48 protein-coding genes are annotated in these 53,043 nt (G+C 37.8%); 25 read left to right on the top strand and 23 right to left on the bottom strand.

Features of this window, described 5'->3' with window-relative positions; genetic code table 11:
- Positions 1-726 (top strand): transposase family protein (locus EWM59_RS20945; RefSeq protein WP_510186009.1); only part of this gene is annotated, 726 nt, incomplete at its 5' end.
- Positions 727-946: 220 nt separating this feature from the next.
- Here the strand turns inward: EWM59_RS20945 and EWM59_RS20940 are convergent.
- From EWM59_RS20940 to EWM59_RS20925, 4 genes are all read right to left on the bottom strand, one after another.
- On the bottom strand, positions 947-1,984 hold the full coding sequence (locus EWM59_RS20940; RefSeq protein WP_130023206.1) for a glycoside hydrolase family 43 protein: 1,038 nt from the start codon (positions 1,982-1,984) through the stop codon (positions 947-949).
- A 327-nt stretch (positions 1,985-2,311) separates the two neighbouring features.
- Positions 2,312-2,494, bottom strand: a complete 183-nt coding sequence (locus EWM59_RS20935; protein WP_130023205.1) for a hypothetical protein — start codon at positions 2,492-2,494, stop codon at positions 2,312-2,314.
- 63 nt (positions 2,495-2,557) lie between these two features.
- The gene (locus tag EWM59_RS20930) at positions 2,558-2,983 is read right to left on the bottom strand and encodes a hypothetical protein (RefSeq protein WP_130023204.1); all 426 of its coding nucleotides are present in this window, start codon (positions 2,981-2,983) and stop codon (positions 2,558-2,560) included.
- 54 nt (positions 2,984-3,037) lie between these two features.
- Entirely contained in the window at positions 3,038-3,685 is a 648-nt protein-coding gene (locus EWM59_RS20925; protein ID WP_310587890.1) for an MgtC/SapB family protein, read from the bottom strand.
- A gap of 147 nt (positions 3,686-3,832) precedes the next feature.
- On the opposite strand from EWM59_RS20925, the gene EWM59_RS20920 reads away from it, so the two are divergent.
- Both EWM59_RS20920 and EWM59_RS20915 read left to right on the top strand, forming a co-directional pair.
- Complete coding sequence (locus EWM59_RS20920) at positions 3,833-4,279, top strand: histone H1/H5 family protein, HCT subfamily (RefSeq protein WP_130023203.1); 447 nt, start codon at positions 3,833-3,835, stop codon at positions 4,277-4,279.
- Between the two features lie 28 nt (positions 4,280-4,307).
- On the top strand, positions 4,308-6,023 hold the full coding sequence (locus EWM59_RS20915) for a lamin tail domain-containing protein (RefSeq protein WP_130023202.1): 1,716 nt from the start codon (positions 4,308-4,310) through the stop codon (positions 6,021-6,023).
- Here the strand turns inward: EWM59_RS20915 and EWM59_RS20910 are convergent, their stop codons facing one another.
- Positions 6,024-7,484, bottom strand: coding sequence for a 7TM-DISM domain-containing protein (locus EWM59_RS20910; RefSeq protein ID WP_130023201.1), 1,461 nt, complete (start codon positions 7,482-7,484; stop codon positions 6,024-6,026). It lies immediately after the preceding gene.
- Between the two features lie 105 nt (positions 7,485-7,589).
- Between EWM59_RS20910 and EWM59_RS20905 the strand changes: the two genes are divergently transcribed.
- The 5 genes from EWM59_RS20905 (at position 7,590) to EWM59_RS20885 (ending at position 11,260) form a co-directional block, all read left to right on the top strand.
- Complete coding sequence (locus EWM59_RS20905) at positions 7,590-7,877, top strand: hypothetical protein (RefSeq protein ID WP_130023200.1); 288 nt, start codon at positions 7,590-7,592, stop codon at positions 7,875-7,877.
- Between the two features lie 144 nt (positions 7,878-8,021).
- A complete protein-coding gene (locus tag EWM59_RS20900; protein WP_130023199.1) occupies positions 8,022-9,029 on the top strand; it encodes a hypothetical protein in 1,008 nt (335 codons plus the stop codon).
- Positions 9,026-9,436 carry a DUF3592 domain-containing protein gene (locus EWM59_RS20895; protein WP_130023198.1) on the top strand — a complete coding sequence of 137 codons (411 nt, stop codon included), beginning with the start codon at positions 9,026-9,028 and terminating at the stop codon, positions 9,434-9,436. The genes EWM59_RS20900 and EWM59_RS20895 overlap by 4 nt, the downstream gene beginning before the upstream one ends.
- Before the next feature lie 58 nt (positions 9,437-9,494).
- Positions 9,495-9,929, top strand: coding sequence for a DUF3592 domain-containing protein (locus tag EWM59_RS20890; protein WP_130023197.1), 435 nt, complete (start codon positions 9,495-9,497; stop codon positions 9,927-9,929).
- Positions 9,930-10,369: 440 nt separating this feature from the next.
- Positions 10,370-11,260 (top strand): serine hydrolase, encoded by an 891-nt coding sequence (locus tag EWM59_RS20885; protein WP_229239402.1) that lies wholly within the window; start codon positions 10,370-10,372, stop codon positions 11,258-11,260.
- Positions 11,261-11,266: 6 nt separating this feature from the next.
- Here the strand turns inward: EWM59_RS20885 and uvrC are convergent, their stop codons facing one another.
- Positions 11,267-13,081, bottom strand: coding sequence for an excinuclease ABC subunit UvrC (gene uvrC / locus EWM59_RS20880; RefSeq protein ID WP_130023196.1), 1,815 nt, complete (start codon positions 13,079-13,081; stop codon positions 11,267-11,269).
- A 295-nt stretch (positions 13,082-13,376) separates the two neighbouring features.
- Here uvrC and EWM59_RS20875 point away from each other — a divergent pair, with 295 nt between their 5' ends.
- The 10 genes from EWM59_RS20875 to xrtN all read left to right on the top strand — a co-directional run bounded on the left by EWM59_RS20875 (position 13,377) and on the right by xrtN (position 23,427).
- On the top strand, positions 13,377-14,114 hold the full coding sequence (locus tag EWM59_RS20875; protein ID WP_130023195.1) for a helix-turn-helix domain-containing protein: 738 nt from the start codon (positions 13,377-13,379) through the stop codon (positions 14,112-14,114).
- A 52-nt stretch (positions 14,115-14,166) separates the two neighbouring features.
- On the top strand, positions 14,167-15,111 hold the full coding sequence (locus tag EWM59_RS20870) for an NAD(P)-dependent alcohol dehydrogenase (RefSeq protein ID WP_130023194.1): 945 nt from the start codon (positions 14,167-14,169) through the stop codon (positions 15,109-15,111).
- Positions 15,112-15,174: 63 nt separating this feature from the next.
- The gene (locus EWM59_RS20865) at positions 15,175-15,669 is read left to right on the top strand and encodes a cupin domain-containing protein (protein WP_130023193.1); all 495 of its coding nucleotides are present in this window, start codon (positions 15,175-15,177) and stop codon (positions 15,667-15,669) included.
- A gap of 352 nt (positions 15,670-16,021) precedes the next feature.
- Positions 16,022-16,717 carry a DUF1361 domain-containing protein gene (locus tag EWM59_RS20860; RefSeq protein ID WP_130023192.1) on the top strand — a complete coding sequence of 232 codons (696 nt, stop codon included), beginning with the start codon at positions 16,022-16,024 and terminating at the stop codon, positions 16,715-16,717.
- Entirely contained in the window at positions 16,692-17,051 is a 360-nt protein-coding gene (locus EWM59_RS20855) for a diacylglycerol kinase family protein (RefSeq protein ID WP_130023191.1), read from the top strand. The genes EWM59_RS20860 and EWM59_RS20855 overlap by 26 nt, the downstream gene beginning before the upstream one ends.
- Positions 17,048-17,659 (top strand): hypothetical protein, encoded by a 612-nt coding sequence (locus tag EWM59_RS20850; RefSeq protein ID WP_130023190.1) that lies wholly within the window; start codon positions 17,048-17,050, stop codon positions 17,657-17,659. Before EWM59_RS20855 ends, EWM59_RS20850 begins: the two co-directional genes overlap by 4 nt.
- A gap of 39 nt (positions 17,660-17,698) precedes the next feature.
- Positions 17,699-17,992, top strand: coding sequence for a winged helix-turn-helix domain-containing protein (locus EWM59_RS20845; protein WP_130023189.1), 294 nt, complete (start codon positions 17,699-17,701; stop codon positions 17,990-17,992).
- A 57-nt stretch (positions 17,993-18,049) separates the two neighbouring features.
- The gene (locus tag EWM59_RS20840; RefSeq protein WP_130023188.1) at positions 18,050-19,588 is read left to right on the top strand and encodes a DUF4153 domain-containing protein; all 1,539 of its coding nucleotides are present in this window, start codon (positions 18,050-18,052) and stop codon (positions 19,586-19,588) included.
- Between the two features lie 25 nt (positions 19,589-19,613).
- A complete protein-coding gene (locus tag EWM59_RS20835) occupies positions 19,614-22,130 on the top strand; it encodes an XrtN-dependent VIT domain-containing protein (RefSeq protein WP_130023187.1) in 2,517 nt (838 codons plus the stop codon).
- A gap of 1 nt (position 22,131) precedes the next feature.
- Positions 22,132-23,427, top strand: a complete 1,296-nt coding sequence (gene xrtN / locus EWM59_RS20830; RefSeq protein ID WP_130023186.1) for an exosortase N — start codon at positions 22,132-22,134, stop codon at positions 23,425-23,427.
- Between the two features lie 136 nt (positions 23,428-23,563).
- On the opposite strand, the gene EWM59_RS20825 is transcribed toward xrtN, so the two are convergent.
- Both EWM59_RS20825 and EWM59_RS20820 read right to left on the bottom strand, forming a co-directional pair.
- Entirely contained in the window at positions 23,564-24,283 is a 720-nt protein-coding gene (locus EWM59_RS20825; protein WP_130023185.1) for a Bax inhibitor-1/YccA family protein, read from the bottom strand.
- Positions 24,284-24,413: 130 nt separating this feature from the next.
- Entirely contained in the window at positions 24,414-29,873 is a 5,460-nt protein-coding gene (locus EWM59_RS20820; protein ID WP_130023184.1) for an alpha-2-macroglobulin family protein, read from the bottom strand.
- A gap of 171 nt (positions 29,874-30,044) precedes the next feature.
- Between EWM59_RS20820 and EWM59_RS20815 the strand changes: the two genes are divergently transcribed.
- Positions 30,045-30,764: a hypothetical protein gene (locus EWM59_RS20815; protein ID WP_130023183.1), complete on the top strand. Its 720-nt coding sequence runs from the start codon at positions 30,045-30,047 to the stop codon at positions 30,762-30,764.
- Here the strand turns inward: EWM59_RS20815 and lptB are convergent.
- Positions 30,761-31,498, bottom strand: a complete 738-nt coding sequence (gene lptB, locus EWM59_RS20810) for an LPS export ABC transporter ATP-binding protein (protein ID WP_130023182.1) — start codon at positions 31,496-31,498, stop codon at positions 30,761-30,763. The genes EWM59_RS20815 and lptB overlap by 4 nt on opposite strands.
- A gap of 174 nt (positions 31,499-31,672) precedes the next feature.
- Between lptB and EWM59_RS20805 the strand changes: the two genes are divergently transcribed.
- The gene (locus EWM59_RS20805; RefSeq protein ID WP_130023181.1) at positions 31,673-32,257 is read left to right on the top strand and encodes a Crp/Fnr family transcriptional regulator; all 585 of its coding nucleotides are present in this window, start codon (positions 31,673-31,675) and stop codon (positions 32,255-32,257) included.
- Positions 32,258-32,343: 86 nt separating this feature from the next.
- Entirely contained in the window at positions 32,344-32,916 is a 573-nt protein-coding gene (locus EWM59_RS20800) for a DinB family protein (RefSeq protein ID WP_130023180.1), read from the top strand.
- 108 nt (positions 32,917-33,024) lie between these two features.
- On the opposite strand, the gene EWM59_RS20795 is transcribed toward EWM59_RS20800, so the two are convergent.
- From EWM59_RS20795 to nusB, 13 genes are all read right to left on the bottom strand, one after another.
- Complete coding sequence (locus EWM59_RS20795) at positions 33,025-33,645, bottom strand: hypothetical protein (protein WP_130023179.1); 621 nt, start codon at positions 33,643-33,645, stop codon at positions 33,025-33,027.
- 71 nt (positions 33,646-33,716) lie between these two features.
- Positions 33,717-35,432: a single-stranded-DNA-specific exonuclease RecJ gene (recJ, locus tag EWM59_RS20790; RefSeq protein ID WP_130023178.1), complete on the bottom strand. Its 1,716-nt coding sequence runs from the start codon at positions 35,430-35,432 to the stop codon at positions 33,717-33,719.
- A gap of 35 nt (positions 35,433-35,467) precedes the next feature.
- A complete protein-coding gene (locus tag EWM59_RS20785; protein WP_130023177.1) occupies positions 35,468-37,612 on the bottom strand; it encodes a 3-hydroxyacyl-CoA dehydrogenase NAD-binding domain-containing protein in 2,145 nt (714 codons plus the stop codon).
- A 2-nt stretch (positions 37,613-37,614) separates the two neighbouring features.
- Positions 37,615-38,091 (bottom strand): nucleotidyltransferase family protein, encoded by a 477-nt coding sequence (locus tag EWM59_RS20780; RefSeq protein ID WP_130023176.1) that lies wholly within the window; start codon positions 38,089-38,091, stop codon positions 37,615-37,617.
- Between the two features lie 182 nt (positions 38,092-38,273).
- A complete protein-coding gene (locus EWM59_RS20775) occupies positions 38,274-38,636 on the bottom strand; it encodes a DUF1304 domain-containing protein (protein ID WP_130023175.1) in 363 nt (120 codons plus the stop codon).
- A gap of 40 nt (positions 38,637-38,676) precedes the next feature.
- Positions 38,677-39,594 (bottom strand): S66 peptidase family protein, encoded by a 918-nt coding sequence (locus EWM59_RS20770; RefSeq protein WP_130023174.1) that lies wholly within the window; start codon positions 39,592-39,594, stop codon positions 38,677-38,679.
- Between the two features lie 14 nt (positions 39,595-39,608).
- On the bottom strand, positions 39,609-40,568 hold the full coding sequence (locus EWM59_RS20765; protein ID WP_130023173.1) for an ion channel: 960 nt from the start codon (positions 40,566-40,568) through the stop codon (positions 39,609-39,611).
- A gap of 84 nt (positions 40,569-40,652) precedes the next feature.
- Positions 40,653-40,958 (bottom strand): DciA family protein, encoded by a 306-nt coding sequence (locus EWM59_RS20760; RefSeq protein WP_130023172.1) that lies wholly within the window; start codon positions 40,956-40,958, stop codon positions 40,653-40,655.
- 112 nt (positions 40,959-41,070) lie between these two features.
- Positions 41,071-41,724 (bottom strand): YbbR-like domain-containing protein, encoded by a 654-nt coding sequence (locus EWM59_RS20755; RefSeq protein WP_130023171.1) that lies wholly within the window; start codon positions 41,722-41,724, stop codon positions 41,071-41,073.
- Positions 41,725-41,768: 44 nt separating this feature from the next.
- Positions 41,769-42,047: a preprotein translocase subunit YajC gene (gene yajC / locus EWM59_RS20750; RefSeq protein WP_130023170.1), complete on the bottom strand. Its 279-nt coding sequence runs from the start codon at positions 42,045-42,047 to the stop codon at positions 41,769-41,771.
- A 30-nt stretch (positions 42,048-42,077) separates the two neighbouring features.
- The gene (locus tag EWM59_RS20745; RefSeq protein WP_130023169.1) at positions 42,078-42,569 is read right to left on the bottom strand and encodes a DUF1573 domain-containing protein; all 492 of its coding nucleotides are present in this window, start codon (positions 42,567-42,569) and stop codon (positions 42,078-42,080) included.
- 28 nt (positions 42,570-42,597) lie between these two features.
- Positions 42,598-42,918 carry a YtxH domain-containing protein gene (locus tag EWM59_RS20740; protein WP_130023168.1) on the bottom strand — a complete coding sequence of 107 codons (321 nt, stop codon included), beginning with the start codon at positions 42,916-42,918 and terminating at the stop codon, positions 42,598-42,600.
- 272 nt (positions 42,919-43,190) lie between these two features.
- Positions 43,191-44,327: a transcription antitermination factor NusB gene (nusB, locus tag EWM59_RS20735; protein ID WP_130023167.1), complete on the bottom strand. Its 1,137-nt coding sequence runs from the start codon at positions 44,325-44,327 to the stop codon at positions 43,191-43,193.
- Between the two features lie 314 nt (positions 44,328-44,641).
- Here nusB and EWM59_RS20730 point away from each other — a divergent pair, with 314 nt between their 5' ends.
- The 4 genes from EWM59_RS20730 to EWM59_RS20715 all read left to right on the top strand — a co-directional run bounded on the left by EWM59_RS20730 (position 44,642) and on the right by EWM59_RS20715 (position 51,876).
- A complete protein-coding gene (locus EWM59_RS20730; RefSeq protein WP_130023166.1) occupies positions 44,642-46,135 on the top strand; it encodes a S41 family peptidase in 1,494 nt (497 codons plus the stop codon).
- Between the two features lie 128 nt (positions 46,136-46,263).
- Positions 46,264-47,721 carry a S41 family peptidase gene (locus EWM59_RS20725; RefSeq protein ID WP_130023165.1) on the top strand — a complete coding sequence of 486 codons (1,458 nt, stop codon included), beginning with the start codon at positions 46,264-46,266 and terminating at the stop codon, positions 47,719-47,721.
- A gap of 95 nt (positions 47,722-47,816) precedes the next feature.
- Positions 47,817-50,312, top strand: a complete 2,496-nt coding sequence (locus EWM59_RS20720; protein ID WP_130023164.1) for a DEAD/DEAH box helicase — start codon at positions 47,817-47,819, stop codon at positions 50,310-50,312.
- Positions 50,313-50,340: 28 nt separating this feature from the next.
- Complete coding sequence (locus EWM59_RS20715) at positions 50,341-51,876, top strand: malate:quinone oxidoreductase (protein ID WP_262709295.1); 1,536 nt, start codon at positions 50,341-50,343, stop codon at positions 51,874-51,876.
- 48 nt (positions 51,877-51,924) lie between these two features.
- Here the strand turns inward: EWM59_RS20715 and EWM59_RS20710 are convergent, their stop codons facing one another.
- The gene (locus tag EWM59_RS20710; RefSeq protein ID WP_130021068.1) at positions 51,925-52,914 is read right to left on the bottom strand and encodes a transposase; all 990 of its coding nucleotides are present in this window, start codon (positions 52,912-52,914) and stop codon (positions 51,925-51,927) included.
- Positions 52,915-53,043 lie beyond the last annotated feature (129 nt).

Raw genomic sequence — 53,043 nt, 5'->3', positions numbered from 1 at the left:
TATAGAAAAACCAGAAGCAGGCAAAATGCTTTACTAAAATTGTTGGATAAAGGAATAGAAGCCTATCAATCCCTGCTCAATCAAACTCAAGCGAAAGGATTAAGTATGGTAGACGCTGAAACATTTAAGACCATTAAACTGGTTTATCAACAGCAAAAACAGCGATACTTACACCCACAAGCCAAGATACCAAACCGGATAGTAAGTTTGTACAAACCCTACCTCAGACCCATTATCAGGGGAAAAGAGAATAAACCCTTAGAGTTCGGAATGAAGGTTCATAAGTTGCAGGTAGGTGGAATCAGCATAATTGAATATGGAAGTTATGAAGCCTTCAATGAGTGTAAACGTCTGAAAATCAGTATAGTCAAACATAAAAGTACTTTTGGTCTATGTACCCATATAGCTGCTGACAGGATTTATGCTACCAATGAAAATCGTAAATATACTACTCAGAAGAACATCCAGACCAACTTTATTAGAAAGGGTACTGGAAAAGATGATAAAGCTACCAAACAAATCAAAGCAGTACTTAATAAAGAAAGAGCTACACGTTTAGAAGGCAGTTTTGGTAATGAAAAGGAACATTACCTCTTGCATAAGAACAAAGCCAGAAGTCCTGACAACGAACAAGTTTGGCTATTTTTCGGTATTCACACTGCCAATGCTGTTTTGATTGCCAAACGAAGACAGAAAGCTCAAAGGCAAGCCCAAATGGCCGCTTAAATTGAAAATTTCATATCAAAACTCACCCATAAAATGGGGTGGTTCAGTGTGTCTACTCGTAAACAGAAAAGTCTCAATTGACGAAAAACTCACGATAGATTGTACTTTTTAAAGATGTTGCTCTTTGAAAATCAACAAGACACTCAGATTTTTGAGTGTCTTGTCGTTAGAATATTTTATCTAAGAGAATTTCCAAGGAAAGCCTATTTACTAATCACAATTACTCCCCCGAAGGCTTACGAATCTCTTTATCTAAAGCAATAGGAGTACCCAGGTTAGGTGTACCATCAGCGTTCCAGGTAAAAGGCTGCATACGTGGTGAACGATTATTGCCACAGCCCTGCCCCGCTTCAGGGTTAGCATGATAGATTATCCAATGTTCTTTTCCATCAGGTGATTTAAAGAATGAATTATGTCCTGGTGCATAAGCTTTCCCTGCCGGATTGGACTTAAAGATAGGTTCATCATACTTTTTCCATGAAGATGCCAGCATTAAATCAGCTTTAGCATCAGCCTCTAATAAACCTAAAGTATAGTGGTCTGTCCAGCAACCACTTGCCGAGAACACAATATATACTTTTTTGCTGTTATCTGACTGCCTTAAAAACTGGGGTCCTTCGTTTACGACAGGCAGAGGATTCGACCCCATTTTCTCCCAGCTATGTTTAGGAGTCGCTATTTTTGTGCGTTCGCCCTCTATCGTCCACGGATTTTTGAGTTTAGCTATATAAATATCCTGGCTTACATTTTCTGCTCCCTCCCAGCCTGACCATATAGCATACAATTGCTTGTTCATTTCAAAAATACTCATATCAATTGCCCAGCGATTAGTCGGGTCTGTTATCTGGCCTTTCAATGTCCAGTTAGTAGTAGTTGGGTCAGTGTCAGGGTTTTCCAATACCCACATCCGGTGGTTATCATTTTTACCATCATCGGCTGCTACGTATACATACCATTTGCCATTCAGAAAATGTAGTTCAGGTGCCCATAATTCTTTTGAATAATTACCTGTTGCCGGAGGCGTCCATACCACAACTCCTGGTGTTTTCGATAAATCGGCCATATTTTTTGTTTTCCGAAGAGTAATATTCTTACCCGTCGAATTACAATAGTAATAAAAGCCGTCTTTCCGAATTACCCAAGGGTCGGGGCCGGTAGGCAATAATGGATTTTTAAAAGTAGATTGAGCCTGGCATACACCAAAACTCATAGACAATAGCCCAAAGACAAACAGGCTAAAAAAAGTTTTTTTAGACATACCAATAGGTTTTATAAATAAACGATTGAATAGAACTGAGAGTATGTTTAAAAATTATGATTCGACCTGCAAGGAAATCTTTTTTACCCATACTGCGTTGCATTTTTTCGATGTAGCTGCTGGCTACATCTGCAAAATACGCCTTGTCTGGCTAAAAAATCTTGTCCTTTCGGTCAGAAAAATAAAATTTAAACATACTCTAAAGCGCTTTACTGCTTTTGAAAGGCTAAAAATATGAAGTAAGCCATAGACTTACATAAATGCAGAGGAGTTATTTTTTTGAAGTGCAGAAAGTGCATAAAAAAAGGCGGTTAAACCGCCCTTATATCAATGATGCCCTTCGTCGGCCTGCTTACGATCATAATTATTAGCGAAGGTAAAGCCTAAGAAGATAAGTCCGAGTATAAAGACAAATAAATCGCCAAATACCCAAAGGATTGTCATACATAATAAAAAGATTACCAATGTAAGCCAACTTGGAAGTGATTTCGAGCCTGAATGTTTTGCCATGATTTATCTTGATACGTTAAATTCTGCCTGCAATTTAGGATATAAGTACCAAAATTGAAAATATTACTTGACTTTCTCGTAAAAAAACGAGTTACCATCTGCTAAAACAGCGCCAATCGGTGCAGGCTGATATAATACCAAATATCTTGGCGTTTCGGTAAAAGAGATAAACGAATAGGTCTTACTCTCTTCAAATACCAGCATATCTTTCTGATAAGTAGCTTTTTCATCTGAACTGATACTTACATCAGACTTCTCTACTACTTTTCCATCTTTTGTACGGGTATAGCTCCCTTTTGAAGCATTAAAAGATAAAATTTCTTCATATTCAGGCTGAAGTTCAGTAGGTCCCTGTGGAGACGGGAAACCGACACCAATTTTCACTAATTTCCACTCTCCATTGAGTTCGTTCAACAATGGGTCTGGTGCGGTATTGGTGCACGATGCTAAAAATAAAATAGTACAGATAACAATCAGCGTAGTTTTCATAGTTTAATACAGTTTTTAATAATAGATTCCTTCTTAGCTGAAAAGGTTGGAATATTAAAAATCAAATTCTAAAATATCGGGGTCATTTAAAAAGCTCCTGATAGCTTTCTCATGATTTTTTTCCGGTCCTCTCACCGACCATGTCCCACTTATTAAACCATTCAATTTGGTCTGCATATTACGCTCGGCTTCTAAGCCAAATTTTTCAAATTTATGCTCATAATGTTTCAAGGTATCATTATTGAATTTACAGACAATCCGATAAGTACGAATCAGGTTTCTTTTTTTGATAATGGTTTGTAAAGGTACCAGCCCATATAGAGCGAAAATAACCAGAATCATGGCTACAAAGCCTGTTTCATACAAGCCTTTCCCGAAACCCACACACATACCCAACGCCGCTGTTACCCAGGCAGCTGCTGCTGTAGTGATACCTGTAATGCGCCCACTCGAATTATCTCTGAAAATGATACCCCCACCCACAAAACCGATACCTGTTACAATATTAGCCGCAATTCGTGAGGGGTCAGAACCTAACTTAACAGAGATAATTGTAAAAAGTGTAGAGCCCACACATATCAGTATCATGGTTCGGAGTCCGGCAGATTTACTATGATACTCTCTTTCAAAACCAATAATTGCCCCTGTGCCTGCCGACACCAGAAGTTTAATCACATCTTCAGTAATAAATTCTATAAACATAGTGTATGTTAAGCCAGTATAAAAGTAACAATTTAGTCTCTTGATTGTTATTGTGTAAGCTACGTATGCCAACTAACGATAGCAGGAAAAAGTATTTTTCTATTTTCGGTAAAACTTAACACAAATTTTTTGTTTTTTTGAATACAGTTGGTTGTATTTGCAAATTATTTTAAAACATCTCCAAAAAAAATCCTTATGAAAACTGATCTCAAACAAAAGGCCTCTGAAATTGCCGCAGCCCTTGCTGACGTAGTAAAAGGAGAAACAACCAATAAAAAAATTAAAAAAGCCATTGATAAAACTGCGAAAAAACTGGCGAAAAAAGTAGCTAAAGTAAAAAAAGAGGCAGAAAAAGATAAGCAGAAAGAAGAGAAGAAAGCTTTGAAAAAAGTAGCAGAGAAAGCAAAAGAAGACAAGAAAAAAGATAAAAAGAAGGAAGAAAAAGCTCCTGCGACTGCACCAAAAGCTGATTCACCAAAACCAACACCTGCTCCGGAACCACCAAAAGCAGTTGCTCCAAAACCAGCTCCGGCAAAGTCTGCTCCCGAAAAGCCTAAAGCTGTAACTCCGAAACCGAAAGAACCAACCGCTTAACAATATCATTTATCTATTCAGGTTTTACATGACGATTATTATAAAAAGGTGTAAATCCCTACTGATTTACACCTTTTCCTTTATACTTCTTTCGGTTACAATCGCCACAGCCCAAAAGGCCAGCGAATTGATTATTACCGAAATTATGGCTGACCCTACCCCTACCAAAGGTTTGCCAGAAAAAGAGTATATAGAACTCTATAATCGTTCATACAGAAGTATCAACCTTAATCAATGGGTTCTTTTTTATAATGCTACATCAGTCCGGTTTCCTGACATTTCTATTAATCCCAAAGAATACCTGATTGTTACACATCGGAACAACATAGCAGATTTTCAGGCGTATGGCAAAGTAGTAGGTCTCAATAATTTTTCACTCAATAATGCGGGTTCTACCCTACTTCTGAAAGATACTAAAAACAGTACTGTTTTTTCGGTAACTTATACCGACCGATGGTACACCACAGACAAAGCACAAGGCTTTGCTTTAGAAATGATTGACATAGATTACCCTTGTGTAGAGGCAGGTAACTGGGTTTCGAGTGAAGCGGCCTTGCAGGGTACCCCGGGTAAAGAAAACGCAGTAAAGGCTTCTCAGCCTGATTTAACACCGCCAAGCTTAGAAAGGTATGAATCAGAAAGTAATTCTACTGTAAAACTAATCTTTTCTGAAAAATTAGACAGTCTCTCTGCTATCAGTCGTAATGCTTATATCATAGACAAATCATTAGTAATCAATAAAATTACGATTGAAAGCCCTGCCAATCAGCATGTTTATTTATCATTCTCCACCCCATTGCAGGATAATACATTATATACACTCACAGCTAAAAATATAGCCGATTGTTCGGGGAATGTTCTGAAAGAGACAAAACTTTCCATAGCGAACTTTCAGCCTGCTGACTCGGGCGATGTAGTAGTTAATGAAATTTTATTTAATCCTCGTAGTGGTGGCGAAGACTTTGTAGAAATATATAACCGGAGCAATAAATTTATTAGCCTGAAAGACTGGACACTGGCAAATGTTGATGCCGCAGGTACTATAACCAATAGCAAACTTATCACTCATACACACTTTATCCTGCAACCAAGACAGTTTTTGGTATTAAGCCGCAATTCAGGTATTGTTAAGGCACAATATTTTAAAACCGTTTCAGAAAATATTTTAGAAATGGCTTCCCTACCGACATTCGCTGATGAAAGCGGTACGGTTATCTTAATGAATCATAACAAGAAAGTATTTGACAGATTTGACTATACAGAAGACCTTCATCATCCGCTGATTGATGACAAATCGGGTATATCTCTTGAGAAAGCTGATTATAACCTCCCTTCTTCTATACTTTCCAACTGGCACTCGGCGGTAGCTTCAGAAGGGTATGCTACACCCGGATATGCCAATTCGCAAGGAGTTACAGCCAATCAGAAGAACCTTTTTATAATAGAACCGGAAATTTTCACACCCGATGGCGATGGTTCTGACGACGTTACTCAATTAAAATTCTCTTTAGATATTCATGGCTACATAGCCAATGCCTACGTTTTTGATATGCAGGGAAGAATGTTGAAACAATTAGCGCAAAATCAGTTATTAGGCGTAAATGACCAGTTAAGCTGGGACGGCAAAAGTGCCACTAATGAACTTGTAGCGGTAGGGTACTATGTAATTTTTGTAGAATTGTTTAATCCTAACGGCGAGAAACAGGAATTTAAGGCTAAAGTGGTAGTGGGCAGCAAATACTAATTAAAGCCAACCCCTGTCTATGGCCACTTTTACGGCTTCTGCTTTACTGCTGATGTCTAATTTCTGATAAATATTTTTCAGGTGCGTTCGTACTGTATGCGGACTGATAAACATTGCATCGCTTATATCCTGGTAAGTAAATCCTTTTGCAAAAGCCGTTAGTATTTCTATCTCACGTTTCGAAAGCACCTCTTTTTCAATCACATTTTTTTGTTCAGCTATAGCTACGGGGTGCGTTTGCACTTCGGTAGTGTCTTTTTTGAGATTCAAAAATAAATATTCTTTCACCCGCACTATCATGGCTACAGACAAGATGATAATTTCTAACAGAAACCCGAAAAGGTAAGCATAGGGCTGTACAATCCAGATATCGAAAATATGGTTAAAATACTGTGGTAAAATATAAGATAACAAAGGCGGGATAACTGCAATAAGGTACACACGCGACATTGTATTTTTACGAACAGATGCCAGTACAGTAATATAAAGCAAAACTAAAACACTGATAAAGAAAATGCGGCCTGTCCAACCTGAAAACTGGAGATAGGTATCTGTAGCCTCATCAAGCCAGAGTGGCGAAAAAACTGAGGGTATCAGTAAAATCCAGAAAATAATGCTCAGAATACGTAGTAAACGTTCAAAAAAAGGTCGGTCTGAGAGTGAAAGTTTTGTAAACGAAATAATGAACAGAATACTCCAGAAAAAAATACTGTAACTAAAATAGGGGGTTAAATCTATTATACTATTCCGGAATAGTTTAGCTGGTAAGTACTCATATAAAAACCCATCTAAATGTAGAAACAGTAAAATAAGGCTCAACACATACATGCCATAAAAATAGAAAATCCGCATATTGAGCAGGTAGGCTATAATACAGTTTCCTACCACCACTAATAGCAGAATACCGATAATAATGCCCCAGAAAAAATTCAACTGTCGGTCGCTCTTTTCAAATGCTTTCGGGTTCCAGACAATGAGTGGAAATTTGATAGAATTCAGCAGGTTTTTCCCTTTCAGATAGATTGTATAAGTTTCTCCGGCTTTCAGATGCATCGGAAAAACAAAATCTCTGTGCACATAAGGGCGATTGATAATAGGTGTAAGACAACTAAGATTCTCGACTGATTGAATTATTTGCTTATCCTGCACCACATAAAAACCAAGCTCGTCGAAAATAGCACTATTGACCTGAAATAAATATCGACTATCTGCCTTGCTTCCTATTTCAAGCCTTACCCATCCTGTTCGTTTTCCCCAACCAAAATTCGGAATAGCCATATTGGATAAATAAAAAAAATCCTGCTCGGCTTTTAATAGCGAATTAATTGTTAAAGCGTTTGAAGAATCTTTTAAAACAAATAAATGCTCACGAATCTCTTGTTTCTGTAAATCACTACTCAACCAGATAGCGTTCTGACAGAATGTGGTAATGGGCAACAAAAAAAGGAGTAGCAATCGCATTTATTTAGGTTTTTATGGCAATTTAAGCAAAATACCACAAATGAGGTATTGAATTATGTGGTATTCCGTCAGTCATTTGCAAAAGATTTCTCAACGAAAATAGCGATGAAAAACTCAAAACTGCTTTTGACTGATTTACAGGTACTCCTACAAAACCAAAACTTTGTAGTAAAGTACCCTGCCGAAACAGAGCCACGTTTAGATGCCTATTTTGAGAGTATAGAAATGCTGGCTCTGTTAAATAAAATCGGTTATAACAAACGCCTGAGCAGCCAGATTTATTTAGCTATGATTCATACCCAATTTAAAGATTTTATTCAATTAAACTCTCCTGCCCGGTGGCACCTATACTTACTGGTATTGCTTGGAAAAACTTTGGGTTATCGTATTTAAACCCATAAAACCATGAAAAAACCCTTATTTCTATTTCTACTACTTCCTGCCTTGTTTTCAGCACAAAATTGTACATTTATGAGCAAAGGCTTTCAGCACTTGAAACAAAAATGAATAGTATTCTCAATCAAAACGGAAAATAACATGAAAACTATCCTATTACTATTCTTACTTCCCACAGCAATTTTTGCACAGATAGGCTCAAAAGTACAAGCCAGTAAAACTTCTCTGGCAGGTAAATGGACAAATAAGCAGTTTGGCTTTGCCATGATATTGCAACTCAATGCCGATGGAAGTGGCATGTTTGATGAAGAAAAAATTACTTATACCACAACTGCCACTACCCTATCAGTAAAGCAGGACGGCGAAACTACTAATTATAAGTATGTACTGCAAAATGGGCAATTAACCCTTTCAGGTGGCGATTTAGATGCACCTATCACTTTCAGCAAAGGTGAGGCAGCTACAAGTACTGCTTCCTCAAAACCCGCTTCTGATACTCCATCAGGCAAATCTAATGGTTCATCTATTGTTGGTACCTGGTCGGGGAATGGCGAAACCATGATTTTTCAGGCAAGTGGGCAGGGTTCGTATAATGGAGTAGGGTTTCAGTACAGCACATCAGGTAATAATGTGTCTATAACCGGGTCAACAGGTACTACTACTTTGCAATATGCTGTGAATGGCAATTATCTGACTCTAAGCGGCAATGGTACTACGGCTGTTTTACAAAAAGGTACAGCTAACGGTGCCACATCAGGCAGTTATGGGCAGGCACAGGGAGGCAATACTGGCGGCGGCATCGATCAGAGCATTGTAGGCAAATGGTGTTGGGCTAATACCTCCTCTACCTCATCAAGTAGTTATAACAGCACTAAATGTATTGTAATTAATGGCAATGGTACTTATGAATACTATGCCGAAGGCTCAATCAGCGGTTATGGAGGAGGTGGCTATGGAGGTTCGAACAGCCAAAGTTCTGACAGAGGTACCTGGAAAGTAGAAGGCAATCGAATACACGTGCAATCTCAGGCCGAGGGTTACAAAGTTTACTCTTTTGAAAAAAGGAATCATCCTAAAAATGGTGACCCAATGATTGTAATAGACGGAGATACGTATGTAACGTATTACAAAAAAGCTCCCTGGAGATGAGATACACAAAATCACCCCAGCCTTTTTATATCCGCAATAGTGCCCATATTATTATTGGTGCAGGTTTACTCTTTTTTGGAGCAGTGATATTTATCTATGGTAGTCAATACCTGTTTCTAAAAGAGGCTAACAAGACGAATGGACGAGTAACAGGTTTTATTGTCCCTAAAGGTAAGTCACTCAAGAGACCTGTTATTGAGTTTTACACGCCTGACCAACAAAGGCATACCTATTATCATTCAGAAGGAACAAATCCGCCTCAATATGGGCAAGGGCAAGAAGTAACTATTTACTACAACCCTACGAATCCGGAAGAGGCAAGTTTAGGATATAGTTTTATTCCTATGATTATTCTGAGTATTTTCGGATTAGTATTTACAGGCGTGGGTATAGCTATGAGAAAATAACTATTAGCCTATCTAATAAGAAACACTAAACAAAAATTAAAAACCTGCTAAACAGACCATGAGCAAAACAGACCCTATTAGATATGTAATAATCCTTTTCCTGATTATAGGGATTGGCTTTCTTGGTGGTGCTATTTATGCCTATATTTCTAACAAAAACTTTATAGAAAAAGCTACCAAGGCAAGCGGAAGAGTTATAAACTTTCACTCCAACAGAAAAGGCAGTAAAGCGCCTGTGGTTGAGTACAGCGACGCAAAGGGGCAAGCCCATTTCTATTACCACAATGTTTATACGAAACCTTCTGCCTACGACCTGGGCGAAACTGTAGAAATATATTTTAACCCTGCCGATCCTGAAGATGCCACCTTGGGCGGTATTTCAGTTCTGGCAATTATTTTGGGGGGTATAGGATTCATCTTTACCTTAATATCTGTCATTTTTCTTAAGGTTTTTTGGAATCATACAGCAGTAATGTCTCAAAAACATTATTGATTGCATCAGCGTAGTTTCTTGCCCTGTCTCTGGGTAATTAAATTATTTCTGTAATTTCTCTGCTCTTCACGTTCTAAATGTACACCATAAGCAGAAACACATCCTAATGCTATAACTTGCGAAACTATAAATAATACAACTATCATGGCTTTTAATGTTTTATGATATATATCTATCAAAATATTTGCCAAGCCTGATAATAGCCTATTTCAGAGATTTTTGGGGAACGGTTTCCCCAAAAAACTAAATATTTGAGTGATTATGATTCCCTATAGTTAAAATTTCTAATTATTATGCGGCTTTTCTCGAACTATTACATTGAATAATTATCTAATAGACAATTTAATTGGAAGGATATGAAAAGGTATGTCTAAATGTAACAATTTTAGACTATATTGCATTTACACTATTCTATTTATTCAAAATTTGGACACGCCCAAATGAAAAACACTTACTTCATCACGCTATTTCTTTTCGGAATCACTATGCAGTCTCTATCACAAACAGGCTCCTCTGAAAAACTAAAAGATGCTATTCAGGCAAAACTTGCTACCGTTGAGGGTGAGTTTGCAATAGCTTTCAAAGATTTGCAGACAGGACAAACGCTGTTTATCAACGAAAAAGATAATTTTCATGCAGCCAGTACCATGAAAACGCCTGTAATGATAGAGGTTTTTAAACAGGCAAGGGCAGGGAAGTTTAAATTATCTGATTCGATTGTAGTGAAAAATGAATTTAAAAGTATTGTGGATGGCAGCCCGTTTGGCTTAGATATAAGCGATGATAGTGCCGATGATATGTATAAGAAAATCGGTAAAAAAATGACGATTTACGACCTTACCTATCAGATGATTATCGTCAGCAGTAATCTCGCAACTAATATTCTGATTGATTTGGTAGAGGCAAAAAAGGCCAATGCCACTATGCGGACTTTAGGAGCTAACGACATTCAGGTACTACGTGGGGTTGAAGACAGCAAGGCATTTAAGTTGGGTATGAATAATACTGTTACGGCTTATGACCTGATGACTATTTTTGAAAAACTTGCCCAAAAAACGGTAGTGAGCAAAGAAGATTCAGAAGGAATGATTAAGATATTGCTTGACCAGAAATTCAGAGAAAAAATACCAGCCAAATTACCCAAAGAAGTAAAGGTAGCCCATAAGACAGGGTCTATTACAGGGGTACAAAACGATTCAGGTATTGTGTATTTACCCGATGGCAGAAAATACGTAGTAGTACTGCTTTCAAGAAAACTGAAAGATGAGAAGAAGGGAGTTGAAGTACTGGCAGAGGTATCAAGAATGCTCTATGATAGCCTTCAACACTAATTCCGTTCAGCTCTCTTTCTCTAAAAACTCTTTGATACGATGCGTTTTATCTTTGCCCACTAACTCAATAAGGGCTTCTTCCGGTGCATTCTTGATATTAGAAATAGTCTTAAAGTGTTTCAGCACTTTGGTTGCCGTCAGCTTACCAATGCCTGGTGCGCTTTCCAGGCTACTTATCAGGAAGCTCTGACTGCGTCGGTCACGATGATGTGTAATACCAAAACGGTGAGCTTCGTCTCGGCATCGTTGAATGAGTTTCAGCGATTCTGATTTTTTATCGATATACAATGGTAGTGTATCTTCAGGAAAATAGATTTCTTCCAGACGCTTGGCTATGCCTATAATCGGTATTTCACCATACAGGCTTATTTCTTTCAGAGCCTCACAAGCGGCAGAGAGTTGTCCTTTACCACCATCAATAATAATCAAATCAGGCAGGTCGGCTTTTTCTTGCAAGAGTCTTGTATATCGGCGGGTTACTACTTCTTTCATGGTAGCAAAGTCGTTTGGTCCTTGTACCGTTTTTGGAATAAAATGCCTGTAATCTCTTGGTGATGGTTGCCCGTTGATAAAACACACCATAGCCGACACCGGATTAGTACCTTGTATATTAGAGTTATCGAAACACTCAATATGGCGTGGCAGGTTTTTCAGTTGTAAATCCTGTTTGAGTTTTACCAATACACGGTCTCGTTTATTGGTAGCACCACTGGCTGCAATGGCTTCTCGCTCGGCTTTTTCTTTTCTGAAATACACCACGTTTTTCAACGACATATCCAGTAACTTACGCTTATCTCCTATCTGTGGCACGGCAATATCGGCTTTCATGTCTATCGTTACCGGAATATTCGTTACTATTTCTTTAGTAGTGCTTTCGTATTGCTGTCTTAGTTCTACAATAAACATTACCAGAATTTCCTCATCGGTTTCTTCTAATTTCTTCTTTACTTCTAATGTCTGCGTAAGGGTAATAGTGCCATTAATTACTTTCAGGTAATTGATATAAGCCGATGTTTCGTCAGAGGTAATACTGAATACATCTAAATCTTTGATAGCAGGGTTTACTACCGTGGCCTTACTCTGGTAGTTTTGCAGAAAATCTAATTTCAGTTTGAACTGATGTGCTTCTTCAAATGCCATTTTCTGGGCTGAATCCAACATCCTTTGTTCAAAATACTGCTTGGCTGGAGCCAGATTACCTTTCAGAATATTGTGTACCTGCTCGATCTCCTTCATATAATCTGCTTCTGTTTGCAGATTCTCACAAGGGCCTTTGCAATTACCTATATGGTATTCGAGACAGACCTTAAACTTTTTAGCATCAATATTTTCCTGTGACAGGCTCAGGTTGCAGGTACGGATGGTATATAACTGGCTGAACATTTCGAGCAGGGCATACATTGCTTTTGAATTTACAAAAGGGCCATATAGTTTCCCTCTTGATTTATCCTCCATGCGTCTGGTTGTAATTACCCTCGGAAAACGTTCGTTGGTTACGCACACATAAGGATACATTTTATCGTCTCGCAGCAAGATATTATAGCGAGGCTGATACTTTTTAATCAATGTATTTTCAAGCAGAAGTGCATCAAATTCGGTAGGTACAATCGTAAATTCCAACTTTCGGATACTTATTACCAGACGGCGTGTTTTACGGTCGTGACGGTTGAAATTGGCAAAATAACTGGTAACCCGATTTTTTAAGTTTTTAGCTTTCCCTACATAAATTACTTCTCCGTTGTCATCAAAATAACGATATACCCCCGGCTCTTCGGGAACTCTCACCAATTCGGTTTTATAATCAAAACTTATCTCTGACATATACTCCTACAATATTATCATCCTGATTAAATATAACAGTACTCCTGATGAATGTGTTCAAAATCTAACGAATACTTATGGGTATTTGTTAACAAAAAACTAATTTATAAACAAAGGCTCAATAAATTCATAATGTTGGCTGAATTTCAAGCAAACAGATGGATTTTCAACATATACTCAATAATATTTGCTTATTTAGTTTAAGCTCTTTACACTTGTTATAGACCCGACATCTATCTTTTATAGTAAACTTTCAAAGTTTGCTATCACGTATATAAAATCAAGATTTATTGAAATGACAAAACAAATCAACAACCCTTTTATTCTTGCGATTAAAGCCTATAATCTTGCTGTAGAAATCCATCATCATTCTGCTTACCAGATTGTTTTGTCAAACGAGAATCCTTTTACTTCAACTATCAATGGAAAATTATATGAACACATTTATGGATTTCTAATTAAACCACAGGTTACACATTTTTGCAGTATCGAAAAAGGCGCATTGAATATTTTAAACATAGAACCCTATTCGGGTGTTGGCTTGGAACTATCAAGCAGATTTAATGTAAATCAAGACCATATTGTTTTTAATTCCTCAGCCGAAATACATACGTTTTTTCAGACAGGAAAAGATAGTTTTGATATTTATCATATCATCAATGATTTGATTTTAAAACTACCTCTAACAAAACATGATGAAAGAGTAACAAAAATAGTTGAGTATATTAAAACCAATTTCTTTGAACAGCATATAACCCCACAAACTTTTGCTGATATTGTTTTTCTTTCTCCCTCTCGTTTAGCTTCACTTTTCAAACAACAAACAGGAAGTAGTTTGTCTAAATATTTATTATGGACAAGACTACGCCAGGCTATTTATCTTACGCTTTCTGAAAAAGACAGAACTCTGACAGACATTGCCTACGATACAGGTTTTTATGACCTGCCTCAACTGAATAAGTATATGTATGAAATGTTTGGTATGCCGCCCAAGGCGCTCAAGCAGAACAGTGATTTGATACAAGTTTATTAGTCTGGTGGTTTGCAACTTTGTGCCATCATTTAAACATTTAAAAAATAGCACAATGAAAGCACTCGTTTATCAAAAGTTTGGAGACACCAATGTTTTGCAAACAATAGAAGAACCCAAACCATCTGTTCAATCAAATCAGGTTTTAATAAAAATAAAAGCCGTTTCAATTAATCCTTTAGATTGGAAAATCAGAAAAGGAGAAATGAAATTGATGTCTGGCTCAACATTTCCCAAACATACAGGCGTTGATTTTGCTGGTATCATTGAAGATACCGGAGCATCAGTCACTAACTTCAAAAAAGGAGACGAGGTTTTTGGTGTAGTAAAAAATAACATGAAAGAAGGTGCATTAGCCGAATATGTTGCAGTGCCTTCAACATTGGTCTGGAAAAAACCGATACAAATCAATTTTGTTCAAGCCGCCTCTATTCCAATAGTAGGTGCTGCCGCTGTAACTACCTTACAAAAAATGGGTAGCATCAATGCACAATCTGAAATCCTGATAAATGGTGCAACGGGTGGCTTCGGCATGTTTTTGCTACAATTATTAAAACAAAAACAGGCAAAAATAACGGCAGTTACAAGTACAAAAGCTCTTGATTTTGCCAAAAAATGGGGAGCAGATGTAGTCATTGATTATACAAAAGAAAATGTTCTATCCCAAAAAAAGACCTATGACACTGTAATTGACTTATCTGGCAAAATGGGCTACATCAATGCCAAACAACTGATGAAACCCAAAGCTTTATTCATAAATCCTACACCAAAGCCCGTTGAAATTATCACTTCGTTTTTTAAAAATTTATTTACAGGCAAAAAGCATATTGCTATGCTTTCCAACCCATCTACAGATAATATGGATGTATTGCTAAATGCTGTTGATAATGGTTTACAAATCGAAGTAAGTAAAATATTTTCATTTGTTCAATCTAAAGAAGCCTATCAGTATGCTGAGCAAGGCAGATATATTGGCAAAGTAGCTGTTGAATTCAATTAATGACAACTCTAAAGAATCATTGTAAACCATAAAAGAAAAACAATCTAATTTAATCGTATAAGTATGAAAAGCAATATTAAAATCATAAACGAAAGTAACGGAAAGCACTTTTCCGTAGTTGGTGATACTTACCGAACTATTATTTCAGGAAAACAAACCAGCGGAGAATACGCTATAATTGATATGCTAATACCTCCGGGTGGAGGTCCACCACCCCATGCACACCCATCTTTCCACGAATCATTTTATGTAGTTGACGGAGAACTTGAGTTTAAAACAGAAGATGGGAGCTATATTGCCAAAAAGGGAGATTTAGTAAATATTCCTAAAGGTGGTGCCATACATAGTTTTAAAAACTCAAGCAAGGTGATGGCTCATTTGTTATGTACGGTTGTTCCGGCTGGTCTGGATGATTTTTTTGAAGAGATTGGTACACCTGTGAAAGCAGGCGAGTTTTTGCCACCTGCTCATTTGGAGGAAGAAGAAATAAAGAAAGTAGTTGCCATTGCAGAAAAGTACGGTCAGGTATTGTATCGGCCTCATTATTTAGACAAATAAATATAGATCTTCTCCAAAAACTGTTTCACAAAAAATAATCAGATGCAATAAAGGTCATAAATGAGAAGTAGAATATTTTCTGAAAAATATTTTCAATTATTTGTGACTTTTCAAAAAAGTATCGTCTAAAAGGCAAACAAACAATGTTGTGATTAATAAACTTGCTTGTTTAGGTCCAAGCCCTTTAAAAATTTACATTCGCTTATTGCTGTACGACAATACTCAAAGACATTATTGAAAAGCCAACTCTCACAGGTTGGTTTTTACTTTCAAAAAAATTCCGAGAAAAAATTTGGATAGTTTTAAAATTTACATTTACTTTGTATTACAAAGTTCTTTTTAAAAAATATATATGAATTTAAAGAAAATAACTATCTCCTTTTCTGTTAGCCGCCCAACTTTGAGTCTGATTTTATTGACACTTCTGAGTTTTGTGTTGCTAATAGCCGGAGTTATTAAAACACAACAACTAAGAGGTATTTACCTGCTCTGGAATCTGTTTTTAGCCTGGGTACCTTTGTTTTTTGTGCTGGTGGCACGCAGGTATCAGTTTTTGCATCAAACACCAACAAGGCTCCGTCAACTGATTATTTATGTATGCTTAGGGTTATGGCTTTTATTTTTTCCCAACTCGCCATATATTATTACCGATTTAATTCACCTGACAGAATCACATAGCCGTCTTCTGTGGTTTGATTCCGTAAGTTTCTTTATAGTAGCTTTAGCCGGCTTAGCCACAGGTTTATATTCGTTGTATGTAGCACACCAGATTATCAGGCAGATTACCAATAAATTCTGGGCATGGAGTATTTTATCCATCAGTGTGGTATTATCAGGTTTTGGCTTATATTTAGGCCGATTTGTTCGTTTCAATAGCTGGGATTTATTTACAGACCCTATTTTTCTGTTCCGCAAGTCTTTTCAGGAGTTGCAAAACCCGCTGGCTATTCAAACAACTATGGTGTTTTCGTTAGTGGTAATGGTATTATATGTTTCTTTAAATCTGTTGATTCCGCCATCGTATGAACGTACCAAAAATGTTGCGTAGTTTTAAGTATGCTTTTCAGGGTATATGGGTGCTGATGCAGGAAAATAATGCCAGATTTCACCTATTTGCTACAGTTGTAGTGGTGCTGACGGGATTATTAGTAGGGCTAAGTAGTGACGAGTGGGCAATCATAAGTATCATTGTCGGGTTAGTGTGGGTAGCCGAAGCATTCAATACAGCTATTGAGAAATTATGTGACTTTGTATCGACAGAACACCATCCACTAATCGGAAAAGTAAAAGATTTATCGGCTGGTGCAGTTTTAATCATTTCCTGTATTGCAGTTATTATCGGAATTATTATATTTTTGCCTAAAATATTAGCTAATCTATGAACGAACACCTTGAACAGCTTAAAGAGATACGCTCCATGATGGAACGTTCCTCTAAGTTTCTTTCACTAAGCGGACTATCAGGTATTTCGGCAGGTATTTGTGCTTTAGCAGGTGCATGGTATGCACATCAGAAAATACATATAGATGCACTCTATCATTTATTTGACCCTCAGGTAAGAGAAGAGATTGTTCCTTTACTGGTTTTAGATGCCATAGTAGTATTGATTTCTGCTTTAGTAACAGGTGCTTTTTTTACGATACGCAGAGCCAGAAAGCAAGGGTTACAGCTATGGAATTCAACCTCAAAGCGTTTGCTCGTAAGTATGCTTATTCCGCTTTTAGCCGGAGGTACGTTTTGTATAGCTATGCTGTATCATGGTTTTTTCTGGTTGTGTTTTCCTGCAACGTTAATTTTTTATGGTATTGCGTTAGTCAATGCAAGTAGATACACTGTACACGATACATTTTATTTAGGCATCAGTGAAGTCATTATTGGTTTAATAGCACTATTTTTGGCACAATGGAATCTTTTTTTCTGGGCATTGGGTTTTGGAGTACTGCATATTATTTATGGAGCAGTGGTATATTTCAGGTATGAAACTAAATAGGTATTTGTCAGGCGAGTAGCAATCGCTTGTCGCTATATTATGAATTTATTACAGAATTTTAATAAAGCATTTGAAAGCAAAGCCCGTTTGGGTATTATGTCGGTGCTGATGGTCAATGAAGAGCTTTCTTTCAACAACATGAAAGAACTTTTGTCGTTGACTGACGGCAACCTGGCTACTCACCTGCGGGCGCTTGAGGAAGCTAATTATATTTCGTTCAAGAAAGAATTTATAGGCCGTAAACCAAGTACAGTATATTCAGTAACAGACGAAGGCAAACAGGCCTTTAATGACCACCTGAATGAATTAGAAAAATTTATCAAAGGTTCTTGATTATATTTTTTTACCTATTAACTTTGAAAAACAAAGTACTTTTAAAACAACCAAAATATGTCATCTACTACGCTCAAAGTTTTAGCATTTGTACTGCTGACTACCCTCTTCAATTATTTTTTCTGGCAAGAAAAACCCGGAATTAATCTATTGATATTTAATAGCTTATTGATTAGTTTATTTATTTATTTCAACAAAATAAAACTCCATTCTTTAGCCATAAAAACGGCCTTGTTACTCACCATTCTTAGTGCAGTATTAGTTGTTGTACATAATTCTGTAATCAGTGCATTCGGTCATTTTTTTTCTTTCATTGTTCTGGTAGGTTTTCTGCATCGCCCTCAACTGACAAGTGTCAGCGGGGCCCTATTTCAATTCGGGGTGAACGCACTGATGAGTACATTTGAACCATTTATCTTACTGGCAAGTACAAATAACTCTACTAACGGACATAACAAAAAACTCAATCCGATTCTGAGAGCTGTTAAGCTATTTATTATACCTGTAATAGTGTTTCTTATTTTTCTGGCAATTTTTAAGACTGCCAATCCGGTATTCAGCAATATGCTTGACTCAACCTTCTCAGTCTTTTTTCAAGCGTTTAATCAGTTCTTCAATACGCTCTCTCTGCCACATATCATCTTTATTCTTTTCGGAGCATTTCTCATTATTTGTGTGCTGAAAGACTGGGAAAGAGCCAAAGGTATTCACAACTTCTTTGTTTTTAAAAGCCCGAAGACTTTAATTGTTTCTGAAAGTATCAACGAAACAAGTGTAAAAAACGAGTATAAAACCGCTTTGCTCTTGATAGGTTCGGTCAATATATTACTGCTCATTATCAATAGTATAGACATACGATTTATCTGGTTTAATGTAGGTGGAGATTTAAAATCGGCAGTAGAATTGTCGCAATTAGTGCATGAAGGCACCAATCTTCTGATTTTCAGCATCCTTCTCTCCATTGCCATATTGCTTTTCTATTTCCGCAAAGACCTGAATTTTCTGCCGGATAATAAATGGCTTTTAACGGCTTCCTACATCTGGATTATCCAGAACGGAATTCTGGTTATTTCTGTATTACTACGCAACTACGAATACATTATCAATTATGGGCTCACACATAAGCGTATCGGGGTGGTATTCTTTCTGGTGCTTACTTCAGCAGGATTGGTGCTGATGTGGATGAAGATAAAAAAACTGTATTCATTCTTTCATGTGGTTAAGCAAGCCGGGTGGGTATTTTACATAGCTTTTGTAAGTCTGGCGCTTTTTGATTGGGATAGTATGATTGCCCGATACAATTTAAGTACACAAAGTGCAGCAAATATTGACTATCAATATTTGTATGAACTCTCTCCAAGAACACTTCCGATTCTTTATGAAAACAAGGAGAAAATAGCAGAGCGAATTAAGCAGACTCCGAATATTAATCAGGTAAATGAAATTAACAAGCTAAACAACAAGATAAAAAGATACCTGACAGACCAACAAGGTTATACATGGGTTTCATGGGATTTATCTAATAGCAAAGCTGTGGATTATTTTAAAGATAAGAAATTAGAGGATTACATTCCTCCTGTGACACAAAACCAATAAATCTTCACCTTCAATCAAACATCTTATGGAAACAATTAAAGAGCCGGGCAGCCGGCCCCAGGAACTTATTGCCCAAACAAAAAAATACTGGTATGATTATGTACCTACTATTGACTACTTTTTCGGGCTATTACTCTTGCTCATATCCTTGTCAATTTTTCTTGGTACGCATGAACGACGAGAGTTTTCAATGTCTTTTGTTGCCATGATATTTGCAGTTGGCTATACAGTTTTCTTACTGTTTACCAAAAGAATGAAGGTATTCTGGAAAGCCCAGCCCAAAGAATATACCGCTTATCGTTTACTTGCGTGGCAGATATGGATTGTCAGTTGTTTTACATTAAACCGGGAGGTTGATGTCTTTCAGGAGTCAACCGATTGGCTTTCAGTAGCTCTTGTTCTTTCGTGCCTGAGTAATATTCTGTTTTATTGGGAACCTCATCTTTCTAAAAGATTTAAAGAGGTACTATATGTCTTTTGCGCTGCCTCAACTGTTTTATGGGCCTATTTTACGCTTTATACTATTTGGTTATACCCCGTTAGTTTTATGCTCATTCTTTTTCTGGGGCTTGGTTTTCATTCATTTATCCCTCTTATTTTATTAATCGCTCACGTCAAACTGCTTAAAAGAACCTGGCATTCACACAACAATGCTATCCTGTTTGGAATCCTCACGCCTGTTGTCTTCACCATCTTCTTTGTGATTCAGTGGAACATCACCCAGAATCAAATCCATGAGGCTTATCAGAAGTCTTTCACAAGTACCACCGATGAGGTGCCAAACTGGATAGCAGTAGCTCAGAAAGTAGAAAATAACTGGATTACAGAACGCATTCTGAAAGGCGATTTACTATATCAGAATTTCGATACCCGATTCAATTTTATGCCAACAACGGGTAATTTCGGGAGTTTACAACACGACCCCTTAGTGATGACCGCCTCGTTGTTCAGTCAGAAACCAGCAATTGAGACTAATGAAAAAATTAAAATATTAGGAGCTATACAAGATATAAACCATGAAACGCAGGTAAGGCTTTGGGCAGGCGACCAATTAGTAACACAAGACATTATTACCCAAACCAGAATCTATCCTGAATACCGGATGGCTTATACTGAGAAAACACTTAGCATTGCTAATAGCGGAAAATATTCATGGCGAAATCAGGAGGCTATCTATACATTCTACTTACCAGAGGGTTCGGTAGTTTCCTCTCTTTCGCTCTGGATTAATGGCAAAGAAGAAAAAGGTTATCTGACTACTAAAAGTAAAGCCGATTCTGCCTATAAAACGATTGTAGGCGTTGAAAGCCGGGATCCTTCAGTAGTTCATTGGCAAGAGGGCAATACAGTAAGCATAAGAGTTTTTCCGTGTACGCCGCAAGAAGCAAGAAGGGTTAAAATAGGAATTACGTCGCCACTGAAAGAAAGCAATGGACAATTGATTTATAAAAACATTTATTTTAAAGGCCCTGATGCAAGCGATACTAAAGAAACTGTCAGAATAGACTTCTCTCAACCGATAGAGGGTCTATCTAATCCCTGGCAGGCTAATGCATCCGGTACAATCGAACACAGTGGTTCTTATAAATCTGACTGGCAATTGCGTTTCAAAACACCTGCCCTATCGAAAAAGCCATTTACTTTTCAGGGCAAAAGCTATGTCTTATCGCCTTTATTCGTTCAGAAAGTATCTTATAGTCCTGATAAAATCTATTTAGATGTGAATGCAGAGTGGAGCAAATCAGAGTTTGATGATATCTACTCAACTTTTACAGCTAAAGAAATATGGGTATGGAAAGATGGCTTAATACGATTGAGTGAGAAGAATAAAGATAGGTTATTCTACGAATTAAAGGAAAATAATTTCAGCCTTTTTCCCCTATACCGAATCCCCACATCAAATAGACAATGCTTACTGATTACCAAAGGCACATTTAAAGCGCCTAATCTGCAACAATTAGAAGGAAGTAACTTTGCACAGGCTACCAAAAATATCAATATCGACAAAGAACCTATTCAGGTAGTATCACTCAATGAAACGCTATCGTCCTACTTAAAAACCTTAAAAGAGTTAGGCGTAGTAGCCGTTAATCAGATGAGTATTGAACAATTACAGAATCAAAAACTCTATAAAGTTCTCCATTCTCCTGCTAAAACATCTGTCAACATCGAAAGTGCTCAAATGCAGATTACAGAGGTGGCAAAAACCCAAGAACAAACAGATGCCCCAAACCATCTGCTTCGGTTGTATGCTTACACCCATATCATGCAACAAATCGGGGCTAAGTATTTTAAACAAGATTATCTTTCTGATTCGCTTATTCAGGAAGCAGCTACAGCTAATATTGTAACACCTATCTCAAGTCTGATAGTATTGGAGACACAAAAAGACTATGAACGCTTTGATATAAAGAAAAGTCAGAACAGTCTTGAAAATGCTACGCTTAAATCATCAGGCTCAGTACCAGAACCGCACGAATGGTTGTTAATTATTACGTTTGCTGGTGTTATACTTTATTTCCTTTTAAAGCGATTCTTGTAAAATGTTTAAAGCGACCAGTTATCCTAAAGTAATTTTCCTTATGGCCTATATAGCTTTATTTATCTGTATCAGCTATAAGGGATATTTTTTAGGCGACTCTGTTTTTATCTTGGGAGCAGGCATATTGGTTTATGTACTGAAAGCAGGTACACCGGGCAATAAGAGTATGCGTTTTCTTATCCCGACTTTGCTTCTGACTATTGTTTCCTTTTATGTGCCTACTTTTTCAATCAGGTATCTGTTACTGATAGTTGCCTTATTGTTTTGCTTTGAGACACTGTTTGGTAAGCTGAGTGAACTGGCATTTCTTGTGCTTCTGCTTATGTCTCCTCTTTTCAGGTATGTAGCTGAAAGTTTTACTTTTCCGATTCGTATCTGGCTGAGCGAAATCAGTGGGCAAATACTCTCTTTTTTACATTTTCCTGTTGAAATAAATGGTAATATGATTGTATTAAATGGTAATGATTTTTTAGTTGATGCCGCCTGCACAGGTCTGCAAATGCTTGGGTTATCGTTTTTAATGTGCATCTTTTTACTAGCCTATTATCAGGATATTTATCAGAAAAAACTCACATTTGGCTGGCAGTTATTAGCTTTAACTATCACTTTTCTGCTCAATATTCTGAGTAATTTATGTAGAATCCTGCTTCTGGTTATTTTCAGAATTACACCGGATAATTTCTTACATGATGTATTAGGTATCTGTTGCTTACTGATATATGTCTGGCTACCGATGGTAGGGATTATCAGGCAAATTGCTTTAAAGCAAGTGACTGAATCGGTAGAGCCAAAAATTGAGGAAACAGGATTAAGGCAGTGGATAATGAATGGCTTGTTTCTTTCAGTTACTGCCTATCTGATATTGTCATTTACAGGTTCAACAAAAGCGCAAGAGCAGATAATAACAGAGAAACATGAAAAAGCCAATTACCAGGCAAAAGTACTAAACACGGGCATCACTCAAATGAAAAGCGATAAAGCCCTGGTTTACCTGAAACCAATTCCTGACTTTTATTCGGGTGAACATAGCCCTATTTTTTGTTGGAAAGGGAGCGGTTATACTTTTGAAAAAATCAAAGAAGAGATAGTACAAAGTTATCCGATTTATACAGGGGTATTAACAACCAAAAATGATAAACTTTACACCGCCTGGTGGTTTACGAATGGTGAAGTCATCACTAATAGCCAGTTAGAATGGCGATGGAGGGTATTGAAAGGAGAACATAAATTTAAACTCATTAATGTAACCGCAGATTCAGAACATGAGTTAAAGAAAGTCATTGCTGAGTGGCTATAAAAGTAGCATAGTTGATTTAGGGGTTAGCGAGCAAAATCCATGTAGTTTTATATGGGTTTTCTTTTTTGTATGCTTATCATAACACAGAAAGCCCACTTTTGAAGCAGGCTTTCTGTGTTATAAATTTTTGATAAATCTATTTACGGGAGATTTTAGCTAATAATTTCAGAATTTCAAGATATAACCATACGATAGTTACCATCAATCCAAAAGCTGAATACCACTCCATAAACTTAGGCGCACGCATTTCTGCCCCTTGTTCTATCAGATGAAAATCAATAATCAGATTCATAGCGGCAATAGTTACCACTGCCAACGAGAAGATAATACCAACCTTACCACCTTCATGAATATAAGGTATGCTGATACCAAACATGCCTAATATCCAGGTTAGTAAATACACCAGAAAAACAGCACCTGTAGCGGCTGTAACACCCATAATAAAGCCACGGGTAGCTTGTAGTATTTTAGTTTTGTATAAGAACCACATGATTAATACCACACCGAAAGTCAGACCTGCGGCCATAAAAGCTAAATCCTGAAAAATAGCTGAGATAGCCCCGATAGCCAAACCCTCTAACAAGGCATAAGTAGGTGCTAATTGTGGTGCCCATTCTTTTTTAAATACCAATACAACAGCACATAGCAAACCACCGATACTACCAGCCGGAATAAGCATGGGGGCAATACTCCAACCTTCTAACAGTCCAATCCACGATACTGTCGAAGAGGCAATCAGTATAAATAATAAAATACCCACTTTATTAAGAGTACTTTGTACAGTCATCACATCGCCATTGTGGCCAGCGAGGTCGATTTTAGTAAATGTTTTTTCCGAAAATGCCGGATTAGCCATAGTTAAAATTGTTTAGGAATTAAAAGAAACAGTTTGAAAGGATATTAACCTCTTACAAATAAACTCAGTTTTTTTGAATTTACAAAAGCGCAGGATAGCGACTTATTCATCCTGCGCTTTTTATTAATCATTATTCTACCGTTACGGTGCCTCCACCATTATAGCTATGATATTCGCCGTTATACATGGCATCGGCAGCTACCGGACCAATAACAAATTTACCACGGGATACCACCCTAACGAGATAATAGAAACTGCGCTCTGTACCGTCGGCTGTAGTATAGAAGTTAATTCTATCGTCTCGTATATCAAAGTGCTGAGGTGTTGACGCATTTTTTATCCAGGTCATATCACGGTCTTCATTCAGACGAGGATTTTCTATTTCAAAAGCCGCAGGTAGCATATCAGTTACTACTACGTTTTCAACAGGTGTAGTGCCACTGATACTTACTTTCACTACAACCAACTGGTTTTGCTTGAATTGATTAGCCGAAAGCGGTTGGCCTGTACGGCTAAAGAACTGCCTGCGTACTTTCAGGAAGTTATCTTCTTCTACATAACTTCCGGTAGCACTTAACCCTTCCTGTTGGGCAAAATAATAGAGAGCCCCTTTACCTTTGGCATTGATATTAACCGTTTTTCCGGCTAATCCTTTGTCTAAAGATAAATCGGTACCTGTGAAACTGGCCAGTTGCTTGTTATCAGCCATTAAGGTTGCTGTTACATTTGATTCTCCATTGCGTTTAGCAATTTTACCCAAAGCAAGGAAACTGAATACAGATTCCTGGGTTGACAGATAACGGCTGGTCTTTACTGCCTGAGACAATACTCTTGCCATTTTTGGAATCTGCAAATTCTGAGGGTCAGATTCTACCAAACTGTTTAATGAAATAGCCAGATTACGGATGGGTGAAGAGAAACTTCCTCCGGTTTCTTTGGCTGTGGTTTCTAACAGGTAATCTCTCGGAATCAGTTGTTTGGCACTACTTTCGTCGCCAATCTGAGCAAAGCTTGCGCCTAACATATAGCGGGTATCAATTGTCAGCAGATTCTCATTCGATTTATAATAATTCATCACAGGCTGATTTGCCTTACCAGCTAAAGCTAAGGTATAAAGCGAGTATATCATGCTACGTTTGGCAATGGTACGGGTATTATAGGTACCGTTCTCAACATAAATATATTCTAACTCCGTAGTTTCCTGCATAGATGTTTTGGTAGTCAGGTAATCTAACATCCGGTTAAGAATGTTTTCGTTTACTTCATAATCTGCTTTTTTGGCTTCAATCATGAAGTGCGTGGCAAAGATAGTACCCCACCAGCTTTCATAATCACTGCCCGGCCAATAGCTCAAGCCACCGCTGGCTAATTGCATACTCTCAATTTTACGGATAGCCGCTTGCACATTAAACTGTGGATTCCAGTCGTTATCTCCTTTCAAACCTATAGACTTCGATTTTTTAGCTATGGTTTTGGTAAAATCGGCAAAGTATAATTGTGGGAAAGCCTTAGACACCGTTTGCTCTATACACCCATGCGGATAGCCTAATAAATAATCTAACTCTTTGGCAAATTGTACCATAGGCGAGCGGCTCACCAACAAACTTGCCTGTGCTGTACCCGGCATATAATCGTTAGCCAGACTAACTGCGGCTGTTTTGCCTGCTAACACATCGCCGGAAAAAGAACTTTTCAGAAGCGAAGTACTTGGTCTGATAGTCAGGTCTATGGTTTCAGAAAATTTCTCTTTAAAGCCATTGACTGTTACAGCAATGCTCCCATTACCAATGGCCGGAGGGGCTTTGACAGTAAATAAGGTTCTGACCTCTTTGCCTGCCGGAATAGCAATAGACTGATTATTCTGGCTTTGTAAAGCCAAGCCACCCGTAAGATTTACCGAAGCATTTACAGAAGTACTGTTGTTGGTAGTATTAGTAATGGTAACCGGAATAATCACTTCGTCGTTAGGGCTTAAAAATCTTGGAGCACCTGTACTAATCACTATCGGGTCTTTTACCTTCATATTGGTATTAGCCGAGCCAAAAGCCTCATCATTATAGGCCACAGCCATAATCCTTAAATCACCCGAAAACTGCGGTATATCAAACTCAAACTGTGCTTCTCCACTCGAGTTAGTTTTCAGGATACCACTCCAGATAGCTACTAATTTAGTACGGCCATTGCTTAGCGGATTTACCCGTTTTTCCAGATTATACCCGTCGCCCCCGATACTGCTATTGCTTGACAACGATAACTCAGGAAACAGGAATTGGTATAAATCGTGGCTACTTACTTCTAATGCCTGTTTCTGATAGAAATAATTGTAAATATCAGGTGTTTTGAAATTCTTGATTTGCAGAATCCCTTCGTCTACTACGGCTACTGTCAGCTCTGTATTAGACTTACTTTTGATTGTAATTTTTTGTTTACGTTTAGAACGTGATTCTTTGGCAGCTACAATCTGCACAGGCAGCAAGTTGTCCGACTTTTCTACTTTCATAGGTGCAAACCCATGCGCTACGGTCAATGGCATATCTATTCCTTTCATCGGGCGAATCAAGGTAGCTGTTACATAGACATTCGGCAGCATATCTTCTGTAATTTTCACTTCAACTTCTGCCGATTTTTTATCCGTTTCCACATAAAAATGCTCTAATACTTTATTTCTTTCTACAGTAACCAGCATTTTTCCGGCAAAAGGCGTTTTCATCAGAATCTTGGCATTATCGCCTACCTGATACTTTTCCTTATCCATTTCCATCAATACCTGCCCCTCGTTACTTACCTCAAACGAACTGTTAGAGGTACTACCATAGCCATAAGCATAAAACCCTTGTGCAGCATAGCTTTCAGCACCTACGGTATAAATACGGATTTCGTATTCGCCGGATACTTGCGGAATAAATTTAATGTTAGCTTTACCACCCGAAAAATCTACTTCTTTGGTTTGGGCTAATTTCTCCTGACGCTTAGAATTATAGCGGATAACGCCATCTGTTTTTTCAACAACCGTCTGGTATTCTATGCGATAAATATCTACAGTAGCACGGGCTTTGTTCGGTATTTTACCTGCAGTATTTAAAGCTACTAACGGAATAGCCATGGGTACATGAGTACCTACATAATAATCAGGCAGGCTGATACCAAAAAATGTTTCCTGCGTAAATACATCAAACCGTTGCATACGATTAAGCGGGCGGCCTGTTTCGTCAAAAACGGTTACAAAAACTTTTCCTTCCAGCACGCCCATATCTTTATAAGTAGCCGGAATTTCAAAACTCTGTACCCCCACTCCATTCTCATTTGTTACGCCCTGCCGTAAATCGTTATTGAATTTTGTATCATTCTGTATATCAAAAGTATAGTTCTCAAAGCCTTTGGCTGTAAATACTTTTCTTTTCAGACTGAAATCCATTTCATAATTACGATTCGATGCCGGAGGACCAAAAAGATTAGTAGCGATGGCCTGTACAGAAATCGTTTCGCCCGAGCGATAAATTTCCTTTGCTGATAAATCTACCTTAATACGGTCGGGCATAAACTCCTCTACACTGATAGATTTTGAGGTTAACAGTACATCATTGCCATTATATACTTCTACCGAATAATTACCTGTAACAGCCGCACGGTCGAGCGGAACTGAAGTATCTACGGCTCCTTGTGCATTGGTATTTTTCAGAAACGATTTAAACTCCCTGCCATTGGGTAATAATAACTTGATTTTTAATGGAATATCCTCTGCCGAAGCCCATTTACTATCTCTTATAACTATATTAAAATGGATTGTTTCTCCCGGACGATAGATATCACGGTCGCCATACACAAAGGCATCATACCCACTTGCATTGGCTCGTTTACCGTCCACCTCAAACCGTGAAGTTTCTACCTGTGTATCTTCTAAGAGCATATAATTAAAATCATCGTCTGTGCGAACCGTAATCATAGCTACCTTGAAGTTCGGTGCTTTTTCCTGAAGTTTTTCAAAGATAACAACCCCTTTGGTATCTGTTTTGAGTGTCTCTATCACCTGATTATTCGAACTAATCAGGTTTACTTCTACATCTCCTAATGCCTGTGCATCAATTATTGAGTTCACAAAAACCATTACTTCATTGCCACTGTCAGACTTCTTGGCTATGATACCTATATCCGATACTGAAACTAATTTACTTGCATTGAAATAGTACTCATCGTTCGAATTCATATTCACTAAATACACGCCTCTCAGTTTGCTTTGGTCAGGCAATGGCATATTTAAAACTGAGGTGCCATGAATTTTCGGCAGGTTGCCTGTTTCAATAGTTCTGTCCATCAGCACATCGCTGTAAAATCCTTGTCCGTCATCACCATAAGTATAGCCATTAGGTGTACTACTTTCCCCGTCATAGTAGTAATCTTCGTAACGGTTATTACGCAGGTAGGCTAAGATATTATTTTCATAAACTTTCATCACTTTCACCTTTACTTTAGGAATATTCGTGATTCTTATCCCGATATTCCGGCTACCTTTTGACGATAGATACAAGCCTTTTTTATTGGTAAATTCAAGACTGGCAGGCATTTCGCCAAAGAACAGGTCTTTGGTATAATTTCCGTCTAATTTTGCACCTAATGTACCTCTCAGATTATCTTTAATTGTCAGCGTGTAAGCTTCGGTTGTGCTGAAAAATCCTTTAATAATAAAACCATTTTCGGTTACTTCGGTCTGGGTTTCTACCGCAGGTTCAATGGTATAAGCATCTTTCAGTTTATCATCTGCAATCTGTTGGGTAGTTATTATTTTTACAAATCCCTGATTACCTTCAAATCCTGTTTCAACATCAATTACTTTCACATCATAAGGTGAAGGTATTACTCCCTCTAAAGTATAGATTTGTTGCGTGCTTGCTCCCCCACCCGACATTTTTACGCCTTTCTCAATATTAGCTGTTAATGGTGTTTCATCTTTTGATGAAGGCGCATCATTCAAAGCCAGTACAATCTTGCTATCGTTACCTGTATTATTAACAATGAAATTCTTATCCGCATCTTCAACTTTGAGTTTTACTAAGCTATTCAATTCATTTTTTTGAACAGGATAGTTGAAATCAATCTTCACTTTGGCTGTTGGCTTGCCGTCAGCACCTTTCATCCAGTAGCTTTCTATTTTTTGAGGTTGCAGATAAGGGGTATGAAACTCTACGGTCTCATTGTCTAAAGTATAGTTTTTAGTGGCCGATTTATTCAGCAAAGGTTTGCTAAGCACAGCCTTGTAGGCTGTAGCAGGTTTAAAACCACTGCTTGGTGAAAAAACCAGTTCGTTTTTAGCTACCCATTTGAAAACACCCTCTACTTTTGGCTCAATTTTTACGTACTCTACGGCCTCCCAGTTATCTAAATCCTTTTCTCCTACCAGGTCTTTATTAAAAGTAAAAACGAGGTTTTGTGCCTGCTGAATTTCATCTTCGAAGTTTCGGGCAGAGATGCCTACTTCATTCAGTTTTGCGCAACTACTGATATAGACTGTTATACCGAATGTAAAAAAAGAAAGGACAAAAGTATTAATCAATCGTAATGACTTACGCTTGAAACTGAGCAGCGAAGATTTCATGGAAATGACGTTTTAATAGGTGTTTAACGGTACAATTAACGTAAGAAATTCGTGAAATTGTAGCCCAAAGCCAAAAATAATTAATTTATTTTATCGAGTGAAAAAACAGGAGTGTCCATTATTTATTTACCGGAATTTAACTTATATTTGTTTGACTAAAAAAATCTTTCAATGAAAAAAATATTCATTTTTGTTTTAATTAGTTTCTCTCTGAAAAGTTGTAATAATGAGCTGACACAATCTGAAATTCTGGAATTTTATTCAAAGCTAAACGACTCCGGTTTTAAGCCTCAACCTATTTATTTAAATCAGGAAGCCAACCCTGTCGAGTTTTTCTATGCCTTAAAAGAACAAAGAGAGCATTATGATGATTTATTAGAGAAGATGGATATTCTGTTTCCATTAGAGAATTTTCCGGAAGAAGAGCGAATAGAGGCAGACCAAAAATATAGAGTATTCGTTAAATCTCACCCTGATGATGCTTTTTTGCCAATTATCCGAAGCAGATATTCGAAATTTATATTGGTAAACTTTAGGTTATTAGAAACCGACAATTATGAGCAAATAAAGTTTTATACAAACGAACTTATTGAAGCCAAATCAGACAAGTATGAATTATTGATAGAAAGCCTGAAAAAGCTGAAAGGGAATATACCTGCTAATGAGTTTGAGCAGTTGCGGGCCTCTGCTATAAATTCTTTAACTGAACAGCAAGCAGACAAGGCAGACCAATTGATGAGATTAAGAAAAAAGGCAGAAGAATTACTGAAAATTTATAAAGAAAGTGGTAAACGACCTACAAGAGTCAGTGTATGGGCATTAGACAAAAATATACAAGAACTGGAAGAAAACGCTATTGCCTGTACTATTCAGAAAGTTACTACTATTTAGATTTTGCGCTTCAACTCAAAGTGCTGACCTAAATATACTTTTCTTACAAGTTCATCACCAGCAAGGTCTTCGGCTGTGCCTTGACGCAAAATTTTACCCTCAAAAAGCAGATAAGCTCTATCGGTGATAGACAGCGTTTCGTTTACGTTATGGTCGGTAATCAGAATACCAATATTACGTAGTTTGAGTTTAGCTACAATGCCTTGAATCTCTTCTACGGCAATGGGGTCAACTCCGGCAAATGGTTCATCTAATAAAATAAACTTTGGGTCAACTGCTAAAGCACGGGCAATTTCTGTACGACGACGCTCCCCACCCGAACACACAATTCCTTTGTTTTTCCGTACATGGGTCAAACTAAACTCTTCTAATAAATATTCTGTTTTTTCTTTTCGTTCAGCCTTATTCAAATGCGGTTTTGCCAATTCCAGAACACCTAAAATATTTTCTTCTACGGTTAATTGTCTGAAAATAGAAGGCTCTTGTGCCAGATAGCCAACGCCTAATTTGGCACGTTTGTACATAGGCAAAGAAGTAATGTCTAAATCATCAAGCCATACCTTACCGCTGTTAGGCTTTACCAAACCAGTAGCCATATAAAACGAAGTTGTCTTTCCGGCTCCGTTAGGTCCAAGAAGCCCCACAATCTCACCCTGTCCGACCTGATAACTTACATTATTATTAACTAAGCGTTGTCCGTATTTCTTAATAAGGTTTTCTGTTCGTAGAATCATTTCTTTCTATTATCCCCATTTCTTTTGCAAAACTAACGTCTTTTTCGCAGAAATCTTGTTAATATTTATTAAATGTCTGTGTTACTTAACAAAACTCATTTTAAGTGCATGGAGTTGAAGAAATAAAATTATTTTTGATGTACCTGTTTTATTTCTTATTATCAGTTTAACCTCATGCCTGCTTCTCTCTTACAATTAAAACAACTGGTTTTTAGCATTCATCCACTTTCTACTGATGAATGGGAAGATTTTGCCAAATTATGGAAGCCTTTTTCTGTCAAACGAAAAGAGATTATCACGGCAATGGGAGAGAAAGAAAAATATCTATACTTTGTATCAGAAGGCGTACAAAGGGTGTATTATTTTGATGAACAGAACCGGGAGGCAACGCTGGTATTTACTTACAATCCATCGTTCGGTGGTGTGCTTGATTCATTGTTATTACAAACCGAATCAAGGTATTTTTATGAAACCCTTACACCATCTGTTTTTCTAAGAGCCTCTTTCTCAGAATTACAATTGCTTATGCAAAACAAACCTGCTGTTGAAGTACTTATCCGACAAGGCATTACGCATGCACTATCAGGTTTATTAATACGGTTAGTAGAGTTACAATGTTATTCGGCAGAAGAAAGATTCCTGCAATTATTACAGCGTAGCCCTCATATTCTGCAATTAGTACCGCATAAATATCTGGCTAATTATCTGGGTATTGATGCAACCAATTTCAGCAAGTTCATCAATAAGATAAAAATTTAAGGTCATTCAGGTAATCTTGGTAAATACCAAGATTTTTGTCGGTCAGGGTCTCCAATTTTGTAGCATAATCTTTACTGGATAATCACATGAGCAAAATTGATAAAATACAACTGATAGAATGTCTGGAAAATGAAGTCGAAAAGCACTTACAGAAAGTCATACATATATTTCAGAATCTGAACGAGACGACTTTACTACAAATACCGGACAATGGTAGCTGGAGTATTGCCCAATGCTTTGAGCATCTTAATAGTTACGGGTGCTATTATCTGCCACAAATCAAAAATGCCTTAAATAAAAATACTGAGCACTCTTTGACTAACGTTTTTAAAGGCTCATGGCTGGGAAGCTATTTTACCAGAATGATGCTACCTTCCAATACAAAAAAATACAAGGCTTTTAAAAACCATATTCCGTCGGCCAACCTTAATGCCCATCAGGTATTGGCAACGTTTATTGAGCAACAAGAAACCTTATTAAGCTACTTAAAACAGGCACGGACTATTGACTTAGATAAAATACGTGTCCCGATTTCTATAGCTAAATGGGTAAGATTAAAATTAGGCGATGTATTTCAGTTTATGATTGCCCATGATGAAAGGCATATACAACAGGCCGAAAGAGTGCTGACAGGGATTAAGAATTTTGAAAAGATTTAGGCCCGCATGCCACGCCTATACTCTCATTAAAAAGGGCGTGGCATACTTAATTCTCGAAGAAAATTAAGCATAGTTTTCTGTACTTCGTAAAAATGCAAAATATTAAGCTTAATCATCATCTTCCTCTATCCATTCAAGAGGAATCAAATCAAAAAAAGTATCCTTGCCTAAATGTTGGCAGTACTTATCTGCCAGATACATCAAATCATCTGATTTTTCCAATATACCGGTTCCTCTACTAAACCAATTGGTAAATACTGGTCTTTTTACAGAAAAAATACGTTTCCTTTCATCAATAAGAGTAAAGAACATACCTTCAAAATATCTCTTCCATTTTTTTGTCTCACCATAGTACATTTCGTCTGCTTCTTCGGCAGTAAGGTTTTCTTCTTGTCCCGCCAATGAATTAAACTGTGAATGAAAGACAGTTAGCTGATTACCATTAACGAAAATAATAAAATCATTAAAAGCAGATAGTTCTCTTACGGCATCTTCAACTATTAATCTTTCTTCCTCTGTAATTTTTTTAGGGATTTTCTTTCTGATAATTACTCTCCCCTCTTCAGGCAACTCTACTACTTCAAAACCATTGGGTACTTCTTCAATCAGGTCAGTATAGCCTATTTTATTCTTTACAATATAATACCTCACTTTCCCTTTGGCAGTTTCTACTGCCCTGAAATAGTGGTCTTCATCTTTGCGATTTGTATATTTATAGGGTATCGACATTATTTATTTGGGTTAGATTAGATGAGTATATTTTGCTCTTTTAGGAACAAAAACAATCGTGATATGCCCTACTAATACTTAATATCTTTCAGCATCAATTGCAATGTAGTTTTATTATTAAACGTATTTTCTTCAAGCTGATAGGCAACTCTGAAATATTTCTGTTCTACGAGTTTACGATAATGTTCTTCTACCATACCGAAGCCTACTGCCGTAAAAACTGCGCCTGTTTGTTCCTCAAAAAGCTCAAGTTTCAGGTGCTTTTCTTTCATGACTCTTGGCGTATATTTCAGGGTAAGATTTTCTGTAACAAAAACAGGTTGCATATTTTCAGGCCCGAAAGGTGCCATCTGGTTGATAATACGGAAGAACTTAGGAGTTATATCAGCCAGCCTGACTTTTAAATCTATACTAATTACGGGTATTAATTGCTCTTCTGTAATATACTTTGATACGATTCTATCAAATTCCTGTTGAAACGGCCGGATATTATCTATAGTAAGCGTCATACCTGCTGCGTGCTTATGTCCACCGAATTGTTCTAACAGATGTGAGCATTCTTCAATGGCAGCATATAAATCAAAGCCTGATACAGACCTTGCTGAGCCTGCGGCCATTGTTTCCTTTGTTTTGGTAAAAATAATGGTTGGGCGATGATACTTCTCAATACATCTGCTGGCTACTATGCCTATTACCCCTTTATGCCAGTCTTCTCTGTAAAGTACTGTACTCTTGGCATTGTTTACTAACCAGTCATCTTTTTCTATCATAGACAGTGCCTCTTCTGTCATACGGGTATCGTGTCCACGGCGTTCTACATTGTGCTTCTGAATTTCATGGGCAAAGGCTAAGGCTTCATCGAAATTATCAGACAACAGCAGTTTTACAGCAGCTTTAGCGTGTTTGATACGTCCGGCAGCATTGATACGTGGCCCTAAAATAAATACTACATTCTCAATAGTCATATTGCTTGTAAAACCTGCTACCTCTTTCAGTGCCTTTAATCCGATTCGTGGATTTTCATTGAGTTTTTTTAAACCATAATAAGCCAGCACTCTGTTTTCGCCGGTAATAGGCACAATATCAGCAGCAATACTTACTACACACAGGTCAATAAATTCATAGAGTTTTTCTAAGGGAATACTATTTTTTAAACAATACGCTTGCAGAAGTTTAAATCCTACCCCATTACCTGTCAGTTCTTTATAAGGATACGCACAGTCTTTACGCTTAGGGTCGAGTACAGCTATTGCTTCGGGCAGATGGTCGTCAGGCTCATGGTGGTCGCACACAATAAAGTCAATCTGATACTGCTCTTTGGCTATTTTTACTTTATCCTGTGCTTTAATACCGCAATCTAAACAAATAATCAACGATACGCCTTGTTCGGCAGCCCATTCAATGCCCTGCAACGAAACACCATAGCCCTCTGTATAACGGTCGGGGTTATAATATTCAAGATTCGTATAAAAAGTCGATAAAAACCCATACAATAAAGCTACTGCCGTAGTACCATCTACATCATAATCACCATAAATCAAGATTTTCTGATTCTGACTGATAGCTTCATTCAAGCGTTCAACAGCCTTAGCCATATCAGCCATCAGAAATGGGTCGTGCAGGTGTTGTAATTGCGGACGAAAGAAATTTTTTGCCTGTTCAAAATCATAGATACCTCTTTGTACCAGCATACTTGCAAGGGTATCTTCTACACTCAACTCTTTAGCTAATGAATTAACTATCTCACGGTCAGGAACAGGTTTGTATGACCACCTCTTTTCAGCCATTTTTCTCTTGTTATTCGTCCTATTAAGGCACGAAATTATAATGTTTTTACTAATTCTTTTTGTTGGGCTGTCAGCCTGAAACGCTCTCCGTAGGTATCAGCCAATCGGTCAGCTTCTTTCAGGAATACATCTTTTCCTACAAAATCAGGAAAATTAAGTGTGCCTCCTGCATAAGCCGGAAAACCCCAGGCCAGTATAGAACCGATATTGGCATCTAACTTAGTAATCAGTACACCCTCATCCATACAACGGATAGCCTCCACTACCTGACGATACAATAAACGTTTCTTTACTTCGGCAATATCCGGTTGGTTTTCTGCCACCGGAAAATGTTTGGCAAGCCCTTCCCAAAGGTATTTTTTACCATCGGCAGGGTATTCATAAAAGCCTTTTTTGTTCTTTTTACCTAATCTATCCAAATCTTCTACCATCATTCTCGTTACCTGATACGTCGCATCATCTTCTTCTAAAACCCCATCATTAATGGCTTGTTTAGATATTTTCAGAGCTAAATCTAAGGCCACTTCGTCTGATACAGCCAGCGCACCCACAGGCATACCTGCGTTTTTGCCTGCATTTTCAATCAGTATCGGGTCAACACCATCTTTCAAAAGAGCAATCCCTTCTGATGTATAAGTACCAAAACAACGGGAAGTATAAAACCCTCTTGAATCGTTGACAACAATAGGTGTTTTTCTGATTTTCTTCACATAATCTACGGCCATCGCAACAGCGTAGTCAGAAGTTTCTTTGCCACGAATCAATTCCACCAGCATCATTTTATCCACAGGCGAAAAGAAATGAATCCCAATAAAGTTTTTGGGGTTTGCCGACGCTTTTGCCAGACCTGAGATTGGAAGTGTAGAGGTATTAGAACCAAATACGCCACCCTCTACCAACATGAGTTCGGCTTCTTTGGTAACGGTTGCTTTCAGTTCACGGTTTTCAAAAACTGCTTCAATAATCAAATCACAGCCTTTTAAATCTTCTGCCTTATCGGTTGGGTGAATCAAACTCAATAATTGTTCTCCTTTTTCAGCAGTTGTTTTTCCTTTCTCTATCCCTTTTTTTATCAATGTCCTCGAATAATCTTTCCCTTTTTCAGCACCCTCAAGACTCACATCTTTCAATATCACCTTAATCCCTGCCATAGCCGATACATAAGCAATACCCGAACCCATGAATCCGGCTCCTAAAATACCTAATTTCTTTACTTCAGTTTTAGGTACATCTTTCGGACGACTTGCCCCCTTGTCTGCTTCATTCTTGCCCAGAAACATCACGCCTATCAGGTTTTTGGCTTCTTTTGAGGTAGCTACTTTTACAAAGTGCCTTACTTCAACAGCTATCGCCCTATCCATGTTTACCTGCAAGCCTTCATACACACACGACAAAATTTCAATAGGTGCCGGATAATTACCTTTGGTTTTATCCATAATCATGGCTGTACCACCTGCAAAAGCACGTGCACCTGTTGGCGACTGCACATTACCACCGGGTACTTTATAGTTTTCACGTGCTTTTACTGCTCCGGTTTTCTTATCAATCTCGTCCCAGGGTTGTATCGCATTCGGGTTAGCCAATATCCATTTCATGGCTTTTTCCATCAATTCTTCTCTGCTGTCAGCTAAATCGTTTACCATGCCAAGTGTATGTGCTTCTTTCGGGCTTACACGTTTACCCTCTACCATCAGCATCAGGGCTTGCTCTATGCCTATAATACGTGGCAGGCGTTGGGTACCACCCCCACCCGGCAATAAGCCTAATTGTACTTCCGGTAAACCAATTTGTGCTTTCGGATTATTCAAAGCAATGCGGTAATGGCACGAAAGACATACCTCATAACCTCCACCCAAAGCAGTGCCATTCATCGCTGCTACTACAGGCTTGCCACAGGTTTCGAGCCTGCGGAAAATATTATTAAACTCAAGTGAAAATTTATAGGTTTCAGCGGGGTCTTTATCGTTGTTTTTTAAAAGCATTTTCACATCTGCCCCTGCAATAAATTCATTTTTTTCAGAGGTAATTATAATTCCTTTTACCTCCGGATTGGCGTAGGCACTCTGCAGGTGTGATTCAAATTCAGGAATAGAAATATCATTCAATACATTCATGGGCGAGGTGGTCATGTTCCAACTGATAATCGCCACATTGTTTTCAATTTTGTAATTAATTTCCATTTTTAGGGTTGAATTATATGCTTTGTAATTAAATCTGCTTTTGCTAAATCTTTTGCTCGTCCAAAAAGCCTGAATATCCTTTCTTGTTCTTTCAAAACAGGTACTCTTGCAGATGACTGATTTATTTCTACCTCAAAATATTCTTCAATCTGTAGTTTTTGCCATTCTCCTTTATGAAATACCTCTAAATCACCCATTACTTCTACCAGTACTATATTCCACCGGAATCTCCCGAAATTAGAACGAAACTTATCCGAATCTTTAGGTGTGTATGCTTCTACCTTATGGAGTTGCCAGTGCTCTTTTAAAAAGTCAGCATCACGATGTGATGTCAGTAAATCAATATCATCTGTTGCTTCTAAAGGAATCCCTGCTAAAACCAAAGCTGAACTGCCAATAATATAGAACGGGTCTTGTAGTTTGCACAAATCATCCCATAAAAAAGCAATGGCATTTTCTATTTTTTCTTTTGTAGGCATTATTGAATAAAGTATGCAAGCATACTGTTAGGCAAAGATAGAAAATTATGTGTAAGGTATTTTGCAGAATAGTATAAATTTTAACCGGAGAACAGTTTTGTTATATGAATCTATTAGTGATGACTTTTCGGCCACTACGTACCCGAGTTTATCACGGGGTTTCACTGTTACTATCTGTTCTGCTATACTAATAAAGTAACCAATAAAGCTAAAATAGCGGGTACTGCCTGTACTACAAATATTCTTTTGCTTGCCGAAATAGCTCCGTAAACACCTGCTACTATTACGCAACCTAAGAAAAAGCAGGCAATATTTTTACTCCATACAGCATCTGTAATAAACAAAGACCATAGTAAACCTGCCGATAAGAACCCATTATATAGACCCTGATTGGCTGCTAAAGCAACTGTTTTGGGAAACAAATCTTTTGGGAAATTTTTGAATACCTTAGGAGCTTTGGTTGTCCAGGCAAACATTTCAAGATACAAAATATAGAGATGCTCAAGGGCTACTACACTAACCAGAACTTTAGAGAATATTTCCATGTGCTTTGTGTTATAGGTTATTGTGTACAAGATAGCTAATTTAACTGATTATTTTTTGAAATGTCAGCACAGTTTTCAAAGGATTTACCTCTAAACTTGCTATTCTTCCACAAGGAATTGCCCAGTTGGCTCTGTCATGTCCTGTCGGGAACCCATAGCATACCGGATAGTTATATTCGGCTACATGTTCAGCAACAATTTCGTAGGCTGTTTTTCCAAAAGGCTCGTCATTCTCTTTGCTATCAGTAAACGAACCTACTATTAATCCATTCAGGTTTTTCAGTTTTCCTGCTCTTTTCAACTGAATCATCATTCGGTCGATATTATATAAATATTCGCTTATATCTTCCATAAACAGGATTTTCCCATCCCAACTAATATCCGACGGAGAACCCACCAAATGAGCCAATAAACACAAATTCCCTCCGGTTATCTGTCCTTCTGCCCAACCACTTCTATCTGATTTATCCGGTTTTATTTCATAACTCATGCCTGTACCAAACAAAAAAGGCTCGATGGTCCTGAGCGAATAATCATCTTTCATAAAAGTCTTTGGCATAGGTGCATGCAGGCTCTGAAAGCCTAACGATTGAACATGACTATGTACAGCCGTAATATCAGAGAAACCGATAATCCATTTAGGATGTTGTTGGAAAGTTGTAAAATCTATCCGGTCAATTATGCGTGAACTTCCGTAGCCGCCACGTGCTGAAAAAATTGCTTTGACAGAGGTATCATCAAGCATCTGCTGAAAATCTCGGGTACGTACCTCGTCAGTTCCTGCAAAACCATAATAACTGGCACTGACTGATTCACCAACTATCACCTCTACTCCCCAATTTTTTCTCATCAACTGTATAGCAGGTTGAATATCATCAGGGTTCAGTTTACTGGCCATAGCCACTATGGCTACTTTGTCGCCTTCCTGTAATTTTGGCGGAGCAATTAATGATTTCAATGCTGATTGTTTATTTAATAATTCAGGTTGGCAGGTCTATAATTACCTACTTTTTTTAAATCTAATATATAAATTTCCTCTCCGTCTTCCTCAACCATCGGTGTGAATTTTGCACCCCAGACAAGCTCTTCAGCCTTATAGGAGTGCCGAACATGAATAGCATCTGCAAAGGTATCATCAACGCCTTGAATAGCTATCATAAATTCTGCATCACTGGCTGCTAATGATTCAGGTGTTTCATTATACAAAGGACTATCTTCTGTCAATGGATGAACAATTGTCCAGTCGGTCGGAAAAAAATTGACTTTTGCTCTTTCGAGAGACAAGCCGTAATATCTTCTGGTTGGCAAGCCATTTCTTTCTTCAATCTTTGAAAAAACCAGACTTACTTCCATATTAATCAATTGGTTACTTCTTTCATTGACCATTCTGAACATGAGTGCGTTGATATTCAGGTACGGTGCAATCAGCGCGTTATCACTAAATAAAATACGAGGATTCGGTCGTGAAAAACGGCCATATAATAAGCCGGTAACGATCGCAAACATCATAAGTCCCACCAATGATTCAATACTTGATACCCAACTGGCTGCAAAACCATCGGGTGAGATACGACCATAACCTACTGTGGTAAGTGATTGGGCACTAAAAAAGAAAGCATCCCAGAATTGTGAGTGTGTGCTTGTCATATTCACACCAATCAGGTGTTCTACGCCTATCAAATAATACGTAATGGCAAAAATAAAATTGAGAAGGAGATAAACTAATAATACTATAAGGAAAAAAATTTTCCAGGGCATTATGATAAACCGATTATAGATATTTAACCAGGCTTCGAATGATTGCCCTTTACGCTTGACATTGAACTGCCCGTCTTGTTTCAGAAGTCTTTTGCGTCGGTCGGTTAATTTGGTACCAAATCCTAAATCCTGACGATTACGCTCATTTTCGACAAGTAGGTTTTTCTTGCTCATAGTATTCTGAACATTTTTTAGGGTAATTGTTAATTGTTTGTAGCAAATTAACAAATAAGTACCTATAAAAGGTTTAGCGAGAGTCTATAAAAAAATAACATCATCAATCACCGATTCGCCCACATCTTTATTCACCAGATCTATGAGTTTGGTTTTTGCCATAAACAGTTCCTGACGTAAAGGAGAAGAGTCAATACGCAAGTATAGAATGCGATTTTTAACGTAGATTTCTTTGGTTCGGGAAGCAATAATTTTGCCCATCATTCGCTCCCAAAAAGTTTCCAGATAGGTTTCATTGAACTTCGACTTTAGATTAAAAGTCTTCAGAAATGCTTCGATGGCATCTTTGAGAGGCGTGGCCTGCGAACGACGAGCGGTTTCTGATGGCATCGGTCAATGAATTTGAATGAAGTTTGGTAATGAGATGATTGGCTTTATAATCATATCATTATTAAAATGACAGAAAATTACAGCTATTACAAATGTGGTTTCCGAAAATCTTTTATTTCAATAATTCAGCTACCTCAAAACTTACTGTAGCCTGTTCTGCACTGATTTTCACCAAAGGATTTTTGGGCAAAGGAATACTTATTTTATCATCAAAATTGATAGCCAGATTTTTTGCAGGCACTTTCAGATAAAATGTATCCTGATACGCTTTCAGTGCCGATGCAGGACCTTCTATAATTATCTCAGCCGGAGTTATATTTATCAGGCTGGCTATCACAAAATTTTTCTCTAAATCTACTCCTATACTATCTATTTTCAGTACTACCTTCTTTGAATATTTTCTTTCAAAATTCAGGGCAAAGGTATCGGTAACGATATAATTTATTTTAGAGTTTTTCAGCTTTGCCAGCAGTTTTTCGGTTAAAACAGTTGTATTCAGTTGTCCTTCCTTTTCCGGATTTGCAATTTCATACAATACCGGAGAAACATGGAAAGAAAAATTATCTTTTAATAAATTCCAACCCGTACTCGACAAACTCACCTTGATTGTTTTAGGCAAAGGTGTAACCGGAATATAGCGTGAATCGTCGTATATTATCTCTAAAGGATAATTTATCTTGGTTGTATAGCCCGATTTATTCAGGGCGTTTAGCAGCCAGAATATAGCGGCAGCTAAAAAACACAAGATTAATGTTTTAAAATTCATACAATTTAATGCGCTTGCAAGGATATCCAGCTATTAATAGCTACTTATTTCTTTCTTGCAATTGATGTTTTTTCAAAAGTTAATCTTGCCCCACCACCTGCCGAAATCGTTACAGTTGTTTCATCTTTTGAAACTATCTTGCCATGTAGCCCGCCGAATGTTACTATTTCATCGCCTTCTTTCAGTTCTTCTACCATCTTTTTCTGGTCTTGTGATTTTTTCTGTTGCGGACGTATCATAAAAAAATAGAATACCGCAATCATACCAACCATCATTATTATCGAAAACATTCCGTTTCCGCCTTGTGCTTGTAAGAGTACCATTTTAAATTGTTTTATCTTTATTAGTGGGGGTTATTTCATTACTTTTTTTGCTTTGTCCAACAATGCCTGTGTAGAGTCGCCTGTTTGTTTAGACAATACCTCGGCTGTAAATGACAGCACCGTCTGTGGTGGAATAGCATTAGAGTAGATGGTTACAAATTTTTTGTTTACCCCTACTTTGCCTAAGCTATTAAAACGCACAACAATCTTGTCTTTCTGCCCTACACCAACCGGAGTTTCAGGTTTTGAAGCAACAGTACAACCGCATTGTACCTCTACCCTCAGAATCTGCAAAGGACTCTTGCCTGTATTTGTAAATATAAATTCGTGTTCTTTTATATCACCTTCTTTCAGGGTGCCAAAATCAAAACTTTCTTGTGCAAACTCAATCTTAGGTGCATTCTCAACAACAGCCAGTGAGTCGGCACTACTCATATTTGATTTTGAATCAACAAGGTTACACGAAAAATTCAGACCTCCCAAAATTACGACAGTAAACAGGCCCAAAAGTATTTTTTTCATTATTTTATAATTAAACTTCTTGTAGCGATTAATTTTTTGATTTTATCTGATTCATTAAAGACTCTACATCTTCCAACAATTTTTCGGCTTTCTGACGGGCTTCGCTTACTACTTTTTGTCCTTCAGCTTTGGCAGAGCTATCGCCGCCTACTACTTCCATCGCTACTTCATCACCTCTTTCAACCAGATCATTGATAAATTTCTGTAATTGCTCACGGTATCTCGACAAACGGTACGACAGCTTATCTCGGGTGATTTCTCCCTTATCAGGTGCATATAAAACACCTAAAGCGGCTCCTGTTGCCACACCTACTAAAAATGAAATAAATGTTCTTGATGAATTGCTCATAATACCCTTGTCCCCAATGGGATAGTTAATAATGGATAATAATTTAATTCTGTTTCCGACCTCAAATTAAATGCTTAGCATCGGAATATTCAATTTAGAACATGTTTGAATTTTGTTTTTCTGACCGAAAAGCAAAGATTTTTGAGTCAAACAAGCGGACGCCGCGCGGGCGTATTTTGCAGATGTAGCAGGCAGCTACATCGAAAAAATACAACGCAGTATGGCTCAAAAAGATAGCTTTGAAGGTCGAACAACAAATTTTAAACATGTTCTCACTTATTGTCTAACATTCCCCTTCCGCTTTTGCGAATCTTACCTGCCTCTTTCAGTTCTTTTGAAAGACTATCCAGGATACCATTCACAAACTGACCACTTTTCGGAGTACTGTAATCTTTTGCTATTTCAATAACTTCGTTGATCGTAACCTTAATAGGAATACTCGGATAATTCAGCATTTCAACCAGAGCCATTTTCAACAGAATCTGGTCTGTTTCTGAAATCCGTTCAATTTCCCAGTTTTTCAACTTCGGAATCAGTATTTCTTCGAGTTCTTTTTCTTCTACAATACTTTTACGATACAAAGTTTGTAAAAAATCTTTTCTTTCCTCCCATTCTTCATCTAAAAGGGCAATTTTAAATTTATTATCTTCTACAAATGACTGAAATGTGTGCGTAATGGCGGCACGCAAAGTTTCAATATCGTCAATCCAGTACAAATCCTGTTTTTCAAAATACTCCCATGTCAGTTCATTTTTCAGAATCACATTTTTAAGTAAGTATTTCAAAAACGAGAAGTCTTCTTCTAAAGTATGATTTCTCTTGGCGCAGTACTCGATATAATGTGCATTGTTGCGCAATACCTCACGGTATAGCTTGGCAATGAGCACCTGTTCGGTACTCCAGTTGACATTACGACGAATAGCTTGTGTTTCGAGAAGTCTTTCCTGACGAAGTTTTTTAATAATCTGATTATCAGATAGTTTCGATTGAGCAGTATCTCTTTCATCAGCTCCGGCACGATCAGCCAGTTCAATAAAGAGCAATAAAATCTGTAAGTAAAAATCATAGACCCTTTCAGCCTCTAATATCATTCTACCGGCATAGTGTTCAATGTCTTTTTTGTTTTTAAGCAGAAAAAAATCCTTGGCCTTTTCTACCGACATTTTCACTTCCTGCGGGGCACTGAAATCATCTTCCTGCTGACGGGAAAACGCTTCCTGAAGCAACTGTTGTCCTAATTTTTTGTATCCCTCTAATTTCTCACGATCCTGAAATTCCATTGAATTCAAATCTGGAGCAAAATCATCTGCAATGAGGTCTAATGATAACTGGAAATTCGCACCCTCAGCTTGTTTATAAGCATACAAGGCTTGCATCGCACGAATCCGTATGAGGCGTCTGTTAAGCATGGGCGTTCAAAGAACGATTTTATTAAGCTGCAAAATTAATAAAAAATCAGCAGACTGCCTAAGACCCATTGTCGGAATTTGTTATTTACCCATTTTACTACATGATAAAAAAACAGGTTTATGATAATATTTCAGCACAAATTTTGCTATGAATTTCTATCAGAGAAATAGTGGAATAATTATATAATATTTTGCCAAAAATTCCATTATAATATAACATCTGCCCGATTTGATAAAACTATAGGTTGTTGAACGGGCAAATGCTTGAAAAAATCAGATTTTTTATTAGATTTGAGAAAGAAAATTAGCCTGCGATGAAAAGAACTTTTACTTATATCCTGACACACTTACTCCTTTTCAGTAGTTTATTTGCTTTTGCACAATCTTATTCGGGCGAGCAGATTAAAGAAGATTTGACTGCTCTCAAGAACGAAATAGAGAAATATCATCCCGACCCCTACAAATACATTTCTAAAGATAAATACCAGGCTTTGCATGATTCTGTTGCCGGAACGATTAAAGGAAGAATGACCCTGCGTGAAGCCTATTTTGCACTTTTGCCTATGGTGCAAGCCATTGGCTGCGGGCATACCCACATGATGCTTGACCGCCGTCTGCTGGCTAAGAGTACTTCGTCTTCTGAAAGACCCAAATACTTTCCTTTCAGTGTCCGTTTAATTAACGACCAGTTGCTGGTGTCAAGAAATTATTCTGCTGATAAAAAAATTACCCGTGGTACAGAAATAACCGAAATTGATGGGCAGCCTGTTAAAAAGATAATAGAAAACTTAGAGAAAAAATCTTATTACAACGGCGATGGCATTAATCCTACAGCTCGTAAATATTACGCTATTCGTGAATTCCGGAAATTGTATTATTTATGGAAAGGCGAGCAGGAAACTTTTACCATCAGCTACCGCAAACAAGGGCAGGAAAAAGCTAAAACTACTAAAATAGAAGCCAAAGACACCTATTTTATGGAGAAAATGCTGGAAACACGCTACCCCGATGTAGACGAAGATACTACGGGTATGGTTTCTTACAGAGTAATTGACTCTACAAAAAAGGTAGCGATGGTTGATGTGCGCTCTTTTATGTATGATTTCAGTACGATGAGCCGAGGAAATTTTGAAGGCGAAACCAAAAAGATTTTCAGAAAATTACAGGAGAATAAAATAGAAAACCTGATTCTTGACCTAAGAGGTAATTCGGGCGGTTTGTTAGAATATTCTATCTTCTTGCTTCGGTACTTCACCAATCAGCCATTTGATGCTTATAGCCTGGGCTTTCGTGATGAGAGTTTGCAGAGACTGAAACAGGACTATAAAAAATACAATGGCGGTTATGCCAGAGAGGCGGCATCAAGACTCAATACAGAGTTTTCGGTCAGAAATCAGGATGGCTTCCTGGAAAGTAAATATGTACAGAAGCAACGCCCGCACGACGAATTCAGGTTTAATAAGAATGTATATGTATTAATGAATGGCGGTACTTTCTCGGCAGCGGCTTTGCTGGTTTCTAAACTGCATAATATGGGTGTGGGTACTTATGTAGGCATGAGTTGTGGCGGGGCTTACGACGGTTGTTCGGCTGCTCAGTTTTCAACCATTCAGTTGCCTAATACTTCTTTAGAAATCTCGTTGCCATTGGGCCGGATATTGTATAATGTTGATGCCAAAAAATACAATAAACCTATTTTACAACCTGACTTTGAAGTAAGTGCCAATCTTGATGATTTTCTTAACAACGAAGATACTGTTCTGAAATTTACTTTAGACCTGATTAAGAAAAACATTAAAATCAGATAATCTACTTTTTTTCGTTAATTGCATAGGTACGATAGACAATAAAAGTCTATCTTTTCTTCTTAATTTATTGAGTCGATAATCATGAGGCAGAAACCTCCTGATTTTAACAAAACCTTTCAAAGTGCTTAATGAAAAAACTGCTCGTTATACTATTCTCTATTTTTTCCCTCAGTAGCTATGCCCAGAAACAAACATTTTCGGTAGAAGAAGTAAGGGAAGACATGGCAGTACTGAAACGGAAATTTGAGAAGCTACATCCCGGTATGTATTATTACAAAAGCAAAAAAGAGTATAATCAGATCTACGATTCGCTTTACAATAGCCTCACCCAACCCCTTACCTATCTTGAAGCATACAGAGTACTGGCACAATTGGTAACAGCCGTAGAAGACGGGCATACCAATATACGATTTGACTCGAAACGCTTTCATGCAAAGAAAGTAAAATATGTACCTTTTTTTCTGCGCAGAATTAATGATAAATATTACCTCAGCATAAATGCCTCCAGAGACTCTACCATTGTGAGAGGCTCAGAAGTTATCAGGATAAATAATGAACCGGTTGAAAATCTCATAAACAAGCTGAAAACTTTTGTATCGAGCGATAATGATAATGAGGAAACAAAAGAATATTATGCAACTGCCTTGTTTTCCAGCTTTTATTTAAGACAATATGGCGAAATTGACTCGGTAACCATCAATTATCGGCTACCATTCAATAATACAATTTTCAGAAAAAAACTGGCTTGCCTCACCAACGGAGAAATCAATAAAATCTCTGATATGCGTTACAAAACATTTAAAAGGCCTAACCTTGCCGTAAAAATTGTAGATAGCCTTAACCATATTGCAGTACTTGATATTACTTCATTCAGCATGACTGGTAAGTTTATGGACTTTAGGCAAAAAAAATTTAAAAGAGGTCTGCGGAATAGTTTTAAAAGAATCAAGGAAAAAGGCATAGAACACCTGATTGTTGATTTCAGGGCAAATGGTGGGGGGTATATTCCGAATATATCCCGACTGATGAAGTATCTGTCTCCTACTCCTTTTACTATCATTGATACGATTGCTTTTAAAAAATCAGCCTATTTTACCATTGCAAAACCTTATTACATTAGCCCTCCGCTTGTGTTCTGGATGGGTTTCCCCAAAAGAAAAGGAGATTTTATGTATCGGGTTAACAAACAGAATGATAATAATAAACCGATAAAAGACCTTGCTTATAAAGGCAAAACCTATTTCCTGACCGACCCGGGTTGCTATTCGGCTACCACTTTTACACTCAATTTAGCCAAAGATATGGGCATTGGGCAAGCATTTATCGGGCAGACTGTAGGCGGTGCCAGTTGGGGCAGCTTTGCCGGTTCATGGGAGAATTTCAAGTTGCCTCATACAAAATATGTGATTCATACGCCGCTTTATAAAATCACACATCGCCTGCCTAATCAGAAAAACAAAGGATTTTTTCTTGACTTAGATTATGAAGTAAACCGTAATTACGAAGAGTTATTAAAAAATAATACCAGTGTCATAGATTTTACGGTAGATATGATTCGGGCCAGTAAAGCTGCTGTTTCAAGGTGATTTTCTCCAAACAATTTTGATTATAATAGTGTTAGAAATTTTCCAGTCATGAAAAAATTGTAACTTCGGGGACTTTTTAGACACTTTCTTTAAAAATGGCAATTAAGAAACCTTCCAAAAGCAAAACTACAAAGAAAACTAAGGTAGAAAGTCCTAAGAAAATATCTTATTATCGTAAACCCGAAAATCTTACGCTCGACCAATGGCAGGTAGCATTACGCAAGCAATTTGGTGAAGACAATGAACATGAGTTCAGAATTTTAAACCTTGGTACACAAGAATTTTACTCCGATTTTCAGGTAACTAATACTCAGACTAATAATACTTATAAAGTAGCTATTAGAAGTGCCGACGATAGTCAGAATTTCTGCGAATGTTTCGATTTTAAAACCAATCGTTTAGGTGTATGCAAGCATATTAGTGCCGTAATGCACTATCTGAGCCAGCTGAAAGGTTTTAAGAAAGCCATGAAAGAGGAGTTTCATCCTCATTATACTTCGGTTTACGTAGATTACAGACAAGGGCGGGAAATAAAAATCCGTATCGGTTCTATTAAAAAAGAGGAGTTTGAAGAACTGTCGCAAACATATTTCGATGCCAATGGTACTTTGAAAGATGCTTCATTTGCTGTTTTCGAACTGTTTTTAGAGAAAGCAGCCGCATTAAGCAATTCTTTCAGATGCTACCCTGATGCGCTTGATTTAGTGATAGCCGAACGGGATAAGATTCGTAGAAGAGATTATCTGTGGCGGATTATGCCCGATGGTGAAAATGACAGATACTTTGACGATTTAATAAAAGCTAATCTGTTTCCCTATCAAAGAAAAGGTGTTTTTTTTGCTGCATTGGCCGGAAAAAGCCTGATTGCTGATGAAATGGGGCTTGGTAAAACCCTGCAGGCTATTGCCACAGCCGAATTATACAAAAAAGAACTGGGTATCCATCGGGTTCTGATTGTCTGCCCTACTTCGCTTAAATACCAATGGAAAGCCGAAATTGAAAAGTTTACTGACAGCAGTGTATATGTAGTGGAGGGAAGTCTGCAAAAACGAAAAGACAGGTATTGGCGAAGTGATGCTTTTTATGTGGTGGTGAGTTATCATACCATGACACACGATTTAGACTGGCTTAACCGCATGGAGCCCGATCTGGTTATTTTAGACGAAGCCCAGCGTATCAAAAACTGGAAAACCAAGGTTGCGCAACAAATTAAACGAATTGTAACGCCTTATTCTATCGTTCTGACAGGCACCCCTTTAGAAAATAAACTCGAAGAACTATATTCTATTATGCAGTTTATTGATGTGTATCGTTTAGGCCCTATGTATCACTTCCTGAATGAACACCAGATAGCTGATGATTCGGGTCAGATAATCGGTTATAAAAATCTGAATAAAATTGCTGAGAATCTGAATGACCTACTGATACGACGAACTAAAAAAGAAGTGCTGTCAGAATTGCCTAAAAGAATGGATAAAAATCTGTTTGTGCCTATGACACCCCAACAGATGAGACTTCATAATGAGTTTGGCGACAATGTAGCGAAAATAGTAAACAAGTGGAGAAAATTTGGCTTTTTGAATGAAACAGACCGCAAGCGTCTGGTACTGACCTTGAGCCAGATGCGTATGGTATCTGATAGTACTTATGTGCTTGACCAGAAAACCCGTCATGATACAAAAATTGATGAAGTGATGAATATTTTAGATGAGGTTTTTGAAACCTCTGACGAGAAAATTGTCATATTCAGTCAGTGGGAACGTATGACAAGGTTGGTGGCTCGTGAGTTGGAAAAAAGGCATATAAAATTTGAATATTTGTATGGTGGCGTAGAGAGTATCAAAAGAAAAGATTTACTGGAAAATTTTCAGAATATTCCCGAAAGCCGAGTATTTCTTTCGACCGATGCAGGAGGTGTAGGACTTAATTTACAGAATGCATCCTTATTAATTAATTTAGATATTCCCTGGAACCCGGCTGTTTTGGAACAGCGCATTGCCCGAATCTATCGGTTAGGACAAGAAAAAAACGTTTCTATCATTAACCTTATCTCATCAGGCACCATCGAAGAGCGCATGCTTGAGGTGCTGCAGTTTAAAGATGCGATGGCCAAAGGGGTATTAGATGGAGGCGAGGATACCATTTTTGTAGGAGAAGACCAGTTTAAACGATTCATGGATTCGGTTGAAAATCTTGTACCGCAGGAAACCACAACCGAAGTACAGGAAACACCTGAAAGCGAAGAAGAAAGCATTAAATACGAATTACCTGATGAAATTCTGGTAGATACACCTGAAGGTGCCACTACCTTTATGGGTGATGATGATGTAAAAGAAGTTAGTCAGACACCTACCAATGGAGCAAGTACCAGTGCCCCGGCGCAGGAACTATTACAGAATGGCATTAATTTTTTTGCACAATTGGGTAAAACCTTAAAAAGCCCCGAGGCAACTAAGGAATTAATCAATAGTATTACACAAAAAGATGAATCAGGCAGGGTTTATCTGAAGATTCCAGTTGAAAACGAAGAGGTAATCAACAATGCTGTGCAAGTATTGAGCAACTTATTTGGGGCATTTACGAAACAATAAAAAGGCATATTATACCCATCTATGTCTCATTTGTTTATTTCATACAACAAAAACATGGAACATGAAAGAGAGTAACAATACCAATGATGTAATACTGATAGGTGCGGGTATTATGAGTGCCACGCTGGGTACTTTTCTGAAAAAACTGGAACCTGACTGGCAGATAAAAATATTTGAACGCATGGACAGGGTAACGGCTGAATCGTCGGAAGCATGGAATAATGCAGGAACAGGTCATTCAGCTTTCTGTGAGTTGAATTATACCCCCGAAATGGAAGATGGGAGCATTAATATTGACAAAGCGGTGAAGATTGCTGCTTCATTTGAAGTATCTAAAGAGTTCTGGTCAACTTTAGTGCAAGAGGGTATTATAGAAGAGCCGACAAACGTGCTTCGCCGGATTCCACACATGAGTTTTGTATGGGGCGATAAAAATACCGAATACCTGCGCAAACGCTATGAGGCATTAAAGAAGCATCATTTATTCAGTGATATGGAATTTGCTGATACTTATGACGAGATAGCCCAATGGATGCCTCTGATTATGGAAGGGCGTGATAAAAAAGACACATTGGCTGCTACTTGCATGGATATTGGCACCGATGTTAATTTCGGAGCTTTATCTCGTTCTATGTTTTCATACCTGGAAAATGCCGACGGGGTTGAGTTACACCTGCACCATGAAGTAGAGGACATCGAACGTCTGGATAATGGCGATTGGAAACTTGAAATAAAGAATTTAGATACCGGAAAAACTCATACTTATACCACAAAATTTGTATTTATCGGTGCCGGGGGTGGCTCATTGCCATTGCTCGAAAAATCGGATATTCCTGAAGGCAGAGGTTATGGAGGTTTCCCGATAAGTGGTAAATGGCTGGTTTGTAACAAACCTGATTTGATAGAACAACATTGCGCCAAGGTATATGGAAAAGCGAGTGTAGGGTCTCCGCCTATGTCGGTTCCTCATTTGGATACCCGTGTCATTGACGGCAAAAAAGCACTACTATTCGGCCCTTATGCAGGCTTTTCTACCAAATTCCTGAAACATGGTTCTTATATGGATTTACCACAGTCTATTAAGTGGGGCAATATATGGCCTTTAATTTCGGCAGGCGTGCATAATATTCCGCTAACCAAATACCTGATAGAACAGGTAACACAATCACCCGACGACCGCCTGGAGGCTTTATTAGAGTATATGCCTACTGCAAAAATGGAAGACTGGGAATTGATGGACGCAGGGCAACGGGTGCAGGTAATTAAAAAAGACGAAAAAGAAGGCGGCATTTTAGAATTTGGTACAGAGGTGGTATATGCGCAGGATGGTTCGTTAGCCACCTTACTTGGCGCTTCACCGGGTGCTTCAACTTCTGTATCTATTATGCTTGATTTGATGAAGAAATGTTTTCCCGGTTTAGAAGCTACTGAAAAATGGCAAAAAGAATTGAAAAGGTTAATTCCATCCTATGGCCAGTCATTAGCCAAAGATGCCGCATTAGCTAAAGCCACTCGTGACAAAACAACAGAGGTATTGCATTTAAGGGAAATGGCTTTTTCTTGAGTTTATTGAGTGATGAACTGTGTTAAAAGTCAATAAAAAGTCGAAATATTATTTGGCAAACTCAAAATCATTGACGAACAAGGTTTGGTTTTTAACCACCCCAAAAACTTGTCTGATTAATTTGTTCATCACGGCAATCATAGCGACTTTGTGAGCTTTACCCAAGGCTCTTTGCCTTTGATAAACAGCCACACAGGCCAGGTTATATTTTTTAGCACTTCGGGCAGCCATATAAAGAATCGCTCTGACATAACCCAGTCCGGTTTTAGCCAGCCCATAGTTTTTGTGTACACTTTTGGAGGAGTGTTTTTCGATGGGAACAATTCCTAAGAACTTAAGTACTTGCTTGACATTGCTAAAGTTCTTAAACCCATCACTGGCGATAATCAAAGCATTGGCAGAGGCATCACCGATACCCACTACTGATTTGATTAAACCAAACAAGTGTTTATGTTGGTCATCATCTAAAGTAAAGAGTTCCTCTTTAAATTTAGTGATTTGTATTTGCAAGGTCATTTGCAATAATTCTAAACTTTCAATGACTAACTTGTCAGCTCTTGGGTCAAAAGACAAGGCATGAAGTTGATTCTCATAGGCTTGTTTCTGAGTCATTAAAGTGGATAAATGTTTCCTTTTTTGTCTGAGATGATGCAAATGCTCATCTTCGATACTGGTGGGAGCAGGTTGATAATTGGCTCCATACAAGCTTAATAAGGCTGCATCCACTCCATCATGCTGATGAGTAACTTTCATACTTTTGACAAACCCTTTGCTTTGGCTTGGAGTGATTACACTAAAAGTAATCTCATGAAGCGTTAAAGCATAGCTTAATGGAAGATTATAAGTACCAGTTTGTTCAAAAATAATATGTACATTTTCACCAAGTGTCTCAATCCACTGATTGATAGCTTCTATAGTATTGTCGATAGTTTGTACAGGAAGTTTGATGAATTTGGATGAAGCTTGACTTAAGCCCTGAGCGATGACTAACTCATGGCTTCCCACATCGATACCTATGTACTGTTTGTTTATAGTCATTGTTTTAAAATAGTTTATTTCATGCTTATAACATCATCGTTTGAAGAGATCTATGTCCCAGTGAACTGTCCATAATCGCATGAAGTGGGTAAGTTGGCTATTAGCATCACTCCAGATATATTTTACCAA

The sequence above is a fragment of the Emticicia agri genome (genome assembly GCF_004168285.1).
Taxonomy (GTDB): domain Bacteria; phylum Bacteroidota; class Bacteroidia; order Cytophagales; family Spirosomataceae; genus Emticicia; species Emticicia agri.
This window is presented reverse-complemented; position numbering and strand designations above follow the sequence as displayed.

What these genes read in the sequence shown, in the direction of transcription:
- EWM59_RS20940 (WP_130023206.1), bottom strand. Translation starts at nt 1,984, where the DNA reads ATGTCTAAAAAAACTTTTTTTAGCCTGTTTGTCTTTGGGCTATTGTCT.
- EWM59_RS20935 (WP_130023205.1), bottom strand. Translation starts at nt 2,494, where the DNA reads ATGGCAAAACATTCAGGCTCGAAATCACTTCCAAGTTGGCTTACATTG.
- EWM59_RS20930 (WP_130023204.1), bottom strand. Translation starts at nt 2,983, where the DNA reads ATGAAAACTACGCTGATTGTTATCTGTACTATTTTATTTTTAGCATCG.
- EWM59_RS20925 (WP_310587890.1), bottom strand. Translation starts at nt 3,685, where the DNA reads ATGTTTATAGAATTTATTACTGAAGATGTGATTAAACTTCTGGTGTCG.
- EWM59_RS20915 (WP_130023202.1), top strand. Translation starts at nt 4,308, where the DNA reads ATGACGATTATTATAAAAAGGTGTAAATCCCTACTGATTTACACCTTT.
- EWM59_RS20910 (WP_130023201.1), bottom strand. Translation starts at nt 7,484, where the DNA reads ATGCGATTGCTACTCCTTTTTTTGTTGCCCATTACCACATTCTGTCAG.
- EWM59_RS20905 (WP_130023200.1), top strand. Translation starts at nt 7,590, where the DNA reads ATGAAAAACTCAAAACTGCTTTTGACTGATTTACAGGTACTCCTACAA.
- EWM59_RS20900 (WP_130023199.1), top strand. Translation starts at nt 8,022, where the DNA reads ATGAAAACTATCCTATTACTATTCTTACTTCCCACAGCAATTTTTGCA.
- EWM59_RS20895 (WP_130023198.1), top strand. Translation starts at nt 9,026, where the DNA reads ATGAGATACACAAAATCACCCCAGCCTTTTTATATCCGCAATAGTGCC.
- EWM59_RS20890 (WP_130023197.1), top strand. Translation starts at nt 9,495, where the DNA reads ATGAGCAAAACAGACCCTATTAGATATGTAATAATCCTTTTCCTGATT.
- EWM59_RS20885 (WP_229239402.1), top strand. Translation starts at nt 10,370, where the DNA reads ATGAAAAACACTTACTTCATCACGCTATTTCTTTTCGGAATCACTATG.
- uvrC (WP_130023196.1), bottom strand. Translation starts at nt 13,081, where the DNA reads ATGTCAGAGATAAGTTTTGATTATAAAACCGAATTGGTGAGAGTTCCC.
- EWM59_RS20875 (WP_130023195.1), top strand. Translation starts at nt 13,377, where the DNA reads ATGACAAAACAAATCAACAACCCTTTTATTCTTGCGATTAAAGCCTAT.
- EWM59_RS20870 (WP_130023194.1), top strand. Translation starts at nt 14,167, where the DNA reads ATGAAAGCACTCGTTTATCAAAAGTTTGGAGACACCAATGTTTTGCAA.
- EWM59_RS20865 (WP_130023193.1), top strand. Translation starts at nt 15,175, where the DNA reads ATGAAAAGCAATATTAAAATCATAAACGAAAGTAACGGAAAGCACTTT.
- EWM59_RS20860 (WP_130023192.1), top strand. Translation starts at nt 16,022, where the DNA reads ATGAATTTAAAGAAAATAACTATCTCCTTTTCTGTTAGCCGCCCAACT.
- EWM59_RS20855 (WP_130023191.1), top strand. Translation starts at nt 16,692, where the DNA reads ATGAACGTACCAAAAATGTTGCGTAGTTTTAAGTATGCTTTTCAGGGT.
- EWM59_RS20850 (WP_130023190.1), top strand. Translation starts at nt 17,048, where the DNA reads ATGAACGAACACCTTGAACAGCTTAAAGAGATACGCTCCATGATGGAA.
- EWM59_RS20845 (WP_130023189.1), top strand. Translation starts at nt 17,699, where the DNA reads ATGAATTTATTACAGAATTTTAATAAAGCATTTGAAAGCAAAGCCCGT.
- EWM59_RS20840 (WP_130023188.1), top strand. Translation starts at nt 18,050, where the DNA reads ATGTCATCTACTACGCTCAAAGTTTTAGCATTTGTACTGCTGACTACC.
- EWM59_RS20835 (WP_130023187.1), top strand. Translation starts at nt 19,614, where the DNA reads ATGGAAACAATTAAAGAGCCGGGCAGCCGGCCCCAGGAACTTATTGCC.
- xrtN (WP_130023186.1), top strand. Translation starts at nt 22,132, where the DNA reads ATGTTTAAAGCGACCAGTTATCCTAAAGTAATTTTCCTTATGGCCTAT.
- EWM59_RS20825 (WP_130023185.1), bottom strand. Translation starts at nt 24,283, where the DNA reads ATGGCTAATCCGGCATTTTCGGAAAAAACATTTACTAAAATCGACCTC.
- EWM59_RS20820 (WP_130023184.1), bottom strand. Translation starts at nt 29,873, where the DNA reads ATGAAATCTTCGCTGCTCAGTTTCAAGCGTAAGTCATTACGATTGATT.
- EWM59_RS20815 (WP_130023183.1), top strand. Translation starts at nt 30,045, where the DNA reads ATGAAAAAAATATTCATTTTTGTTTTAATTAGTTTCTCTCTGAAAAGT.
- lptB (WP_130023182.1), bottom strand. Translation starts at nt 31,498, where the DNA reads ATGATTCTACGAACAGAAAACCTTATTAAGAAATACGGACAACGCTTA.
- EWM59_RS20805 (WP_130023181.1), top strand. Translation starts at nt 31,673, where the DNA reads ATGCCTGCTTCTCTCTTACAATTAAAACAACTGGTTTTTAGCATTCAT.
- EWM59_RS20800 (WP_130023180.1), top strand. Translation starts at nt 32,344, where the DNA reads ATGAGCAAAATTGATAAAATACAACTGATAGAATGTCTGGAAAATGAA.
- EWM59_RS20795 (WP_130023179.1), bottom strand. Translation starts at nt 33,645, where the DNA reads ATGTCGATACCCTATAAATATACAAATCGCAAAGATGAAGACCACTAT.
- recJ (WP_130023178.1), bottom strand. Translation starts at nt 35,432, where the DNA reads ATGGCTGAAAAGAGGTGGTCATACAAACCTGTTCCTGACCGTGAGATA.
- EWM59_RS20785 (WP_130023177.1), bottom strand. Translation starts at nt 37,612, where the DNA reads ATGGAAATTAATTACAAAATTGAAAACAATGTGGCGATTATCAGTTGG.
- EWM59_RS20780 (WP_130023176.1), bottom strand. Translation starts at nt 38,091, where the DNA reads ATGCCTACAAAAGAAAAAATAGAAAATGCCATTGCTTTTTTATGGGAT.
- EWM59_RS20775 (WP_130023175.1), bottom strand. Translation starts at nt 38,636, where the DNA reads ATGGAAATATTCTCTAAAGTTCTGGTTAGTGTAGTAGCCCTTGAGCAT.
- EWM59_RS20765 (WP_130023173.1), bottom strand. Translation starts at nt 40,568, where the DNA reads ATGAGCAAGAAAAACCTACTTGTCGAAAATGAGCGTAATCGTCAGGAT.
- EWM59_RS20760 (WP_130023172.1), bottom strand. Translation starts at nt 40,958, where the DNA reads ATGCCATCAGAAACCGCTCGTCGTTCGCAGGCCACGCCTCTCAAAGAT.
- EWM59_RS20755 (WP_130023171.1), bottom strand. Translation starts at nt 41,724, where the DNA reads ATGAATTTTAAAACATTAATCTTGTGTTTTTTAGCTGCCGCTATATTC.
- yajC (WP_130023170.1), bottom strand. Translation starts at nt 42,047, where the DNA reads ATGGTACTCTTACAAGCACAAGGCGGAAACGGAATGTTTTCGATAATA.
- EWM59_RS20745 (WP_130023169.1), bottom strand. Translation starts at nt 42,569, where the DNA reads ATGAAAAAAATACTTTTGGGCCTGTTTACTGTCGTAATTTTGGGAGGT.
- EWM59_RS20740 (WP_130023168.1), bottom strand. Translation starts at nt 42,918, where the DNA reads ATGAGCAATTCATCAAGAACATTTATTTCATTTTTAGTAGGTGTGGCA.
- nusB (WP_130023167.1), bottom strand. Translation starts at nt 44,327, where the DNA reads ATGCTTAACAGACGCCTCATACGGATTCGTGCGATGCAAGCCTTGTAT.
- EWM59_RS20730 (WP_130023166.1), top strand. Translation starts at nt 44,642, where the DNA reads ATGAAAAGAACTTTTACTTATATCCTGACACACTTACTCCTTTTCAGT.
- EWM59_RS20725 (WP_130023165.1), top strand. Translation starts at nt 46,264, where the DNA reads ATGAAAAAACTGCTCGTTATACTATTCTCTATTTTTTCCCTCAGTAGC.
- EWM59_RS20720 (WP_130023164.1), top strand. Translation starts at nt 47,817, where the DNA reads ATGGCAATTAAGAAACCTTCCAAAAGCAAAACTACAAAGAAAACTAAG.
- EWM59_RS20710 (WP_130021068.1), bottom strand. Translation starts at nt 52,914, where the DNA reads ATGACTATAAACAAACAGTACATAGGTATCGATGTGGGAAGCCATGAG.